At 73.9% G+C, this 57671-nt stretch carries 47 protein-coding genes, 1 tRNA gene and 1 pseudogene (2 of these 49 cut by a window edge); 22 read left to right on the top strand and 27 right to left on the bottom strand.

Annotated features, from left to right (window positions below; all coding sequences use genetic code 11):
- The 4 genes from ACFWBY_RS04890 to ACFWBY_RS04875 form a co-directional block, all read right to left on the bottom strand.
- On the bottom strand, positions 1-1967 hold the 5' portion of the coding sequence (locus ACFWBY_RS04890; protein WP_385330075.1) for a Helicase associated domain protein. It extends 526 nt beyond the left edge of the window; 1967 of the gene's 2493 nt are visible here — the first part of the coding sequence; the start codon lies at positions 1965-1967; its stop codon lies beyond the left edge, outside the window.
- Between the two features lie 121 nt (positions 1968-2088).
- The gene (locus tag ACFWBY_RS04885; protein WP_385330072.1) at positions 2089-3804 is read right to left on the bottom strand and encodes a sigma-70 family RNA polymerase sigma factor; all 1716 of its coding nucleotides are present in this window, start codon (positions 3802-3804) and stop codon (positions 2089-2091) included.
- A 75-nt stretch (positions 3805-3879) separates the two neighbouring features.
- Positions 3880-4350, bottom strand: a complete 471-nt coding sequence (locus ACFWBY_RS04880; RefSeq protein ID WP_385330070.1) for a DUF4180 domain-containing protein — start codon at positions 4348-4350, stop codon at positions 3880-3882.
- Entirely contained in the window at positions 4343-4828 is a 486-nt protein-coding gene (locus ACFWBY_RS04875; RefSeq protein ID WP_385330068.1) for a helix-turn-helix domain-containing protein, read from the bottom strand. The genes ACFWBY_RS04880 and ACFWBY_RS04875 overlap by 8 nt, the downstream gene beginning before the upstream one ends.
- Positions 4829-4974: 146 nt before the next feature.
- Between ACFWBY_RS04875 and ACFWBY_RS04870 the strand changes: the two genes are divergently transcribed.
- Both ACFWBY_RS04870 and ACFWBY_RS04865 read left to right on the top strand, forming a co-directional pair.
- Positions 4975-6018: a S66 peptidase family protein gene (locus tag ACFWBY_RS04870; RefSeq protein WP_385330065.1), complete on the top strand. Its 1044-nt coding sequence runs from the start codon at positions 4975-4977 to the stop codon at positions 6016-6018.
- A 125-nt stretch (positions 6019-6143) separates the two neighbouring features.
- Entirely contained in the window at positions 6144-8276 is a 2133-nt protein-coding gene (locus tag ACFWBY_RS04865) for a tetratricopeptide repeat protein (protein ID WP_385330062.1), read from the top strand.
- Between the two features lie 82 nt (positions 8277-8358).
- Here ACFWBY_RS04865 and ACFWBY_RS04860 read toward each other — a convergent pair whose 3' ends face one another.
- Positions 8359-9159, bottom strand: coding sequence for an IclR family transcriptional regulator (locus ACFWBY_RS04860; RefSeq protein ID WP_385330060.1), 801 nt, complete (start codon positions 9157-9159; stop codon positions 8359-8361).
- Positions 9160-9245: 86 nt separating this feature from the next.
- Between ACFWBY_RS04860 and ACFWBY_RS04855 the strand changes: the two genes are divergently transcribed.
- Both ACFWBY_RS04855 and ACFWBY_RS04850 read left to right on the top strand, forming a co-directional pair.
- Positions 9246-9890, top strand: coding sequence for a bifunctional 4-hydroxy-2-oxoglutarate aldolase/2-dehydro-3-deoxy-phosphogluconate aldolase (locus tag ACFWBY_RS04855; protein WP_385330057.1), 645 nt, complete (start codon positions 9246-9248; stop codon positions 9888-9890).
- Positions 9891-9895: 5 nt separating this feature from the next.
- Positions 9896-10996, top strand: coding sequence for a sugar kinase (locus ACFWBY_RS04850; protein ID WP_385330296.1), 1101 nt, complete (start codon positions 9896-9898; stop codon positions 10994-10996).
- 64 nt (positions 10997-11060) lie between these two features.
- Here the strand turns inward: ACFWBY_RS04850 and ACFWBY_RS04845 are convergent, their stop codons facing one another.
- The 3 genes from ACFWBY_RS04845 to ACFWBY_RS04835 all read right to left on the bottom strand — a co-directional run bounded on the left by ACFWBY_RS04845 (position 11061) and on the right by ACFWBY_RS04835 (position 14632).
- A complete protein-coding gene (locus ACFWBY_RS04845) occupies positions 11061-11948 on the bottom strand; it encodes an aldo/keto reductase (RefSeq protein WP_385330055.1) in 888 nt (295 codons plus the stop codon).
- Positions 11945-13222 (bottom strand): serpin family protein, encoded by a 1278-nt coding sequence (locus tag ACFWBY_RS04840; protein WP_385330052.1) that lies wholly within the window; start codon positions 13220-13222, stop codon positions 11945-11947. The genes ACFWBY_RS04845 and ACFWBY_RS04840 overlap by 4 nt, the downstream gene beginning before the upstream one ends.
- Positions 13223-13300: 78 nt before the next feature.
- Positions 13301-14632, bottom strand: coding sequence for a glycoside hydrolase family 18 protein (locus tag ACFWBY_RS04835; protein WP_385330049.1), 1332 nt, complete (start codon positions 14630-14632; stop codon positions 13301-13303).
- Between the two features lie 260 nt (positions 14633-14892).
- On the opposite strand from ACFWBY_RS04835, the gene ACFWBY_RS04830 reads away from it, so the two are divergent.
- Both ACFWBY_RS04830 and ACFWBY_RS04825 read left to right on the top strand, forming a co-directional pair.
- Positions 14893-14966: transfer RNA gene (locus tag ACFWBY_RS04830), tRNA-Trp, on the top strand.
- Positions 14937-15170, top strand: a pseudogene (locus ACFWBY_RS04825) (DUF6313 family protein); the annotation flags it as partial. The gene ACFWBY_RS04830 and the pseudogene ACFWBY_RS04825, both read left to right, overlap by 30 nt.
- A 24-nt stretch (positions 15171-15194) precedes the next feature.
- On the opposite strand, the gene ACFWBY_RS04820 reads toward ACFWBY_RS04825, so the two are convergent.
- From ACFWBY_RS04820 to ACFWBY_RS04795, 6 genes are all read right to left on the bottom strand, one after another.
- Complete coding sequence (locus ACFWBY_RS04820) at positions 15195-15584, bottom strand: VOC family protein (protein ID WP_385330046.1); 390 nt, start codon at positions 15582-15584, stop codon at positions 15195-15197.
- 135 nt (positions 15585-15719) lie between these two features.
- A complete protein-coding gene (locus tag ACFWBY_RS04815; RefSeq protein ID WP_385330043.1) occupies positions 15720-17348 on the bottom strand; it encodes a N,N-dimethylformamidase beta subunit family domain-containing protein in 1629 nt (542 codons plus the stop codon).
- A gap of 169 nt (positions 17349-17517) precedes the next feature.
- Positions 17518-17745 carry a hypothetical protein gene (locus ACFWBY_RS04810; protein ID WP_385330040.1) on the bottom strand — a complete coding sequence of 76 codons (228 nt, stop codon included), beginning with the start codon at positions 17743-17745 and terminating at the stop codon, positions 17518-17520.
- Positions 17746-17804: 59 nt separating this feature from the next.
- Positions 17805-18644 carry a sugar phosphate isomerase/epimerase family protein gene (locus tag ACFWBY_RS04805; protein ID WP_385330038.1) on the bottom strand — a complete coding sequence of 280 codons (840 nt, stop codon included), beginning with the start codon at positions 18642-18644 and terminating at the stop codon, positions 17805-17807.
- Positions 18641-19798, bottom strand: coding sequence for a dihydrodipicolinate synthase family protein (locus ACFWBY_RS04800; RefSeq protein ID WP_385330035.1), 1158 nt, complete (start codon positions 19796-19798; stop codon positions 18641-18643). The genes ACFWBY_RS04805 and ACFWBY_RS04800 overlap by 4 nt, the downstream gene beginning before the upstream one ends.
- Positions 19795-20919 carry a Gfo/Idh/MocA family protein gene (locus ACFWBY_RS04795; protein ID WP_385330293.1) on the bottom strand — a complete coding sequence of 375 codons (1125 nt, stop codon included), beginning with the start codon at positions 20917-20919 and terminating at the stop codon, positions 19795-19797. Before ACFWBY_RS04795 ends, ACFWBY_RS04800 begins: the two co-directional genes overlap by 4 nt.
- Positions 20920-21159: 240 nt before the next feature.
- Here ACFWBY_RS04795 and ACFWBY_RS04790 point away from each other — a divergent pair, with 240 nt between their 5' ends.
- Both ACFWBY_RS04790 and ACFWBY_RS04785 read left to right on the top strand, forming a co-directional pair.
- Complete coding sequence (locus ACFWBY_RS04790; RefSeq protein WP_385330031.1) at positions 21160-22257, top strand: LacI family DNA-binding transcriptional regulator; 1098 nt, start codon at positions 21160-21162, stop codon at positions 22255-22257.
- Positions 22254-23060 (top strand): sugar phosphate isomerase/epimerase family protein, encoded by an 807-nt coding sequence (locus ACFWBY_RS04785; protein WP_385330028.1) that lies wholly within the window; start codon positions 22254-22256, stop codon positions 23058-23060. The genes ACFWBY_RS04790 and ACFWBY_RS04785 overlap by 4 nt, the downstream gene beginning before the upstream one ends.
- Here ACFWBY_RS04785 and ACFWBY_RS04780 read toward each other — a convergent pair.
- Both ACFWBY_RS04780 and ACFWBY_RS04775 read right to left on the bottom strand, forming a co-directional pair.
- Positions 23048-24040 carry a hydroxyacid dehydrogenase gene (locus ACFWBY_RS04780; protein WP_385330026.1) on the bottom strand — a complete coding sequence of 331 codons (993 nt, stop codon included), beginning with the start codon at positions 24038-24040 and terminating at the stop codon, positions 23048-23050. The two genes, ACFWBY_RS04785 and ACFWBY_RS04780, sit on opposite strands and share 13 nt — an antisense overlap.
- 251 nt (positions 24041-24291) lie before the next feature.
- Entirely contained in the window at positions 24292-25461 is a 1170-nt protein-coding gene (locus ACFWBY_RS04775; protein ID WP_385330024.1) for a substrate-binding domain-containing protein, read from the bottom strand.
- Between the two features lie 304 nt (positions 25462-25765).
- Here ACFWBY_RS04775 and ACFWBY_RS04770 point away from each other — a divergent pair, with 304 nt between their 5' ends.
- Positions 25766-26713: an aldo/keto reductase gene (locus ACFWBY_RS04770; protein WP_385330021.1), complete on the top strand. Its 948-nt coding sequence runs from the start codon at positions 25766-25768 to the stop codon at positions 26711-26713.
- 211 nt (positions 26714-26924) lie between these two features.
- On the opposite strand, the gene ACFWBY_RS04765 is transcribed toward ACFWBY_RS04770, so the two are convergent.
- Together ACFWBY_RS04765 and ACFWBY_RS04760 are read right to left on the bottom strand one after the other, a co-directional pair.
- Positions 26925-27821, bottom strand: coding sequence for an ABC transporter permease (locus ACFWBY_RS04765; RefSeq protein WP_385330290.1), 897 nt, complete (start codon positions 27819-27821; stop codon positions 26925-26927).
- A 47-nt stretch (positions 27822-27868) separates the two neighbouring features.
- On the bottom strand, positions 27869-30601 hold the full coding sequence (locus tag ACFWBY_RS04760) for an alpha/beta fold hydrolase (RefSeq protein ID WP_385330019.1): 2733 nt from the start codon (positions 30599-30601) through the stop codon (positions 27869-27871).
- Between the two features lie 182 nt (positions 30602-30783).
- Here ACFWBY_RS04760 and ACFWBY_RS04755 point away from each other — a divergent pair, with 182 nt between their 5' ends.
- The 6 genes from ACFWBY_RS04755 to ACFWBY_RS04730 all read left to right on the top strand — a co-directional run bounded on the left by ACFWBY_RS04755 (position 30784) and on the right by ACFWBY_RS04730 (position 36233).
- A complete protein-coding gene (locus tag ACFWBY_RS04755) occupies positions 30784-32340 on the top strand; it encodes an ATP-dependent DNA ligase (RefSeq protein WP_385330016.1) in 1557 nt (518 codons plus the stop codon).
- Between the two features lie 92 nt (positions 32341-32432).
- Positions 32433-33533, top strand: a complete 1101-nt coding sequence (locus ACFWBY_RS04750) for a M20 family metallopeptidase (protein WP_385330015.1) — start codon at positions 32433-32435, stop codon at positions 33531-33533.
- A gap of 254 nt (positions 33534-33787) precedes the next feature.
- The gene (locus ACFWBY_RS04745) at positions 33788-34375 is read left to right on the top strand and encodes a helix-turn-helix domain-containing protein (protein ID WP_385409627.1); all 588 of its coding nucleotides are present in this window, start codon (positions 33788-33790) and stop codon (positions 34373-34375) included.
- A 16-nt stretch (positions 34376-34391) separates the two neighbouring features.
- A complete protein-coding gene (locus ACFWBY_RS04740; protein WP_385330010.1) occupies positions 34392-34571 on the top strand; it encodes a DUF6126 family protein in 180 nt (59 codons plus the stop codon).
- 103 nt (positions 34572-34674) lie between these two features.
- A complete protein-coding gene (locus tag ACFWBY_RS04735) occupies positions 34675-35757 on the top strand; it encodes a dihydrodipicolinate reductase (protein ID WP_385330008.1) in 1083 nt (360 codons plus the stop codon).
- Positions 35754-36233: a carboxymuconolactone decarboxylase family protein gene (locus tag ACFWBY_RS04730; protein ID WP_385330005.1), complete on the top strand. Its 480-nt coding sequence runs from the start codon at positions 35754-35756 to the stop codon at positions 36231-36233. The genes ACFWBY_RS04735 and ACFWBY_RS04730 overlap by 4 nt, the downstream gene beginning before the upstream one ends.
- A 115-nt stretch (positions 36234-36348) precedes the next feature.
- On the opposite strand, the gene ACFWBY_RS04725 is transcribed toward ACFWBY_RS04730, so the two are convergent.
- The 3 genes from ACFWBY_RS04725 to ACFWBY_RS04715 all read right to left on the bottom strand — a co-directional run bounded on the left by ACFWBY_RS04725 (position 36349) and on the right by ACFWBY_RS04715 (position 40169).
- Positions 36349-38004, bottom strand: a complete 1656-nt coding sequence (locus ACFWBY_RS04725) for a GMC oxidoreductase (protein ID WP_385330003.1) — start codon at positions 38002-38004, stop codon at positions 36349-36351.
- Between the two features lie 450 nt (positions 38005-38454).
- Positions 38455-38685: a DUF6629 family protein gene (locus tag ACFWBY_RS04720; RefSeq protein WP_385330000.1), complete on the bottom strand. Its 231-nt coding sequence runs from the start codon at positions 38683-38685 to the stop codon at positions 38455-38457.
- On the bottom strand, positions 38682-40169 hold the full coding sequence (locus ACFWBY_RS04715; protein WP_385329997.1) for an MFS transporter: 1488 nt from the start codon (positions 40167-40169) through the stop codon (positions 38682-38684). The genes ACFWBY_RS04720 and ACFWBY_RS04715 overlap by 4 nt, the downstream gene beginning before the upstream one ends.
- Before the next feature lie 248 nt (positions 40170-40417).
- Between ACFWBY_RS04715 and ACFWBY_RS04710 the strand changes: the two genes are divergently transcribed.
- The 5 genes from ACFWBY_RS04710 (at position 40418) to ACFWBY_RS04690 (ending at position 47608) form a co-directional block, all read left to right on the top strand.
- Complete coding sequence (locus ACFWBY_RS04710) at positions 40418-43951, top strand: S8 family serine peptidase (RefSeq protein ID WP_385329994.1); 3534 nt, start codon at positions 40418-40420, stop codon at positions 43949-43951.
- 178 nt (positions 43952-44129) lie between these two features.
- On the top strand, positions 44130-44978 hold the full coding sequence (locus ACFWBY_RS04705) for a hypothetical protein (protein ID WP_385329991.1): 849 nt from the start codon (positions 44130-44132) through the stop codon (positions 44976-44978).
- 40 nt (positions 44979-45018) lie between these two features.
- Positions 45019-45546, top strand: coding sequence for a protein phosphatase (locus ACFWBY_RS04700; RefSeq protein ID WP_385329988.1), 528 nt, complete (start codon positions 45019-45021; stop codon positions 45544-45546).
- A gap of 602 nt (positions 45547-46148) precedes the next feature.
- Entirely contained in the window at positions 46149-47375 is a 1227-nt protein-coding gene (locus ACFWBY_RS04695) for a hypothetical protein (protein WP_385329986.1), read from the top strand.
- A complete protein-coding gene (locus tag ACFWBY_RS04690; protein WP_385329983.1) occupies positions 47372-47608 on the top strand; it encodes a hypothetical protein in 237 nt (78 codons plus the stop codon). The genes ACFWBY_RS04695 and ACFWBY_RS04690 overlap by 4 nt, the downstream gene beginning before the upstream one ends.
- A 101-nt stretch (positions 47609-47709) precedes the next feature.
- On the opposite strand, the gene ACFWBY_RS04685 is transcribed toward ACFWBY_RS04690, so the two are convergent.
- From ACFWBY_RS04685 to ACFWBY_RS04670, 4 genes are all read right to left on the bottom strand, one after another.
- Positions 47710-48234: a gluconokinase gene (locus ACFWBY_RS04685; protein WP_385329981.1), complete on the bottom strand. Its 525-nt coding sequence runs from the start codon at positions 48232-48234 to the stop codon at positions 47710-47712.
- A gap of 300 nt (positions 48235-48534) precedes the next feature.
- Complete coding sequence (locus ACFWBY_RS04680) at positions 48535-49395, bottom strand: NAD(P)-dependent oxidoreductase (protein ID WP_385329978.1); 861 nt, start codon at positions 49393-49395, stop codon at positions 48535-48537.
- Between the two features lie 202 nt (positions 49396-49597).
- Positions 49598-49978, bottom strand: a complete 381-nt coding sequence (locus tag ACFWBY_RS04675) for a VOC family protein (protein WP_385330288.1) — start codon at positions 49976-49978, stop codon at positions 49598-49600.
- 53 nt (positions 49979-50031) lie between these two features.
- Positions 50032-51960, bottom strand: a complete 1929-nt coding sequence (locus ACFWBY_RS04670) for an ABC transporter ATP-binding protein (protein ID WP_385329975.1) — start codon at positions 51958-51960, stop codon at positions 50032-50034.
- Between the two features lie 138 nt (positions 51961-52098).
- Between ACFWBY_RS04670 and ACFWBY_RS04665 the strand changes: the two genes are divergently transcribed.
- Entirely contained in the window at positions 52099-54225 is a 2127-nt protein-coding gene (locus ACFWBY_RS04665) for an AMP-binding protein (RefSeq protein ID WP_385329973.1), read from the top strand.
- Here ACFWBY_RS04665 and ACFWBY_RS04660 read toward each other — a convergent pair.
- On the bottom strand, positions 54168-56108 hold the full coding sequence (locus ACFWBY_RS04660) for a GNAT family N-acetyltransferase (RefSeq protein WP_385329970.1): 1941 nt from the start codon (positions 56106-56108) through the stop codon (positions 54168-54170). The two genes, ACFWBY_RS04665 and ACFWBY_RS04660, sit on opposite strands and share 58 nt — an antisense overlap.
- A gap of 104 nt (positions 56109-56212) precedes the next feature.
- Between ACFWBY_RS04660 and ACFWBY_RS04655 the strand changes: the two genes are divergently transcribed.
- Entirely contained in the window at positions 56213-56635 is a 423-nt protein-coding gene (locus ACFWBY_RS04655; protein WP_385329967.1) for a DUF350 domain-containing protein, read from the top strand.
- A 94-nt stretch (positions 56636-56729) separates the two neighbouring features.
- Here ACFWBY_RS04655 and ACFWBY_RS04650 read toward each other — a convergent pair whose 3' ends face one another.
- Positions 56730-57671, bottom strand: the 3' portion of a protein-coding gene (locus tag ACFWBY_RS04650) for an acyltransferase (protein WP_385329965.1). 279 nt of this gene lie beyond the right edge of the window; the window shows 942 of its 1221 coding nt (coding positions 280-1221); its start codon lies off the right edge, out of view; its stop codon occupies positions 56730-56732.

Below are 57671 nucleotides of genomic sequence, written 5' to 3'. Positions count from 1 at the left end.
CGACGGGCCGCCGCCCGCTGGTTCTTCACCCACACCCCGACCGGGGCGCCGTGCCACACGGCGTCCACGGGGGGTAGCAGGTGTCCGTGTTCGGCCGCCCACCCGCCCGCCGCCGCGAGCCCCTCCTCGAAGGCCACGTCGAAGTGGCTCCACACCATGCCCAGCGCGTCGAGCTGCGCCGTCCGCTCCCGGCCCAGCGCGCCCCGGCGGAACGTGCGCCGCACGTCCGCGATCCACTGTCCGAGCGGGAACCGGGCCAGCCCGGGCGGCCACGGCTCACCGGACTCCCCGGCTTCGCCGCCCGCGGGCACCTTGAACACGAACGGCACCTTCAGGTCCCCCGCCCTCGCGGCGTAGATCCGGGCCGCCTCCACCCCCCGCCGCCAGTGCTCGTGCTCCGGGTGCAGCACGCGCAGCCGGATGAAGGCAGCCAGCAGCGCCGGGTCGCGCGGGGTGGAGAAGCTCAACAGGGACTCCGCACCCGTGCGCAGCCCGGAGCCGACCGCCTGCCCCTCCCCGCTCCGCGCTCCGGCCCGGCTCGGGGCCTGCGGCTGGGCCAGGGACTCGACGAGCCGGGTGTCGTGCGCCCGCAGCGCCTCCAGCAGCCGCGCGAGGTCCCCGTACGCCCGTGAGGTCAGCATCGTCTCGGGAGACTCGCCCGGCCCCAGCAGCACCGGCACCACCAGGGAGGCGACCTTGCCCTCCCCGGGCCGGATGCGCAGCGCCCGGCCGACCGCCTGGACCAGGTCCGGCATGGATCCCCGTACGTCGGCCCAGTACACGGAGTCGCACTCCTTGGTGTCCACGCCCTCGCCCAGCACCCGGACACTGCCGAGGAACGCCTTGTCGGCGACCCGGTCGTCCGCGAAGGCGCCCAGCACCCGCCGCCGGTGCGCCGCCGTGTGCTGCCCGCACAGCCAGTCCGCCCAGACCGTACGGGGGTACACCGGCCGCGGCTTCCAGCTCGTGGCGCGCAGCCGGGCGGCCACCGCCGGGAGCCCGGCCGCGAACGCCTCGGCCTCCTTGGTCAGATGGTGGAAGACGAGGGTCCGCCGGAACCCCTGCTCCACCGCCGCCTTGACCAGCGCCGTCTGCAGCGCGGCGAGCCGGACCCCGCGCACGGCGTCGGAGCGTCCGTCCGGGCCGAGCAGTACGGCTGCCTGGAAACCCGGATCGCTGACATCCACGCAGACCACCCGGTAGGGCGCGCAGATCCCCCGGTCGATGGCCTCCGAGAGGGTGAGGGTGTAGCAGCGGGCGCCGAAGGGGCCGTTGGCGTCGTCCTCCATGGAGGCCACGAGGCCGCCCCGGCCGCGCGCCTTGTCGGTGGCGGTCGTGGCCGCGGGGCTGTACGTACCGCCCGACGCCTCCTCCGGGTAGTCCGCCTCCTCGCCGTCCTGCCAGACCCGCGGCGTCGCCGTCATGTACAGCCGGCGGACGGCCGGGATCCGGAGGTTGTCGTGCACCACCGCCCAGGGCTTGCCGATCCGCCCGGAGGTCCGGTGCGCCTCGTCGACCACGATCAGGTCCCAGCCGGGCAGACCCTCCCGGTGCGCGCGCTCGATGGTGCCGAGGCCGAGCGAGGCGTACGTGGCGAAGACCGTCACCCGGTCGACGGGCGGGCCCGCCCAGTCCGCCAGTTCGGCGGGGTCGGTGGTGGTGGGGACCCCCGCGTCCTCCCCGCGCAGCGAGCACACCGCGAAGGCGCGCCCGGTCCGGCCGCCCTCGCGCCAGGCCACCGCGGTCTGCACGAGCAGGTCGAGGGAGGGCACCAGCACCAGGACCCGGCCGGCCCGCAACTCGTCGGCCGCGTGCACGGCCACCAGTGACTTGCCGGAACCCGTCGCCATGATGACCTGGGTGCGCAGCCCCGTACCGGGGACCCGGCGCCCCGCGGGCAGATCGAGCGCCCGCACCACGGCGTCCACGGCCTCCCGCTGGTGCGGACGGAGTTTCTGCCTCGCCATGCGCATTACCTCCCCCGTGATCTGCCCGTTCGCTTCCAGCACCTATCTTGCCCCGATTTTGAATCACTGTGGGGAGATCGGCTGCGTGGTGGGCGGGCGGCCGGGAGGCCCCGCGGCCCGGCTACATCCGGGCCCCGAAGTTCTGCGTCCACCACGGGCCGCCCGCCCCCTGGTGGATGCCCACCCCGATGTCCTTGAAGGAGCAGTTGAGGATGTTCTCGCGGTGGCCCTGGCTCTTCATCCAGGAGTCCATGACCTGCGCCGGGGTCTGCTGCCCCCGCGCGATGTTCTCCCCGTAGGTGGACCAACGGTATCCCGCGGCGGTCGTCCGCTTCCCCGGGTCGGCTCCGTCCGGGTTGGTGTGCGAGAAGAAGTCCCGCCGGGCCATGTCGTCGGAGTGCCCCTGGGCGGCCGTACGCAGCTGCGCGTCCTCCTTGAGCGGACCGCAGCCGGCCGCCGCGCGCTCCGAGTTGACCAGCGCGATCACCTGGGCGGCGGCGGAGCCGCCCGGCGGGGCGGGAGCGGGAGCCTTCGGCGGGGTCGACTTGGGGCTCGGCTTCGCGGGGGGCGTGGGAGTCGGGGTCGGGTCGGCACTCGCACTCGCACTCGCACTCGCACTCGTCGAGGCGGACGGCGAGGGGCTCGGGCTGTCCCCGGCCGTGGCGCTCGGGCTCGGCGAGGCCGACTCCGACGGCAGCGCGGCGCCCGACTCGGGGGCCGTGAGCGCCGCGGGCGGGGTCTCGGGCGCGGCGGTGTCCGGCCGGGTGGTCAGGTAGGCCAGCCCGCCGCCCGCGACGCAGGCGGCGAGCACCGCGCCACCGACCACCCGGCGTCGGCCCCGGGCACGGCGGTCCTTGCGCAGCGAGGCTCGGCCCGTGCCGGTGCCGGTGTCGCCCGCCGGGGCGAGGAGCGTGGCCGCGTCGTGGACGTCGGAGCCCGCCCCCTCGAAGGGCTGCCCCGGACCGGCCGCCTGTCCGGGGCTGCCTGCCAGGTCCGGGGCGTACGCCCACGCGTCGGTGGCCTGGCCGACGGGGGCGAAGCCGCCCGTCGCGGCCGAGCGCACGGCCGCGAGCAGCGCCACCGAGACCGGCACCAGCGCGAGCCCGGCGAGCAGTCCCTCGGCCGGGACCAGGCCGTTCCACAGACCGGAGCACCGCAGGCACTCGCGGGCGTGCCTGGCTATTCGCTTGCGCCACAGCACGGAGGGCACGCCGTCCCAGCCCGACGCCACGGTCCGCAGCCCTTCGCAGGGCGGCTGCGCGCCGAGTGCCCGCTCCACCACCCGGGCCGACTCCAGTTGCGCCTTCATCCGCTGCACCCGTACCGCCGCGTGCTGCGGGGACAGCTCGAGAGCCGCCGCCATCTCCGCGCGCGTCAGCTCCCCGGCGCATTCCAGCCACCACAGCGACAGCAGCGCCCGGTCGTCGGGCTCCAGCCAGCGCGTGGCCCTCGCGGTCTCACGCCGCTGCCCCTCCAGGTTGAGCCGTACGACGGTCAGGTCCACGAAGTCGGCGCCGGGATCGGCCAGCTCCCAGGCGGCCTCCAGTCCGCTCTCGCCGGGGGCGCTGCGGCGGGCCTGCCAGTGGGCGCGGACCCGGTTCATGGCGATCGCCACCAGCCAGGAGCGGAAGCTGGTGTCGTCGCGCAGGTCGCCCAGCCCGTCGAGGGCCCGCAGCATCGTGTCCTGCACCACGTCGTCCACGTCGACGGAGCCGTTCAGGGCTCGCCCGACGATGTTGTAGACGAGCGGCAGATAGGTGCTGACCAGGTCGTCTTGCGCCCGGGGATCGCCTGCGCGCGCCGCCGCGACCAGCGCTGCCGTGTGCTGAGTGCTCATGTGAAGTCCCTGTCCGTGCCGGCGGTCGATGATGCCCAATACCTGGGAGACCGTCGAGAGGGGCTCCGATAACACTTATCCGGAGTATGAATCAGGAAAAGCCGGATCGGGAGCTCCCGCATCCGCAACGGCCGGGCCGGGAGGGGCCGGAGCCGCGGCCGGTTCAGTGGTCGGTTCAGGGGCCGGGGCCAGGCGGGCGGCGAGGGCGTCGAGGTCGGGCAGGAACCAGATGTGGCCGCCCCGGTTCGATTCCCGTACGAGGTCGGGCAGGGCGGAGCTCGCCCGCAGATGGTGCGAGATGTCGCCGAGGACCACCAGCCGCAGCCGGTAGGTCACGAACTTCTGCATGATCTCACCGGCGAGGCCGGTGCTGAGGTCGAAGAAGCGGGGGTCCAGCCGCTCCGCCGGGACGGCGACCACGTCGGCCCGGTAGAAGGCCCCGCCGATCAGCTGGTCGAGTGCGTCCTGCGCGCCCGCGACCGGCGGGCCGTCGACGGCGCAGACGAGTACCGGGACGCCGTGGTGTTCCACGATCAGGTCAGTCACGGTGAGCCGCCCCCATGTCGTTGCCCGGTCCGAGCACGCCGTCGACCAGGTGCAGCAGATCGGCGGTGGCGGCCGCGCCGCCGAGGATCACGATCTTCATGCGGGCGCGCTCCTTGTCGTAGACCGTCTGAAGGCGCAGCGGGTCGGGGGTGTCCCGAGGGGACTGCGCGGTCGCCGTGACGAGGGTGGCGAGCCGGCTCGCCGCGTCGGGGCCGATCGCATCGATCTGCACGATGCTCGACACCTCCACGTGCCGACGCCCCGCGCCCGCCCCGACGACCCCTTCCGTACCGGCTCCGGTGTCTTGCGGGAGGCTGGTCAGGGCCTCGAAGTCCTCGCGGGTGATCCGGTACTGCTTGCCGATCCGGACCGCTTTGAGCCGGCCGTCGCGGACGTAGTTGCGGACGGTCCGCACGTGCAGCCCCAGCCGCTCGGCGACCTCACCCACCGAGTACAACTCCTGTCCTTCATTCTCCATAAGGTCGAATATTACCCTATGGATGGGAAGATAGGGAGTGATGAGGAGTGATGGGGAGTGGAAGTGGGGGAAGGAAGCCCGCCGGACGCCGACACGTCCCGGTTAATCGCTTCGGCGACAGGCCCGCGGACTCCTAGGCTGGCGCGATGACGGCTCCCCTCCACCCCGCCAAGCCCCGCCCCGGCGACAGGATCGCCGTGCTCTCCCCTTCGGCCGGCCTGCCCGGACTCTTCCCCCGCCCCTACGAGCTGGGACTGCGCAGGCTCAGCGAGGACTTCGGTCTGAAGCCGGTGGAGTATCCGACGACCCGCACGATGGGCGCCTCCCCCGAGGAGCGGGCCGCCGACATCCACGCGGCGTTCGCGGACCCCGAGATCAAGGCGGTCATCGCCAGCATCGGCGGCGACGACCAGATCACCGTGATCCCCCACCTCGACGCCGCCCTGCTGCGCGCCAACCCCAAGCCCTTCTTCGGTTACAGCGACAACACCAACCTGCTGCTGTTCCTCAGGGACTTGGGGATGGTCACCTACCACGGGGGCTCGGTCATGGTCGAGTTCGGGCGGCCCGGTGCGATGCACCCGCAGAGCGCGGACTCCCTGCGGGCGGCGCTGTTCACCTCCGGCGAGTACGAGATCACCCCCGCCGCCGCCAGCGGGGACGTCAACCGCCCCTGGGACGACCCGCGCACCTTCGACGCCGAACCGGAACTGGAGCCCGCCGACGGCTGGACCTGGCACCAAGGCGACCGGGTGGTCGAGGGGATCGCCTGGGGCGGCAACCTGGAGATCCTGTCCTGGCTGCTCATGGCCGACCGTGTGGCGCGACCGGCCGGAGCCCACGCCGGCGGCGTGCTCTTCCTGGAGACCTCGGAAGAGATGCCGCGGGCCGAGGAGGTCTACCGGATCCTGCGCGGCATGGGCGAGCGCGGACTGCTGCGCCAGTTCCCGGCGCTGCTCATGGGCCGGGCGAAGAGCTGGTCCTTCGAGAACCGGCTCGGGTCCGAGGAACGGCGGCGCCACCGCCTCGAGCAGCGCGAGGCCGTGCTCCGGGCGCTGGGCGAGTACGCCCCCGACACCATGGCCGTGTTCGACGTGGACCTCGGCCACACCGACCCGCAGGTCGTGATCCCCGTCGGGGGCCGGGTCCGGGTGGACGGACCGGCCCGCCGCCTCTTCGTCGCGTACTGACGTCACGGCTGCCGGCGTCACGGCGACGCCACCCGGCGAACATCCCACGGCAGTACGCACGTTGGGGTAGCCGGATCCCGGTCCGGGGTGACAATGGTGCTCCCACGGGACGTGTTGGGGGCGGCATGTCGGCGTTGCTCTTACGGGGGTCCGGCCGGGCGCGGGGCTGGGCCGGATATCTCGGTGCGGTCGGTCTCGGCGCGGGCTCCGTGGCGCTGGCGACGGTCTGGACATCCGGGCCGTGGGCCGCCGGCATCGGCGCGGCCGTCACCGCGCTGGCCGGCATGGCGGCGGAGCGGATGCAGCCCGAGGAACGTACGGGCGCCCGCGCCGCCGGGGAGGTGCTGCGCACGGCGCGAGGCCGGATCCCGCTGCTGCGCGACGTGGACCGGCCCGAGCTGGCGGGAGTCCACCCGGCCGAGGCCCCGGGCACACCGCCCGCGTACATCGAGCGCGACGCCGAACCGAGGCTGCGCTCCGCCCTGGAAGGGTCCCGCTTCGTCCTCGTGGTGGGGGAGTCCACGGCGGGCAAGACCCGGCTCGCCTACGAGGTCGCCCGCGCCCTCTACCCCCGGCACGCCTTCGTCCGCCCGCTCTCCCGCGCCGCGCTGCCCGAGGCGGTGAGGATCGCGGTGCGCCGCCGGCGTGCCGTGCTGTGGCTGGACGACCTGGAGGACCATCTCGGCGCGGGCGGCCTCACCGCCGCCCAACTGACGTCCCTTGCACGGGTGGTGACGATCGCGACGATCAGGGTCCAGGAATACCGGCGCTACGACGCCCGTGAGGAGAGCCGGCTCACCGGCTCCGACAGGGACGCCTGGCGGGCCCAGCGCGACCTGCTCCAGCAGGCCGACGTCGTCCGGCTGCCCCGGCACTGGTCCCAGGGCGAGCGACTCCGCGCCGCCGCGCACCAGGGTGATCCCCGGATCGGGGCCGCGCTGCGGGCGGGGGAGCGGTTCGGGGTCGCCGAAGTCCTGGCAGCCGGTCCCGAGCTGCTGGCGTCCTGGGAGAACGGCTGGGCGCCGGGCGCCAATCCGCGCGGCGCCGCCGTGGTCGCGGCGGCGGTGGACTGCCGCCGGGCCGGACTGCGCCGCCCGGTGAGCCGCGAGTGGCTGCGCGAGCTGCACGCGCCCTACCTGGCGGCCAGGGGTGGCGGAGACCTCCAGCCCGAGCCATTCGCCGCGGCCATGGAGTGGGCCTGCGCGGCGGCCTACGCGACGAGCGGGCTGCTGATCGGGAACTACGGCGCCGGATTCACCGCGTTCGACTACCTGTTGAACGCGCCGGGCCACGGCCCGGTTCCCGATCACCTGTGGCGCGGGCTGCTGGCCAGGGTCGAGCCCGCCGACGCCTACGACATGGGCCTGGTCGCCCACCAGGACGGCCGGCTCGCACGGGCCGTCGAAGCCCTCGGCCTCGCCGCGCGCGGCGGGGTCCCCGGCGCCGAACTACCGCTGGCCATCGCCATCGGGGACTCCGGGAAGCCGAGCCGGGCCGCAGCCGACCTCGCCGGGATCGTCCGCCGCCGCACCGACCGGCTCGGCGCCGCGCACGCCGACACCCTGGCCGCGCGGCACCAACTCGCCTTCTTCGTCGGAGAATCCGGAAACCTCCGGGCCGCGGTGGCCCGGTTCGAGGAGTTGCTCGCCGACGCCGGGGCCGAGCTGGAACCCGACCACCCGGACATCCTGGCGGCCCGCCACCAGCTGGCCTACTTCACCGGGGAGGCGGGCGATCCCCGTTCGGCGGTCCGTCAATTGGAAGCGCTGCTCGCGGACCGGCTGCGCGTACACGGCCCGGGCCACCCGCAAGTGCTGGCGACCCGGCGCAGCCTGATCTGGTTCAGGCCGAGCGACCCTGCGGACACGGAGCGCGAGTTGGCGCAGCTTCTCGCCGAGGCCGAAGCCGGCGAGGGGATCGGGCCCGATGATCCGCACACCCTCGCCATCCGCGGCAGCCGGGCGGCGCTGGCCGCCCGTGCCGGACGCACCGCAGAAGCGGCTGAAGCCTGGGCCGCGCTGACCGCCGACCGGACCCGGGTGCTGGGCGCGGACCACCCGCACGTGTTCTACTCCCGGCTGGAATGGGCCCGCGCCCTGACCTCCCAGGGCCGCACCGCCGAGGCCCGTGCGCTGCTGACCGGCGCGCTGGTCCGGGCGCGGTCCGTCCTGGAACCGGGACACCGGCACCTGAGGACCGCCCGCGAGCTGCTGGCCCGCCTCGCCGACCCGCCCGGGCACGCGGACGAGGGCGCGTGAGCCGGGCGGGCGAGCCGGGCGCAGGAGACGCGCGGGACCGGCGCGGGACCGCACCTCGGGCGCGAAGGCGCGGTCGGACCGCTCACAGCAGCGGGGTCAGCGCCGTCGTGGCTGCCCGCAGGGCGGGGGCGTAGGTCTCGATCTCCTCGCGGGATACCAGGAAGGTGACGGTGGTGACGCTGACGCCGCCGATCGGGCGGCCCGTCGGCCCGAGGATCGCGGCGCCGACGCAGCGGATGGTGGTCTCGTTCTCCTCGTCGTCCAGGGCGAACCCCCGTGCCCGCACCGCCGCCAGTTCGGCCTCCAGGGCCCGAACGGTGGTGAGGGTGTTCGGTGTCCGACGCGGCAGTCCGGCAGCGGAGACCAATGCGCGGACCTCGGCCCCGGGCAGGTGGGCCAGGATGCTCTTCCCGATCGCGGTCGTGTGCAGGGGCATCCGCATGCCGACCCGCGAGGCGGTCCGGAACGGCTGGTCGCTCTCCAGTTTCCGGATGTAGGTGATGGTCTCGCCGCTGTGCAGGGCCAGGTGGACCGCTTGCCCGGTGGACTGCTGGAGTTGGCGCAGGATCTGCTCGATGCCGACCGGCTCCCCGCCGGTGACCAGTGCGGACAGCCCGCGCAGTCGCGGGCCGACGCCGTAGCGGCTCTCGCCCTCCGAGCGTACGAAGCCCTGCTCGATGAGCGACGCCAGGATGCGGAAGGTGCTCGACTTGGGCACCGCGGCCGCCGCCACCACGTCGGTGAGGCGGTGCGGGCCCCCGGGTGCGGCGACCGCTTCCAAGATGCGCATCGACTTCTCCAGCGCGGTGCCCGCCGCCGAAGTCCGGCCGCCGCGCGCGGGACCGTCGACTGCTTCGGTCCCGGGTGTCCCGTCCGTGTGCACGTTATCTCCGTCGATGGGTAAGGTCTGCACAACAGGTCCGGTACACGATACCAAGTTCCGTTACGTGGAACAAATGGAGGAGCGGTTTGTCCTGTCACCCGTACTCGGTCATCGCGGCGCAGTGCCTGCTGCCGGTCCTGCGCGACGCCGACGCCGACGCAGCCGTACACCGCACCGCCGCTCTGCTCGCCGCCGGCTGCCGCGCGGTCGAGCTCACCACCTCCACGACCGGCTGGGCCGAGGCCGTCGCCCGCACCGCGCGACTCACCGACGCGCACGGCCGCCCCGCGCACATCGGCGTCGGCACCGTCACCACCGCCGAGGACGCGCGGACCGCCCTCGCGGCGGGCGCCTCCTTCCTCGTGTCCCCCTATCCGGCTCCCGAGGTCCGCGAGGTCGCCGAGGCGCGCGGGGCCGTCTTCATCGAAGGCGGCTTCACCCCCGGCGAGATCGCCCGCGCCGTCCGGTCCGGCGGTGCCGCGAAGGTCTTCCCCGCGCACGTCGGCGGCCCCCGCTTCATCCGCTCCCTCAAGGCCGTCCTCCCCGACGCCCTGATCGTCCCGACCGGCGGCATCGGGCCGGGCGAGGTCCGCGAGTGGCTCGCCGCCGGAGCCGCCGCCGTCGGCATAGGCGACGGCCTGCCGACCGATCCCGCCGAACTAGCCGCCCTGTTCGCCGACTTGGCCCGACCCTGCTGCGTGCACTGTGCCGGTACGGAGCGGCGGCGGTGACCGGGATGGGAGGCGTGCCGGCGGCCGCGGGCGAGGCGTACGACGTGCTCGTCCTCGGCGAGGTCCTCGTCGAGATCCACGCCGGCACCCCCCTGCGGGACGCGGCCGACGGAACCCCCGCACGCATCTCCTACTCGGGCGACGCCCTCAACGCCGCGGCGGCCGCCGTAGCCGCCGGAGCCCGCACCGCTCTGCTCGCGGTCGTCGGCGAGGACGAGCTGAGCACCCCCCTGCTGGCCCGCGCCGCCGAGCTCGGCGTGGACGTCTCCCACGTACGCCGCTCCCCGCGCCCCAACGGCGCCTACCTGCTCTCCGCCGACACCGAGGGCGACCGCGCGTTCGTGTACTGGCGCACCGGCAGCGCGGGTTCGACCCTCTCCGTGGAACACGTCGAGTCGTGGCGGGAGTTGCTGACCGGCTGCAAGGCCCTCATCACCAGCGGCATCACCGGCGCGCTGTCGCCGGGCAGCCGGGACGCCGTCCTGGCCGCCGCGCAGACCGTGCACGCATCCGGCGGGCACCTCTCCTACGACCCCAACTTCCGCTCCCGACTCACGAGTCGGGACGAGGCCCGCGAGCTGCTGGCCCGCGTAGCTCCGCTGACCGGGCTGCTGAAGACCTCCTGCCCGGCCGACGCGCTGGCCATGGTGGACACCGACGACCAGGCCGAAGCCGCCGTCCGCTACCGGGCGCTGGGCGCCCGCAGCGTCGTGGTCACCGCGGGCGCCGACCGGCTGCTCCTCTCCGACGGGACCGTCGACGGGACGCCCGGCGGGGCGGTCCACGGTGCTCCCGGGCGCACGGACCGCCGCACCGCGGCGACGGCCTACCTGCCCGTCCCGGTGAACGGCGACCCCGTGGACGCGACCGGCGCCGGGGACTGTTTCACCGGCACGACCACGGCCCGGCTCGCACTGGGCGACACCCTCGCGGACGCCGTCGCGTACGGCATGGCGGCGGCCTCCCTCTCGGTTTCCGGCCGGGGCGGCACCGGACGCGTCCCCGCCTTCAGCGAGACGGCCGCCCTGGCCGCCGCACACCGCTCCGGGCGGGTGGGCCGGACGACGGGCAAGGCGCCCGGCCCGTCCCCGCGATCGGGGTCCTGATGCGGGCTCGGCTTGCCCGGGCCGCGGCCCCGACCGCGCGTCCAAGGGGCCCAAGGCCCGCGGGTCACGCCGCTTCGAGCAGTGCGATCTCCTCGGCCGACAGCTCCAGCGCCCCGGCGGCGATGTTCTCCACCAGATGGTCCGGGTTGCCGGTGCCCGGGATGGCCAGTACGTGCGGGCCGCGGCTCAGCGTCCACGCGAGGCGCAGCTGGGCCGGGGACACGCCGCGGGCCCGCGCGAGGGCGCGTACGGCCGGACCGTCCTCGGTGACCACCCCGGCCTCCTTGCCGGCGCCCGCGATCGCGTAGAAGGGGACGAAGGCGATTCCTTGCTCTCCGCACGCGTCGAGGAAGGCGTGCTCCTCGGCCGGGGATCCGATTCCGTAGGCGTTCTGCACGCACACCACGGGTGCTATGGCCTGCGCCTCGGCGAGGTGGTCGGGCCGTGCGTTGGACACGCCCAGGTGCCGGATCAGCCCGGCCGTGCGCAGTTCGGCGAGCGCCCCGAAGTGCTCGGCGATCGAACCTGTCTCCGCCTGGCGCATGACGCGAAGGTTGACCACGTCCAGGTGGTCTCGTCCCAGCTGGCGCAGGTTCTCCTCCACCTGCCCGCGCAGTTGCTCGGGCGTGGCCCACCACCATTCGCCGGACGCGTCGCGGCCCGGCCCGACCTTCGTGGTGATGACCAGGTCGTCGGCGTAGGGGGCGAGGGCCCGGTTGATGAGCTCGTTGGCGGAACGGGTCGCAGAGAAGTAGAACGCGGCGGTGTCGATGTGGTTGACGCCCAGCTCGACCGCCCGCCTCAGAACACCCGTCACCCGGTCCCGGTCGCTGGGGGAGCCGTCGGCGAGATGGGTGAGGCGCATCGCGCCGAAGCCGACACGGCGGACGGTGAGGTCGCCGAGCTGCCAGGTGCCGGAATCGGGAGCGGTGATCGGATCGCGAGAAGTCATCCGGAGAGGGTAGCCGGGCCCGGGAAGTCCTCCTCGGCGTACCACTCCTCCTCCTGCCTCCTCTTCTCCTCCTCGGTGTACTCCTCCTCCTCGACGTGGGCGGCGGGTTGCGTCACCCAGCCCGCGGCGAGCACCAGGCGGGAGGTCCGGTGGACGGCGACGAAGCCGAAGGGGCGGTCGAAGGTCACCTGGGCGCGGCGAACGCGGTACCTCAGCCGGGGCATGGCACAGCCGCCCGCGCCAACGGCCACGGCCGTCACGGCGGCGGCTTCGAAGCCCTCCGCGTGGAAGCGTGCCAGGGCCGACTGCCGGGCCGAGGCGACGGCCAGGTCCTCGCTGCTGATGCCGGGGAAATGACCGTACCGATTGTCCGAGGCGCTCTCCAGGCCGAACAGCGCGGCGGGGGTGAGCAGATCGTGCTCGGCGCGCACGTCGAAGGCCACCGTCTCGATGTCCAGCCGGTGCCGGGGCTCCGTCGAGCCGACCGTGCCGATGCGCAGGCCCGGCCCCGGGTTCCCCTCGGGAAGCAGGCTCGCGCCCGTCGAGGGAAGGGCCCGGGTGACGGCCGCGATGGCGGCTTGCAGGGTCGGCCCCGCCGCGGCCTGCGGCTCGCCCAGGACCAGGTGGACGTCCACGCCGCTGTCGCCCACCACCTCCAGCACGGTCACCGGCCCGGTCGGCGCCTGCGCGACGCGCACCCGGTCCAGGAGGGCCGTGCTGCGGCACAGACCGAGCAACGGGCGGTGGGCCCAGGGACCTTCCTCGGGCATGGCGAAACAGGGATGGAAGGGCTGGATCCACCGCAAGCGCAGTGCCAGCGCGGACGCGAGCACGAGGCGGGTGTCCTCATCGACTTCGACCGGCATCCGCTCGACGAGCCCGCCGGTGCGGTCGACGGCCCAGGCGTCCAGGGCCTCGCGGTCGGCGGCGCCGTCGCCGGTCAGGGTGCCCCGGGTGCCGGGCGGGAGCCGCTCCGTCCAGCCCTCCTCCAGCGGGAGTTCCCGCCGCGTCCACAGGCCGGTGGCCGCGCGCAGGCCCCGTACGCCGTCCAGTGCGCCCAGCAGCTCCCGTGCGGCTCCGGCGGCCCGGTCGGCGGGTATGCCGAGGGCTTCGGCCAGTTCGGTGCGGGCCGGGCCGGCCGCGCCGTCGGCGAGCAGGGCGAGCAGCGGCCATACGCCGGCGGCCGTGAACACCGTGCCCGCGCCCCCGGTCGCCGCGTGCCCGGCCCAATGCGTGGTGAGGGCGTTGACCGCCCGTACCGTCGAGATCCTCATGGCGGGAGGGTACGGGTCGGCGCGCCGCCGGGACGGGTCAATTTCCGCGGCCCGGCGGCGCTGTTCGGGGGCGGCCGGTCAGTGGCCGCGCAGGCCCTGGTCGACCGCGCTCAGCAGCTCTCCGTCGGCGGTGTCCGCGTCCAGGGACCAGAACATCGCGCCTCCCAGGCCCTGTTCGCGGATGTACCGGGTCTTGGCGCGCAGTACTTGCGGATCGTCGTACGTCCACAGGGTGGTGCCGTCGAACAGCCAGGCACTGCCGGCGCGCCGGTCCCGGTACACCTGGTACCCGCCCGAGTCCGCGAGCTGCTTCAGAGCCTTGTAGTCCTCGTACCCGGCCGACCAGGTGGCCGGCGCCGGTCCCGTCGCGGGCTGTCCCATGCCGTCCCCGCCGCCACTGACGCCGGTCCAGCCCTGCCCGTAGAAGGGCATGCCCATCACCAGCTTGCCCGCGGGTGCGCCGCGCCGCTTCCAGGCGTCGACCGTGCCGTCGACGCTGAAGTCGTTCCGGGCGTACAGCGCCGACTGCTGGGCGGTGGTCTTCTCGCCGGAGACGTGGAAGTCGTAGCCCTGCAGGGTCACGAAGTCGAGGTCGCGCATGATCCGGCGGACGTCGAAGCCCGCGTCGATCTTGGCGGGGTCGGTCGGGACGAAAGCGGTCAGCTCGTACTTGGCCCTCCGCTTCTGGCTCCGCGCGTAGGCGTCGAGTTGCGAGCGGAACTCGCCCACCAGCGCGGCGAAGTTCTTCTTGTCCTCGGGACGGTACGTGGTGTCGGAGTCGCCGGCCGAGCCGGGCCACTCCCAGTCGAGGTCGATGCCGTCGAAGATCCCGGCCGCCGAACCCGCCCCGCCGCGGGTGCCGTCCTGCGGGAGGTTGCCCTTGATGTACAGGTCGATGCACGAGGCCACGAGGGCCTTGCGGGAGGCCGGGGTGAGCGCGGCGTCCGAGAAGTGCGTGGACCAGCTCCACCCGCCCAGTGACAGGAGGACCTTGAGGCCCGGATGCCTGGCCTTGAGTTCGCGCAGCTGGTTGAAGTTTCCGGCGACCGGCTGCTCCCAGTCGTCGGCGACGCCGTCCACGGAGTTCTCCGCGTCCAGCGGGCGGACGTAGTCGGCCCAGGCGTCGGCCTCACCGGGAACGCTGCCGGTGAAGCACTTTCCCTCCGCGCTGATGTTGCCGAAGGCGTAGTTGATGTGCGTGAGCTTGCTCGCGCTGCCGTTCTCCTCCAGGTCCTGGACCTGGAAGTCCCGTCCGTAGACGCCCCATTGGGTGAAGTAGCCGACCCTCTTGTACGCGCGGTCGGGCCCGTGGCCGCCGTGGCCGGAGTCGTCGTGGGCGGGTGCGAAGGCGGTCAGCAGGGAGAGGGAGCAGGCGGCGACGGCCAGCCTGCCGAGCATGCTGCGGCGCATGGGCTTCCTTTGCGGATGCGGTGAGTGGTGCCGGGGCGCGTGCGCTGTGCATGCGGAAACTATTGGTCTGGACCAGAGCGGGTCAAGGGGTACGGGGAAGATCCGCTCGGGAGGAGTCCGGACGGGCTCCGCTGTCGCTGCTCTCCCGAGGCGCGGGACCTCGGCGGGACCGGCTTCGGATCCGCGACGAAATTCCCGGCCGTGGCGCACCGAATTGAGTGGATCTTCGGCGAGCGTCATGGCATGGTTGGTCTCACCGAAGGGGTGTAGCTCAGCTGGTCAGAGCGCTGGTCTCCAAAACCAGATGTCGCAGGTTCGACTCCTGCCACCCCTGCGAGCGAAAGAGGCCTGTGGCCCGTCCCGGACGAGTGATCGTCGGAGGCGGGCCACAGGCTTTCCCGGGCGTCCGGGTCCGCGAGGTCACGGCGTCCTCGCGGCGCGAGCGGGAAGTCCGAGCGGCGCGTACCGGGTGTTCACCCTGATCGACGCCCCCGAGCACGTGGTCCGGTGGCTCGCCTTGCTGGTCGGCCTGCTCCTCGTCCCGGCCGGTGGCCGACCGGGCCTACTCCTTGAAGCCGCCGTAGGGGCGGGTGATCAGTTCCATGCCGTGTCCCGAGGGATCCGTGAAGTACACGCCGCGGCCGCCGTCGTTGTTGTTGATCTCGCCGGGGCGGAGCCCGTGCGGGTCGGCGAAGTAGGTGATCTTCGCCCGCTTGATCTTCTCGAAGGCCTCGTCGAACTCTGCCTCGGAGACGAGGAACGCGTAGTGCTGTGCGCTGATGGACCCGGCCGGGACGGTCGCGAAGTCCAGGGTGACGCCGTTGGCGGTCTCGACGGGGATGAAGGGGCCCCACGGGGCTCCGACCTCCAGGCCGAGGAAGTACGCCAGGAATTCGGCTGACTCCCGGTTGTCGCGGGAGTGGATGATCGTGTGGTTGAGCTGAATCGCCATGAGTGAATGCCTCCGAAAGGCACGTCGCGGAACCTCCATGCCTCACCCAGCCGGTGACCGACACGCGATGCCGCGACATGATCCTAAACACCCCTTACGGGTGGAGTCCAGTGCGTTCGGGTCGACCGGCCGGCTTCACGAGCCCGAACCCCCGTACACCGCCTTCACGTTGTCCTTCGCCGGATGCGTCCGTCCCGCCGGTCCCGCCGCGAAGGCGCGGAGCAGGTTCTCCGTCACCCGCGTGGTCAGGGCACCGGAGCGCGCGTCCAGTCCGTGGCGGGCGCCGCTGCGGCCGTCTCCCGTCGCGTCGAGGGCCTCGACCCAGCGCATCGTGCCCGTCGCGAAGACGGCGGCGCCGCTCGGCGCCGTGTAGTACGCCGTGTCCTGGTGGCTGGGACGGCCGTCGCAGACCACGGGAGAGTGGGCCACGATCTCGATCGGGCGCGGGGTCGTGAAACCGGTGTTGACCTTGTCGTACTCCACGCCGACCAGGTGCGCGAAACTGTCGCCCGCTTTCGCGCCGGTGCCCTCGAAGAGCCAGTGGTCCGGGTTGGTCACGACGTACGGTGCGTCCACCGGGTAACCGTCGTAGATCACGCCGAGCAGCGAGCTCTCCGGGTCGGCGGCGGGCGGCGAACGGAAGTCGACGGTGGCCGGGTGTCCGCGTTTGTAGCCGGGGTCCTGGTCGTAGGAGGACTTGTAGCAGACCACCGTCCGCTCCGGTCCGAGCTCTGAGGCCTCCAGCCGGATCCGGCGGTAACAGCAGTTCGCTCCGAGGATCGCGATGTTGGTGCCGGAGTCCCGGGCCGCCGTGACGTGCGCGCGCTGCTCGGGGGACCAGTACTCGTCGTGGCCCAGCGAGAGCACCGCCGAAGCGCCCTCCAGCAGCCGCTTCTCGCGGGCCACGTCGGTGGTCGTGGTGTACGCCAGGGGTATGCCGAGCCGTTCGGCGAGCGCGAGCAGCGGTGCCTCGTACACGAGGAACAGGCCCGCTCCGTCGTCGTACTCGTACGGGCGGTCGAAGGTCACGGCGAGCGAGCGTGAGGCGTACCCGCCGCTGGGGCCGTCGTAACTGCCGTAGCCGCCCCACCGGTTGTACGCCTGCCAGGTCGCGACCGCGTTGACGACGACGGTACGTCCCGTCGTCGCGGCGGACCGTACGGTGACGGGCACGAACCGCTGGCCCTCGACGCCCTGGGCGTCGAGCCTCAGCAGGTAGCAGCCCTCGGGCCAGTCCTTCGTCTCGACGGTGGCGCTACGGGCCCACCGGGTGCGGACCATCCGGGTCGCGGGATCCACCGTGTGGTCGGGCTGCCGCGCTCCGGGCAGGGCCTCGGAGCGCCAGACCAGGCGGGCCCGGGCGCCGCCGTACCAGCCCATCCGGTAGGCGGAGACGGTGAACCGGGGCGCGGTGGTGGAGACGTGCAGGCCGAAGGACTCGCCGGGTAGGACGCTGACCTTGTCGGCGAAGCCCTCGATGGCGCGCGCCGGCCCGGCCTTGGTCACCTGCCAGTCTGCGTTCCCCGGCCGGGCGTTCTCCGCCTTGACGTCGAAGCCGGGCGGCCCGGCCCCCTCCGGCGGGCCGGACGGCTTCGGGCTCTCGCCGGGTCCCGCCCCGGCCGCCCCGCCGCTCCCGTCGGGCTCGCCCCCGCAGCCGGCCACGGCCGCCAGGCCGACGGCGGTGGCCGCCGCCCCCGTCGCCAGTGCGAGGAACCGCCGCCTGCCCGCGCCTTCGCCGTCCTCGGCTATGTGCTCTTGATCCATGGAGGGCACGTTATGTCACCCCATGGCCATGGCTTGTGCCGCCCTGTGGGGGTGATCCGCTGACTACGCCGCAACCACGAGACGGAGCAGCCCCATGGCGGTATGCCCGCCGGCCGCCATCCCGGATCGCCGGCCGCCACAGGGCGTCACCCCAGACCGTCCCCGGGCGTCACCCCAGCTGGACCACCACCTCCTGACCGGCTCCCTCCAGCGCGGCGAGGCTGCCGAAACCGCGCTGCAGCCGCGTCCCCGCGGACACCGGGACGACGCTGCCCGCCTGCGGGAGCACTCGGGCGACGGGCCGGTCCCACACCAGCGTCAGCGCCGTCAGTGTGCGCGTCGGATCCGCGACGCACACCACCGCCGTGCCGTCGCCCCGCTCGCAGCGGGGGACCACGGGTCCACGGAGACCGGGAGCGTCATGGCGCCGCTACCTCGCCCGGGGAGTCGCCGGGCTCACTCGACGTGCTCGCGGTAGCGCTCGATCACCTCCCGCAGCACTTCTCCACCGTCCCGGGCCCAGAGCCCCGCATTGAAGATCTCCACCTCCACCGGACCCCCGAACCCGGCGGCGTCGGTCAGCTCCCGGAAGGCCCGGAGGTCGATCGAGCCGTCACCCAGCTGCCCCCGGCCGAGCAGGACGCCCTCCGGGAGCGGGGTCACCCAGTCGGCGACCTGGACGGAGGTGATCCGCCCACCGGCGGCGGCCCGTCGCAGTTCGGCGGGGAGCCGCTCGTCCCACCACAGGTGGTAGGAATCCACCACCACCCCGACCCGCTCGGCGGGGAACTGCTCGGCGATGTCCAGGGCCTGGCCGAGCGTGGAGACCACGCACCGGTCCGACGCGTACATCGGATGCAGCGGCTCGATCCCCAGCCGCACCCCGAACCCGGCGGCGTACGGGACCAGCTCGGCCAGGATGTCGGCGATCCTGCGCCGGGCCCCCGCCAACTCCCGGTCGCCGTCCGGCAGCCCGCCCGAGACCAGGACCAGTACGTCCGCCCCCAGTTCGGCAGCCTCCTCCACGGCCCGGCGGTTGTCCTCGAGGGCGGCGGCGCGGCCCGCCGGGTCGGCGGCGGTGAAGAACCCGCCCCGGCACAGCGAGCTGATCCGCAGCCCCGCCCCGGCCACCAGCTTCGCCGTCTCCCGCACTCCGAACCGCCGCACCGGATCCCGCCACAATCCGACCGCGCCCACTCCCGCCGCCGTGCACCCGGCGACCAGTTCGGGAATCGACCACTGGCGGATGGTCTCCTGGTTCAGGCTGAACCGGACCGGCGCCGGTGCCCGGTTCACGACGCCACCCCGTACAGCGAGAGCAGCTGCCGCATCCGGGCCTCGGCGAGCTCCGGGTCCGGGAACAGTCCCAGATCGTCGGCCATCTCGTACGCGCTCGCCAGATGGGGGAGCGAGCGGGCCGAGTGCAGCCCGCCCACCATCGCGAAATGCTCCTGGTACCCCGCCAGCCAGGCCAGCAGGACCACTCCCGTCTTGTAGTACCGGGTGGGAGGCGCGAACAGGTGCCGAGACAGCGCCACCGTCGGATCCAGCAGTTCCCGGAAGCCCGCCGGATCGTCCCGGTCGAGGGCGAGCGCCGCGCGGGCCGCGATCGGGGCGATCGGATCGAATATCCCCAGCAGGGCGTCGCTCGACAGGTCCCCGTCCCCGGCTATCAGCTCCGGATAGTGGTAGTCGTCGCCGGTGTAGCAGCGCACCCCCGCCGGCAGCCGGCGCCGGATGTCCACCTCGCGCCCGGCGTCGAGCAACGAGACCTTGATCCCGTCGACCTTCTCCGGACACTCCGAAATGATCTTCAGGAAGACATCCGTGGCCCCGTCCAGGTCCTCGTGCCCCCAGTACCCCTCCAGCGCCGGGTCGAACATCGGCCCGAGCCAGTGAAGGACGACCGGCCGCGCGCTCTGGCGCAACAACCCCCCATACACCTCCACGTAGTCCTCGGGGCCGCGCGCCGCGGCGGCCAGCGCCCGGGAGGCCATCAGCACGGCCCCTGCCCCGCACGCCTCGACATGCGCCAGCTGCTCCTCATATGCCGCGGTGACGGCGGCCAGGGAGTGCGCCGTGTCCGCTGCCAGCTGGTCGGTGCCCGCACCGCACACGATCCGACCGCCCACCGAGCGGGCCTCGGCGGCCGACCGGCGGATCAGCTCCGCAGCGCCCGCCCAGCCCAGCCCCATTCCGCGCTGCGCCGTGTCCATGGCCTCGGCGACCCCGAGGCCCTGCGCCCACAGCCGGTGCCGGAAGGCCAGCGTGGTCTCCCAGTCGATCACCGCCTCGGAGTCGGCCGAGGCGAAGAGGGGATCGCCGACCACGTGCGCGGCCGAATAGAAGGTGCGGCTGCGGGCCGGGCCGCAGCTCAGCGGAGCCAGCGGGGAGGTGGCCGGCGAGTGCAGGCGCGAACCGCCGTCCGCCGAAGGAAGCCGGATGCTCACAGCGTCACCTCCGGAACCGCGAGCCGGCGGCCCTCGGCCGAGGAGCGGAGCCCGAGGTCGGCGAGCTGCACCCCGCGGGCGCCGGCCAGCAGGTCCCACTGCCAGGGCTCGTCCAGTACGACATGGCGCAGGAACAGCTCCCACTGGGCCTTGAAGCCGTTGTCGGCGGGGTCGTTGTCCGGGACCTCCTGCCACTGGTCGCGGAACCGCTCGGTCAGTGGCAGGTCCGGATTCCACACCGGCTTCGGCGTCGCCGCGCGGTGCTGGATCCGGCAGCCGCGCAGTCCGGCGACCGCCGAGCCGTGCGTGCCGTCGACCTGGAACTCCACCAGCTCGTCGCGGTTGACCCGGACGGCCCAGGACGAGTTGATCTGGGCGACCGCGCCGCCCTCCAGCTCGAAGATCCCGTACGCCGCGTCATCCGCAGTCGCTCCGTACGGCTTGCCCTCCTCGTCCCAGCGGCGGCCGATGTGCGTGCGCGTCAGCGCCTGCACGGTGCGGACCCGGCCGAACAGCTCGTGCAGCAGGTACTCCCAGTGCGGGAACATGTCGGCGACGATGCCTCCGCCGTCCTGCGTCCGGTAGTTCCATGACGGCCGCTGGGCGGGCTGCCAGTCGCCCTCGAAGACCCAGTAGCCGAACTCCCCGCGCACGGACAGGATCTCGCCGAAGAAGCCGCCGTCGATGAGCCGCTTGAGCTTCAGCAGGCCCGGCAGGAACAGCTTGTCCTGGACCACTCCGTGCTTGACCCCGGCCCCGTCGGCCAGCCGGGCGAGCTCGAGCGAGGACGCGAAGGTCAGGGCGGTGGGCTTCTCGCAGTACACGTGCTTGCCCGCCGCTATGGCCCGGCGCACGGACGCCTCGCGGGCACTGGTGACCTGCGCGTCGAAGTAGACCTCGACCTCGGGATCGGCCAGTACCTCCTCGAGGTCGGTGCTGACGTGCTCCAGCCCGTGCCGCTCGGCGATGGCACGCAGGGCCGCCTCGCGGCGTCCGACCAGCACCGGCTCGGGCCACAGCGCCGTGCCGTCGCCGAGGTCGAGCCCGCCCTGCTCGCGCAGTGCGAGCAGGGAGCGGACCAGGTGCTGGCGGTATCCCATCCGCCCGGTGACGCCGTTCATGGCGATCTTGATGGTCCTGCGTTCCACGGTGTCCCCCTCCTTCATCTCATGCGGTGTCGCTTGTACGGAGTTGCAGGGAAAGCAGCATAGAAAGCGCTTTCACCGCGATCAGGCTAGGGCGGCGCAACGCCGCGGTGCAAGACTCTTACGGGTGATAGAAAGCGCTTTCTCTATCGGCGACTATGGAGATCCACACACCGGATGAGACGATGACCCGGGACGATCGGAAGGAGGGGTCTGATGGCGGTCACACTCGCCGAGGTGGCGGTGCGGGCAGGGGTGTCACCCGCGACGGTCTCGCGCGTACTGAACGGCGGGTACCCGGTGGCAGGCGCCACCCGCACCCGGGTGGAACAAGCGGTCGAGGACCTCGGCTACATCGCCAACGGCCCCGCGCGCGCCCTCGCCGCGGCCACCTCCGACCTCGTCGGCGTCCTCGTCCACGACGTCGCCGACAGCTTCTTCGGAATCCTCGCCGGTGCCCTGCAGGGCGCCCTGGCGCCCAGCGGCCGGGGCGACACCCGTCGGCTCGCCGTCGTCTGCAACACCGAGGGAGCCCCGGCCGCCGAGCTCGACTACCTCGCCCTCCTGGAGGGCCAGCGCGCCGGCGGCGTCGTCCTCACCGGCGGAGCCGTCGAGGAACCGGAACACACCCGCGCCCTCGCCGCCCGCCTCGCGAGGATCGCGGCCACCGGCGCCCCGGTGGTGCTGTGCGGCCGCCCCCCGCTGCCCATGCCCGCCGGACTCCCCGTCGCCACCATCATGTTCGACGACCGGGCCGGCGCCTTCCGGCTCACCGGACACCTGCTGGCGCTCGGCCACCGACAGATCGCCTATGTGGCCGGGCCGCCCGGGCTGAGCACCACCCGGGAACGCCTCGCCGGGCACCAGGACGCCCTGGGCCACCACGACCCCGGGCTGCCCGGGCGGTGCGCCGCCCTCACCGTGCACGCCGGGTTCGAGCGCTCCGCCGGCTACGACGCGACCCGCGAACTGCTGCGCCGCGGCGCCCCCTTCACCGCGGTCGCCGCGGCCAACGACACAGTCGCCACCGGGGTCGCCGCCGCCCTGCGCGAAGCCGGCCTGCGGATACCCGAGGACGTCTCCGTCGCCGGTTTCGACGATCTGCCCGTCTGCGTCGACACCGCACCCGCCCTCACCACCGTCCGGGTGCCGTTGCGCGAGGCCGGCGTGCTCGCCGCGCAGCTCGTCACGGGCCGCAGGGCGATGCCCCCGGGCGGCATCACCACCCTGCCCGCCGAGCTCATGGCGCGCGGATCCACCGCGCCGCCGCCCGCAGCGCCGCTGAGCACCGCCACCGCCGGGAGCCGTCCGTGAGGTACGCCTTCTCCACCCTCGGCCTGCCCGGCGCCGGGCTGGAGCGCAGCGCCGCCCTCGCCGCCACCCACGGGTACGACGGCCTCGAACTGCGCGCCCATCCCGAGGAGCCCCTGCACCCCGCCAGCCCGGCCGCCGACCGCGCGGCGGGCCTGAAGACCCTGACCGCCGCCGGGGTGGGCGTCCTCGGCGTCGCCGGATACGCCGAGGTGGCCGCCCCCGGCCCGGACGAACCGGTACTCGCCGAGATCCAGGCCCTGGTCCGGCTCGCCGCCGACCTCGAAGCCCCGTACGTACGGGTCTTCCCCGGTGGCGGCGACCTGTCCCCGGCCGCCGCCGACGCCCACGCCGTCCGCCGCCTCCGGGCCGCCGCGGCCTTCGCCGAGCGGCACGGCGTGCGCGTCCTGCTGGAGACCCACGACTCGCACCGTACGGCGGCCGCGACGGCCCGGGTGCTCGACCGGGTCGCGCATCCGGGCGCGGGCGCGCTGTGGGACGTACTGCACACCTGGCTCGGAGGCGAGTCGCCGGCCGAGTCGAGTCGTGCCCTCGCCCCGCACCTGGGCTACACGCAGGTCAAGGACGTGCGCTCCGCGCGGGAGCTGACCCCGCTCGGGCTCGGCGGCGGAGCGCTGCCGCTCGGCGAGGCGGTGGCCCTCCAACCGCCCGGCGGCTGGTTGTGCTGGGAGTACGAGAAGCGCTGGTACCCGGGCGCCGCCGAGCTGCCGGGGCAGCTCGCGCGGGGCAGGCGGTACCTGGAGGCCCTGGTCGCCGCCGACCCGCAGGAGCGTCAGGCGGAGTAGGCGAGCCGGTCCCGGTCGACGGGGTAGTGGAAGCCGAGGCCCAGGGCGTAGCGCTCCAACTCCTCGACGGCCGTCACCGCCAGCCGGTCCAGCTCCCCGCCCAGCGAACCCGCCACGTGAGGGGTGAGCAGTACGTTCGGCAGGTTGTACAGCGGGGACACGGCGGGCAGCACTTCCGGTTCGGTGTGGTCCAGGACGGCGTGCAGCCGCCCCGAGAGCAGCTCGTCGGTCAGTGCCTTGGTGTCGACGAGCGAGCCGCGTGCCGTGTTCACGAGGGTGCTGCCGTCCGGCATCAGAGCCAGCCGGGAGGCGTTCAGCAGGTGGCGAGTCTGCGGCAGCTCGGGGGCGTGGAGGCTCACCACGTCGCTGTGCCGCAGGAGTTCGTCGAGCGGGACGGACTCGGCGCCCAGGGCCGCGAGCTCCGCCGGATCGGCGTACGGATCGTGCACGAGCACCCGGAAGTCGAAGGGGCGCAGCAGTTCCAGTACCCGGCGGCCGATGAGCGAGGCGCCGACCAGGCCGACCGTGCGGCGGTAGTTGCCGACGGCCGGGTAGCGGCTCAGCAGGTCGATGGGGGCGCGGGCGGCGCGGTAGGCGTGTGCGGACTCGAGGACGCGCTTGTTGGAGAAGAGGATGGCCGCGAGCGTGTACTCGGCGACCGGCAGGGCGTTCGCGGCGGCGGCGCTGGAGACCAGCAGTCCCCGGTCCCAGCAGGCCCGGGTGACATGGTGCTTGACGCTGCCGGCCGCGTGCACGACGGCCCGGAGCTCCGGCATCAGTTCCAGCGCTCCGGTGTCCAGCGCAGGGCAGCCCCACCCGGTCACCAGCACTTCGGCCGTGGCCAGCCGCTGCCGCAGCGCCTCCTCGGTGAAGGCGAGAGTGAAGTCGGTGACGAGGAGCTCGGGGTCCACGTCGGCGACGCGCAGCAGCTCCGGCATGAGGTGGTCGGCGAGGACGGCCGCCCGGGTGTCGGAGCTCATGGCGAGGACGGTGGCGGGCCGGCGGGCGGGAGTGGTGGAAGGGCCGAGCGAACGGGTCGGGGAGGAGGGCCCGGAAGGGGAGGGCGAGGAGGCGGGGTGGGTCACTTGACGGCTCCTGCGGGTGGGATCCGGACGGCACGTGCGGACGCGCGGCCGTCCGCGGCAGGCCCATCTTTTGCGCGGACGACCACGAGGTCAAGAGCGAATGCGCAAGACGATCGAAACGATCGTCCAGGGAGCACGGACAGGCCTCACGGACGAATGGTCAGCCGGGGGAGCAGTTCCAGATGCTGCCGTGCTCCGCCCTCCGCCGCCCCTCCTCCCTCCAACCGGTCCAGCAGCAGTCCGGCCGCCCGCGCCCCCACCTCGCGCTTGGCCGGCGCCACCGCCGACAGCGGTACGTCGGCCAGAGCGGCCACCTCGTCGTCGTACGTGATCACCGCCAAGTCCTCCGGCACCCGCACCCCCCGTTCCTGGAGCCGGGGGATCAGCATGATCGCGTCCGTGTCGCTGTGGATCAGGGCCGCGGTCACCCCGCCCCGGGTCACGGCCGCGCACAAGTAGTCCAGCGTCCTCGAGAACGCCTCCGCCTCCGCGGACACCTCGGCCTCCCCCGAGGCCTCGGCCCCCGCGTGCGGCCCCGGTGCGGCCGTCGCCCGCGGCCACGGCGGCGCCGACTCCAGCCCGAGCGCGGCCACGGCCGCCTGGAACCCGGTCCGCAGCCGCGCCGACGTCGGCGTCCGCCGGCTGGCGAGCGCGATCCGCCGGTGTCCCAGCCCCGCGAGGTGCTGCACCGCCCGTGCCGCGCCGTGCGCGTGGTCGGAAGCCACCCGGTCCAGCGACGCGGCCGGATGCCCCGGCGGAGCCCACCGCTCCACCAGGACCGCCGGCACCGGGAGGCGCGCCGTCCACGTCCCTTCGCCCGGTCCGGGCGACCCGGCGTCCCAGTTCGGGGTCAGCAGCAGTCCGCGCACCCCGGTGGACAGCAGGTGGTCGGCCTGGGTCCGGTCCTCGCCCGGCAGGTAGCGGGTCAGACCGACCGCGAGGCGTGCGCCCCGCGCCTCGGCCGCCTCGCGGGCTCCCCGTACGACGTCGGCGTAGTAGTACTCGGCGGTCGGCACCACCATCCCGATCACCAGCCCGCCGTCACCACCGCCGCGCGAGTGTGCAGGGCCGGAGCGCCGCGCCGTCGCCGGTGAGGCCCAGGGCCCGGCATCCTTCCCGGCGGAGCCCAGTTGGGGTCGGCTGACCACCCCGTGCATGCGCTGGATCTCGCCCCGCGCCGCCATGGCCTCGACGTCCCGCCGCAGGGTCACGGGGGAGACGCCCAGCTCCCGGGCGAGGTCCGCGACGCGCACGCTGCCCCGGGCCTGGACGAGCGCGCGTACCCGGGCCCGGCGCTGGTCTACATGCGGTCTCAAGGCTCTCCCCCTGGGGTCTTCGCTCCGCGTGGTGCGCGAGGCTCGGACCCAATCATAGGAGCCCGAGCGATCGATTCGATCGATACCGATCAACCGGTCATCGACGGTGTCAACACGGGTTGTTCATCCGGGTCCCTACCGACTCCCGAGCCGCTCGCGGGAGGTCCGCACGCAGTTGTCCACAGGCACCCCGCGGTCCGGAGGAGCGGCATAAAGTGGCTGCCAGTGGATCACGCAAGGGGATCACGCCAGATGATCACGCCGGTCGGTCACGGCGGCGGACGAGTGCGGAGGAACGAAACACATGCGCTATCTCTCCCTGGGCAGTTCAGGTCTCCAGGTGTCCGCGATCGGGCTCGGCTGCAACAACTTCGGCGGCCGGCTCGATGCGCGCGCCACCCGTGGCGTCGTCGACGCCGCACTCGAAGCGGGCATCACCCTCCTGGACACCGCCGACATCTACGGCGGGGGCGGCGGTTCCGAAACCCACCTGGGCGAGGCCCTCAAGGGCCGCCGGGACCAGGTCGTCCTCGCCACCAAGTTCGGCTTCTCCGGTGTGGACATGGGGTACGGACCCGCCGCCGGATCGCGCGGCGGCCGCGCCTACATCCGGCGCGCCGTCGAGGAGTCCCTGGCGCGCCTGCAGACCGACCACATCGACCTCTACCAGCTGCACAGCCCCGACCCGGCCGTCCCCATCGCCGAGACCCTCACCGCGCTCACCGAACTCGTCACCGAAGGCAAGATCCGCTACATAGGACACTCCAACCTCAGCGGCTGGCAGCTCGCCGAAGCCGCCCACGTGGCCCGCGAAACCGGCGCGGCACCCTTCGTATCGGCCCAGAACGAATGGTCGCTGCTCCAGCGGTCCGCGGAGCGCGAGCTCGTCCCGGCCGCCCTCCACTACGGTGTCGGCGTCCTCCCGTACTTCCCGCTCGCCAACGGCCTGCTGACAGGCAAGATCCGGCGAGGCGCCCCCGTACCCGCCGGCTCGCGCCTCGAAGGCCGCGACGCCTACCTCACCGACGAGCGCCTCGACATCGTGGAGGCCCTGGCCGCGCTCGCCGACAAGCACGGCCGCACCGTGCTGGAACTCTCCGTCGGCTGGCTATCCGCCCAGCCCGGCTGTGCCGGCGTCATCGCGGGGGCCACCTCCGCGGAGCAGGTGCGCGCCAACGCCGCCGTCGCCGACCGGCCGCTGGACGCCGGACTGCTGGCCGAGGTCGACGCCGTCGCGGAGGCCGCCCTATGACGGACGTCCTGCGCGGCGCGGTCGTCGACGGCGATCCCGTACACGTACGCGTCCTGCCGTAAGGCGCCGCGGGGTGCGCGTGCGGATCGGGCGGCAGGCCACGAGCGCGCACACCCCGGGCCGCGACCGACGGACAACGGTCCCTGCGCGTCAGGACACGATGCCCTTGCGCGAGGGGTCCGCCACCGGCGGGCCGAACGGGCCCCGCGCGTCAGGACACGATGTCCTTGCGCGAGAACCCGCGGAAGGCGAGCGCGAAGAGCACGAGCGCGTACGACACCGACACCGCCGCTCCCTTGACCATCCCGCCCCACTCCAGCTGCGGCTGCAGGGCGTCGGCCCACGCGAACTGCCAGTGCGCCGGCAGGAACTCCCGCCACGACCCCAGCGCCGTGACCGCGTCCAGCACATTGCCGACGATCGTCAACCCGACCGCGCCGCCCACCGCGCCGAGCGGCGCGTCCGTCCGCGTCGAGAGCCAGAACGCCAGACCGGCCGTCACCAATTGCGAGACGAAGATGAAGGCCACGGCGATCGCGAGCCGCCCCACGGTGTCCCCGGTGGCCAGGGAACCACCCGTCGGCAGCTTCAGCGGCGCCCACCCGTACGCCGCCGTTCCCGCCGCCAGCGCCACCACCGGCAGCAGCACCATCGCCGCCAGGCTGAACCCGAGCGCCACGACCAGCTTGCTCCACAGCAGCCGGGCCCTCGGAACGGGCGAGGCGAGGAGGTAGCGCAGCGAGGACCAGCTGGCCTCTGAGGCCACCGTGTCACCGCAGAACAGCGCCACCGGCACCACCAGCAGGAACCCGGCCGACACGAACAGACAGGTGGCCGCGAAGTTCGCGCCCGAGGCCGTCGCCGTGTCGATGAGGGTGATCCGGCCGTTGCCGCCGCCGCGGCTGCCCGGTCCGCCGCCCACCGCGAAGGCGATCATCAGGACGAACGGCAGCGCGGCCAGGATCCCGCCCATCACCAGCGTCCGCCGCCTGCGCCATTGCCGCAGCGCCTCCACGCGCAGCGGGAGCGTCCGGCCGGCCCGGTAGCCGGGGGCCACCTCACTGACGCCGCCCCTCACGGGCCCGCCGCGCCCACCGGTCCCACCGATCCCACCGGTCCCACCGGTCCCGCTGTTCTCCACGTCCGTCACGGCGCTCACGCCGCACCTCCGATCAGGGTGAGGAACGCGTCCTCGAGCCGCCGGTGCGGTCCCACGCCCGACACCGGCACTTCCAGCCGGACGAGTTCGGCGATGAGTACCGCGGCGCTCGCGCCGTCCAACCGGACGAGCAGTCCGTCGTCGGAGCTCACCACGGACTCCACTCCTTCCAGCGCGGCGACCTTCCCGAGCGTCACCTCGTCCACCGGCCCGGCCAGCGTCACCAGCAGGGCGTCCCCGCCGCCGGTGATCTCGGCGACCTCGCCCGCCTGTACGAGACGGCCCCGGTCCATGACGACCAGGTGCGTGCAGGACTGCTCGACCTCCGACAGCAGGTGGCTGGAGACGATGACCGTCCGTCCGCCCGCCGCGTACCGGATCATCACGTCGCGCATCTCACGGATCTGCGGCGGGTCCAGACCGTTCGTCGGCTCGTCCAGGATCAGCAGGTCCGGCATGCCGAGCATGGCCTGTGCGATCGCGAGGCGCTGGCGCATGCCCTGCGAGTACGTGCGCACCGCGCGCTCCAAGGCGTCCCCTAGCCCTGCGATCTCCAAGGCCTCGTCCATGTGCGAGTCCTCGGCCGGGCGGCCCGTGGCCTGCCAGTACAGCTCCAGGTTGGCCCGTCCGGTCAGGTGCGGCAGGAAGCCGGCGCCCTCGACGAACGCCCCGACGCGCGACAGCACGGGCGCGCCGGCCCGCACCGCGTGCCCGAAGACCCGTACCTCCCCGGCGTCCGGCGTGATCAGGCCCATCAGCATGCGCAGGGTCGTGGTCTTGCCCGCGCCGTTGGGTCCGAGCAGGCCGAGCACCTGGCCCTTCTCCACGCGGAAGGACAGGTCCCGGACGGCGTAGCGGTCCTGCGCCTTGGCGTAGCGCTTGGTCAGCCCGGTGATCTCCAGCGGTACGTCGGCCAGCGCCGGTTCGGGCTGCGGTGCGCCGGCCCGGATCCCGCCCGGCCCCCGGCCGGTCCTGCGGATCCCCACCAGCCCCGCGGCCAGCAGCGCCGCCCCGAGCGGCATCCCCCACGTCCAGGCGGGCAGCCCGGAGGACGCCGCCCGCACGCCGCCCGCGACGGGCACCGCCAGCGGGCCCTGCGCCGAGACGGTGTAGGCCGCAGGCGCCGCCGGGGACGCGTAGCCGAGGTCGGTGGCGGCGACGACGAGCCGCAGCCGGTGCCCGGCTTCGACGGCGTGGTCGATCGCGGGCAGCCGCAGCTCGACGACCTTGTCCTGCTGGGCGTTCTCCACCCGCACCGGTGCCACCAGCTGACTCGGCAGCACCTGCCGGCGCCCGTCGGGCCCGACGTCGTAGACCTTGCCGAACAGCACGGCCGAACCGTCCGCGGCAGTCGACCTCACCTTCAGGGTGACGGTCGGGGTCCCGGTGATCCGCACCTCCTCGGCCAGCGGCTCCGAATCGAACTGCGCGTTCTGCCCGGGGAAGTCCAGCGAGATCCCGGTTCCGAGGGCGGCGAGCTGCCCGCCGATGCCCGGCAGGGCGGACAGCGCGGGCGGAGCCCCGCCGGCCGGGTTGCCGAAGCTCTGCTCCCGGCCGGCCAGGGCGAACTCGCGCGGTCCGGACCGCAGCCCGGGATATTCGGGACCGCTCGCTCCGCGCAGGGTGACCTCGCCGTCGGTGGAATCGATGCCGCCCGAGCGCGAGACCCGGAAGGCGGGACCGGTGTCCACGGCCGAGTCGTCCTTGAGGTAGCGGTCGAACCAGGACTTCACCCGGCGCTCGACGCGGTCGGCCTCGCGCATGCCGCCGTCGTGGCCGCCCGCGGCCCAGTCGACGGAGACGGGCGCGCCGTTGGCGGCGATGGCCTCGGCCATGGCGTCGGCCTGGTCCAGGGGGAAGAGGGAGTCGTCCTGGCCCTGGGTGATCAGGGTCGGCACCTTGATGGCGGAGCCGACAGCGGAGGGACTGCGCCGCTCCAGCAGCGCGCGGGCCTCCGCGTCGGGCGCTCCGGCCACCGCGACCCGTTCGTACATGGCGCACAGCTCGGGCTGGAAGCGCCCGCAGCCGGGGGCCGACGGCGACGCCGGGTTCGCCCCCGGAGCCCCGGGCTGCATGCCGCCCGCCGAACCGGTGGTGAAGAAGAGGCCGGACCACAGCTTCTTGAACACGCCGCCCGGGAAGAGCGCGTCGGCGAGGTTCCAGTAGGTGATCGAGGGGGCGATCGCGTCCACCCGCGGGTCGTGACCGGCCGCGAGCAGTGAGATGGCCCCGCCGTACGATCCGCCCGCGATGCCGACGCGCGGATCGCCCGCCGCGTCGAGCCGCACCTCGGGCCGGGCCGCGAGCCAGTCGATGAGCCGGGAGACGTCCTTGACCTCGAAGTCGGGGTCGTTCAGCCCGATCTTGCCGCCGGAGCGGCCGAATCCGCGCGCGGACCAGGTCAGCACGGCGTACCCGTCGCGGGCGAGGCGCTCGGCCTGCGGCCGCATGTCGTCCTTGCTGCCGCCGAAGCCGTGAGCGAGCAGGACGGCGGGACGTTTCTCCCCGTCGCCCCCGCCTCCGCTCCCGGAGGTGAAGTACGAGATGTCGATGCCTGGGCCGGACGGATCGAGGCCGGGCACGTCCAGCAGGCGGTCCTCGCGGTGCACGGCCGCGGCGTCGCCGGCCGCGGCGGTGGCCGTCAGCGTGCCCGCCCCCGCGACGACGGCGAGCGCGGCGGCGCCCGCGAGCAGGCGGCTGCGGCGGCGCCGGGGCAGTCGGAGCTTCATACGGGAACCCTAAACGCCAGGCCCGCCCCGCCCGCGCTCCCACAGAGTGAACCGCAGACCTTCTCGAGGACTACGCCGGCCGCCTCGCGTACCGCGTCCGCGGTATGCCGGGTTCGGGGCGCCCGCAGACCTCACCCGCCGGCCGACCTGCGCCCGGCGCCGAGCGGCGGGAGGATGGCCCCATGCTGCTGGCCGAGGTCGCGCGCGTGTCCCGGGAGGTCGCCGAGACCTCCGCCCGGTCCCGGAAGACCTCCCTGCTCGCGGAAGTGTTCGCCGCCGCGTCGGCCGAGGAGGCCGCCCTCGTGGTCTCCTACCTCGCGGGTCGGCTGCCGCAGGGCCGCCCGGGGATCGGCTGGCGCGCGCTCGCCCGGGAGGTGGAGCCGGCCGCCGAGCCCGTCCTGACCGTCGCGGCCGTCGACGAGGCCGTGACCCGGCTCGCCGCCGTCGCCGGAACCGGGGCGCAGGCCGAGCGCCGCAGGATCCTGGACGGCCTGTTCGGCGCCGCGACGGGGGCGGAGCAGCGGTTCCTGCGCAGCCTCCTCTCCGGCGAGGTGCGCCAGGGTGCGCTCGACGCCGTGGCGCTGGAAGGCGTGGCCGCCGCGGCCGGGGTGCCGGCCGCCGAGCTGCGCCGGGCCGCGATGCTCGAAGGCTCCCTGCCCCGGGTGGCGGCGGCCGTCCTGGCCGGCGGGGCGGAGGCCCTGCGCGAGGTCACGCTGCGCGTGGGGCGGCCCGTACAGCCGATGCTCGCGAACACGGCGAAGTCGGTGGCCGAGGCGCTGACCGCGCTCGGGGCGTGCGCGGTGGAGGAGAAGCTCGACGGGATCCGGGTGCAGGTCCACCGCGACGGGGACGACGTACGGGTGTACACGCGCTCCCTCGACGAGATCACCGGCCGGCTGCCGGAGGTGGCCGAGCTGGCCCGGTCGCTGCCGGGGGAGCGGTTCATCCTCGACGGGGAGGTCATCGGGCGGTCCCCGGCGGACGGCAGGCCGGTGCCGTTCCAGGAGGTGGCGAGCCGGGTCGGCTCCCGCCTCGACGTCGAGGCGGCCCGTCGGGTCCTCCAGGTGTCCCCGTTCTTCTTCGACGTGCTCGCGGTGGGCGACGACGTACTCCTCGACGCGCCGGTCCGCGAGCGGTACGAGTCGCTGGCCGCCCTGGTGCCCGAGGAGTGGCGGGTGCGCCGGCTCGTGGTCGAGGACCCGTCGGCGCAGTCGGCCGAAGCGGAGGAGTTCTGGGCGCAGACCCTGCGCCGGGGCCACGAGGGCGTCATGGTCAAGGCCCTCGGCTCCACCTACGCCGCCGGCCGGCGCGGCAAGTACTGGCTCAAGGTGAAACCGGTCCACACCCTGGACCTAGTGGTGCTCGCCGTCGAACGGGGCCACGGCCGGCGCACCGGGCTCCTGTCCAACCTGCACCTCGGCGCGAGGGCAGCCGACGGCACGTACGCCATGCTCGGCAAGACCTTCAAGGGCCTCACGGACGAGATGCTGCGCTGGCAGACCGAACGGCTCGGCGAGCTCGCCGTCGAGGACGACGGCTTCACGGTCACGGTCCGCCCCGAGCTGGTCGTGGAGATCGCCTACGACGGCTTGCAGCGCTCACCGCGCTACCCCGCCGGCGTCGCGCTGCGCTTCGCGCGGGTGTTGCGCCACCGGCCCGACAAGCGGGCGGAGGAGGCGGACACGGTGGATACGGTGCTCGGGCAGCGTGACGGTGACGCGCGGCCCGCCTCGGGATGACGGGAGGTCATGCCCCGTCCCGGGCACGGGCGGAGGGCGTGCACGGCCCGTACGGAAGATCATCGGGCCGGGCTGCCCGATACCCTGATGAAATGACGATGCGCAAGACGGTTCATGTGAGTGTCGACGCGATGATCGAGGATCTCAGGGCACTCGTCGAGGTCGAGTCCCCGTCGCGCGACCCCGATGCTCTGACGGCATCGGCCAAGGTCGTCGCCTCCGTCATCGAGAGCCGCCTCGGCGGGCACGCCGTCCTCGTCGACAGCGATGCCGGGCCGCACGTCCACTGGACGGCCGGGGGCGACCCCAAGGTGCTGGTCCTCGGACACCACGACACGGTCTTCCCCCTCGGATCCCTCGAACGGCGTCCGTTCGCCGTCGAGGACGGGCACGCCACCGGCCCCGGCGTCTTCGACATGCTCGGCGGCCTGGTACAGGCCGTTCACGGCCTCGCGACCCTCGAAGACCTGTCGGGCGTCGAGATCCTGGTGACCGCCGACGAAGAGGTCGGTTCCCGATCGTCCAGGGCCCTGCTCGAGGAGCGGGCGCTCGCCTGCGGCGCGGTCCTCGTGCTCGAGGGCGCCGCCGACGGCGGCGCCCTGAAGACCGGCCGCAAGGGCTGCGGCAGCTTCCAGGTCTCCATCACGGGCCGTGCCTCGCACGCGGGCCTGGAGCCCGCGGCCGGGGTCAACGCGCTGATCGAAGCGGCTCACCAGGTACTGGACATCGCCGCGCTCGGCCGGCCCGAGATCGGCACCACCGTCACTCCGACCGTCGCGTCCGCGGGAACCCTCGACAACGTCGTTCCCGCGGAGGCCACCGTCATCGTCGACGTCCGCGTCGAGTCGGACGCCGAGCGGGAGCGGATCGAGTCCGCGTTCGCGGCACTGGCTCCGCACCTCGACGAGGCCGAGATCGTGGTGCGGGGAGCCATCGGCAGGCCCCCGATGCCCGAGTCCGCCTCGGCCGAGCTCTTCGCCGTGGCGCAGCGGCTGCTTCCCGGCATCGAGGGCAAGACCGTCGGCGGCGGAAGCGACGGCAACTTCACGGCCGCGCTGGGCGTGGCGACGCTCGACGGCCTCGGAGCGGTCGGCGGCGGCGCCCACGCCGACCACGAGTACCTGGTGGTGGGGTCGATGGCGGAGCGGGCGAACCTCGTCGCCGCGATGGTGGACGCCATCCGGAACGGCTGAGGGGCCGCCGCCCGAGCGCCCGAGAGGGTCTTGCCTCAGAGGCAAGAAGGATTGCCAGGGAGGTAAGGATCTGGCTCAATCGGAGCATGACGACCGGTCCTCAGCCCGGCCCCGACACGGCGGCCGGCTCCGACGACGCGCGCCCCGACGACGCGCGCCCCGACGACGCGCGCCCCGACGACGCGCGCCCCGACGACGCGCGCCCCGACGACGCGCGCCCCGACGACGCGCGCCCCCACGGCGACGACGGCGAGCTGCCCACCGTGGCCCCGCAGCTGCGGGAGCTGCGCCGCCGTGCCGGGCTCACCCTGGAAGCCGCCGCCGCACGGGCCCGGCTCTCGCCCGCGCACCTGTCGCGGCTGGAGACCGGACGGCGCCAGCCCTCGCTGCCGCTGCTGCTCGGACTCGCCCGCACCTACGGTACGACGGTGTCGGAGCTGCTCGGTGAGACCCCCGCCCTCGCCGATCCCATCGTACGAGCCGGCGGCCCGGGCGCCCGCGAGGCCGACGGCTGGACCTACTGGCAGGCCGGAGGATCCGGCCGCGGGATGCAGGCGCTGCGGGTGCACGTCCCCCACGGGCGCAGCCAGGGCGAGCTGGTCCGCGTACATCCCGGGGAGGAGTGGCTGTACGTTCTGAAGGGGCGGCTGCGGCTGCATCTGGGGGACACCGAGCACCTGCTGGAGCAGGGGGACAGCGCGCACTTCGACTCGCTCACCCCGCACCGGATCGGCGCGGCCTCGGCCGCCGGGGCCGACCTCCTGTTCGTCCACACCCTGCTGCAGAGCAGCCTCGCCGGGCTGTGCCTCGGCGGGGCGACCTCCACCACGCAGCACCGATAGCCGAGGAGCCGTACCCATGTCCCAGACAGAGCAGCAGCCCGAGGCCGGGGAAGCCCGACCGCCCGCCCTCATGCGGCGCATCGAGTCGAAGTTCCCGCGGGGTCTCGTCATCCGGCTCACCGCCTACTTGTTCGTAGGCCACCTCTTCGCGTTCTTCGTCTACTTGCTCTTCGTCCTGGGCGCCCGCAACCAGTGACGGCCCGGCAAACCGTCCCGGCCACGGCACCAGTGCCGTGACCGGAAAGGTCCACCGGGTCACGGCACTAGGAACCTGCAGGTCCTGAAGCTACCCTCCGCGCATGATTTCCACGGTTGTCTGGGGTACCGGCAACGTCGGCCGTTTGGCCATCCGTGCCGTCGAGGCCCATCCGGCGCTGAAACTGGCCGCCGTCATCGTCCACAATCCGCAGAAGGTCGGCCGCGACGCCGGTGAACTCGGCGAGCTCGACTACGAGGTCGGGGTCGTGGCCACCGACGACATCGAGGCCGTGCTCGCCGCCCGTCCGCAGGCGGTCGTCTACGCCGCCTCCGGCGACATCCGCCCCGACGACGCCCTCGCCGACATCACGCGGGCGATCCGCTGCGGGGCCGTCGTCGTCAGCCCCGCCCTCTATCCGCTCTACGACCACCGCAACGCGCCACCGGAGTTCCGTGATCCGGTGGCCGCCGCGGTCGCCGAGGGCGGTGGTTCGCTCTTCGCCTCGGGCGTCGACCCCGGCTGGGGCAACGACGTGCTCCCGCTCCTGCTCAGCGGACTCGGCACCAGGATCGACGTCATCCGCTGCCAGGAGATATTCGACTACTCCACCTACGACCAGCCGGACTCCGTCCGCCTCCTCGTCGGCATGGGCCAGCCCATGGACTTCGAGCCCATGATGCTCATGCCGTCCGTCCCGACCATGGTGTGGGGCGGGCAGATACGGATGATGGCCCGGGCCCTCGGTGTCGAACTCGACGACATCCGCGAGACCGTGGACCGCCGCGCCCTCGACACCACCGTCACCACGCGCACGATGGGCGAGTTCGAGGCCGGCACCCAGGGGGCCATCCGCTTCGAGGTGCAGGGCATCGTCGAGGGCGAACCACGCATCGTCATCGAGCACGTCACCCGCATCCACGCCTCCTGCGCCCCCGACTGGCCGAGCCCGCCCGGCGGCGGCGACGGCGCCCACCGGGTCGTCATCGAGGGCCGCCCGCACATCGAGGTCACCATCGAGGCCACCGACGAGGGCGAGAACCGCTCCGCCGGCGGCAACGCCACCGCCGTCGGACGCCTCGTCGGCGCCATCGACTGGCTGGTGGAGGCCGAACCGGGGCTCTACGACGCCCTGGACGTCCCCCTGCGCCCCGCCACCGGCAAGCTCGGAAGGAAACTGCCATGAGGATCGACGTACCCGAAGGCCAGCACCCCATCGAGTACGTCTGGGGCGACCTGGTTCCCGGCATCGGGATGGCCGCCGCCAACTTCTCGCTGTCGGTGTACGCCCACACCACCCTGGGCCTGCGGGAGTTCGAGGCCGCCCGGTTGCGCGTCGCGCAGATCAACGGGTGCGTCTTCTGCCTGGACTGGCGGACCGACCGGGACGGGGAGAAGGTCGAGGAGGAGTTCTCCGAGGCCGTCACCGAGTGGCGCACCACGGACCGCTTCGACGAGCGCACCCGGCTGGCGGCCGAGTACGCGGAGCGGTACTGCCTCGACCACCACGGCCTGGACGAGGAGTTCTGGGAGCGGATGGCGGCGCGCTACAGCCAGTTGGAGATCGTGGAGCTGACGATGAGCATCGGGTCCTGGCTCGCCTTCGGCCGGCTCAACCACGTGCTCGGCCTCGACAGCGTCTGCGTACTGCCCGGCCACTGAGCCGGGGAGCGGGGCGCACACGGGTCCGGGGCCGTCGGTGGATCCGACGGCCCCGGTCCTCGTGCTCCCACCGCCCGTACCCGCCGCGGGTGCGGGCGGCCCCTGCCGGCCGGTGCTACAGGTCGGTGGCGATGATCTTCTCGATGTTGCGCTCCGCGAGCGCGGTGATCGTGACGAAGGGGTTGACGCTGGTGTTGCCCGGGATCAGCGCGCCGTCGATGACGTACAGGCCGGTGTAGCCGTGCAGGCGCCCGTAGTTGTCGGTGGCCTTGTTCAGGACCGCGCCGCCGAGCGGGTGGTAGGTCAGGTGGTCGCCCCAGATCTTGTTGGTGCCGAAGAGGTCGGTCCGGTAGATCGTCCCCTCCTTCGAGTTGATCTTGTCGAAGATGGTCTTGGCCATGTCGATCGACGGCTGCTTCCAGGCAGACTGCCAGTTCAGCTCCACCGCGCCCGACGCCGCGTTGTACGTGAACTGCGCGCGGTGCGGGTTCTTCGTGATCGACAGGTAGAAGGAGGCGTAGGTCTCGATGCCGGTCGGCAGCGGGGCCACCTCGGCGAAGGCTCCGCCCGCGTCCCAGTTGTCGATGCCGCCGCAGGGGATGGACGCCTGCACCTTGCCGGTCGGGTCCCACATGTGGTTGGCCCGGCCGCACATGACGTTGCCGTTGTCGCCCCAGCCCTTGCCGATCTCGCCGTTCAGGTTCGCCAGCGCGCCGGTCGCCTTCAGTCTGACGAGCAGCTTGCTGGTGCCCACGCTGCCGGCCGCGAAGAAGACCTTGTCCGCGCGGACGGTCTTCGTGCCGATCGCGTCGCCCGAGGTGTTGATCTGGTCGATGACGACCGTGTACCCGCCGGCGGCCGCCGGGGAGACCGAGGTCACCTTGTGGAGGGGGGAGATGGTGACCTTGCCCGTGGCCTTGGCCTGGGCGATGTAGGTCTGCTGGAGCGACTTCTTGCCGGCGTTGTTGCCGTAGAGGATCTCGCCGGCGACGGCCGACTTGGGGACGGTGCCGGCCGCCTCGCGCTCCATGTAGTCCCAGTCGTACACGTCGGGGACGAAGATGAAGGGGAACCCGGCGCGCTGGGCGTGCTTGCGGCCGACGCGGGCGAACTGGTAGCAGTCGACGGTGTCGAACCAGGCCGGGTCGATCAGGCCGACGCCGAGACCCGCGTTGGCGCGCGGGTAGTAGGTGCTGTACATCTCCTCCGCGTCCACGGACGGGAGGACCGCGGCGAAGTTGGAGCGCTTCGGAGTCACCGCCATGCCGCCGTTGACGAGGGAGCCGCCGCCGACGCCGCGGCCCTGGTAGACGGTGATCCCGCCCATTTCCTCGGCGTCCAGGATGCCGGTGTAGCGCGGGACGTTCTTGTCGATGGGGAAGCCCAGGAAGTTGCTCAGGGGTGCCTTGGTCCTGGTGCGCAGCCAGTAGGCCCGGTAGTCCGGGCTGGTCGTGTTGCAGAAGATCTTGCCGTCCGAGCCGGGGGTGTCCCAGGCCATGCCCATCTCGATCATGTGGACGTCCACGCCGGCCTGGGCGAGCCGCAGCGCGGCGACGGATCCGCCGTACCCGGTGCCGATCACCAGGGCGGGTACGTGCGCCCCGTTGTCGATGGGGCCGGCGGCGGCCGCCCCGGCGGTGGCTGCCTGCGCCTGGGAGGGAGCGACCTGGCCCGCAAGGGCCATGGCTCCCAGAATGGAACCAGTTCTACCCAAGAAGCCGCGACGGGAGACGCCGTTCGTGTGTGTTTTGTGCAGGCCTTTGTCGCTCATGTGAGCTTCCTCACTCTAGGCTGAATGAGAACGAGTTCTACTGCCGAGTGCTTGTGAAGTCACTAGATACGCCGAGGTATCTTTTCGCCGGCCGCGGCCATGGAGGGCATCGATCGACTCCGGCGCGGGGGCGTCGAAGGTCCCATCGGACGCTGGGAACGACCGCCCGCCGTCGACCGCCGTCGGGCGTGCGGTGACGGTGTGGCCGAGGGGGCGGGCCGGCCGGCGGCGGGTGTCCGCCCCGGTCCGCCACGTCGGAAGTCGAACGCGTGGCGCCGGGCCGGGGCGCCGTGAGGAAATCGGGCCTCCCGCCGCATCCAGCCACTCCGTCATGGCTGGGTCACGTCGGGCGCGAGGCTGAAAAGCGACAAACCCCAGGACGGTCCCCTGATCGGTTCCCGAATCTTTTTACCTTCGCCGGGTGGCCCTGTTCGCCTGCCCCGCCGGCTGTTACAGCCCGGGGGCCCGGCGTCCGGCATCCGCCCGTTCAGAAGGGGAACCCCCGCGGTGGCCGGTCCAGACCAGCATGGGCGTCGAGGTGACCGCCGCGAAGGCGCACCATGTGGAAGCGGATTCGAGCCTCCACAGCGCCGCGCAGACGGGGACCCCGGCGGTCGGCGGCAGGCCGAGGAGGCGGAGCGGCGGTCTCCGGAGATCAGCAGGGCGGGTCCGCCGGCTCACCGCTCCGCCGCTCCGGGGGGTTCCAGCGGCGGAGCGGTCACCGCGCAGTTCGTGAGGCACTGCGGATGGCAGGTCCCGGGTGCGGGAGAGCGTACGGTGGCCCACGCCAGGGCGGCGCCGACCACCAGCACCCCCGCGCACCAGAGCATGGCCCGCCCGAACGCCGCGTCGAAGGCGTCGGCCGAGAGGTACGCGTCCGGCCCCATCCCCGCCAGCAGTGGCAGCGCGGCCACCGCGAGGAGCCCGGCGGCCCGCGCGGCGGCGTTGTTGATGCCGCTGGCCAGTCCGGCCCGGCCCGGGTCCACCGAGGCCAGCACGGTCGCCGTCAGCGGAGCCACCAGGGTCGCCATGCCCAGGCCCATCACCAGCAGCGCCGGCAGCACGTCCTGCACGTACGAGGCCTCCGGGCCCACGCGCAGCATCAGCAGCATCCCCGCCGCGCACAGCAGCGGGCCCACGGTCAGCGGGATCCGCGGGCCGATCCGCTCGCCGAGCTCCGCCGAACGGGCCGACAGCAGCAGCATCAGGGCGGTGGTGGGCAGCAGGGCGGCCCCGGATTCGAGGGCGGAGTAGCCGCAGACCACCTGCAGCTGGAGCACCACGAGGAAGAAGAAGCCGCCGAACGCCGCGTACACGCACAGGGTGACCAGGTTGACGGCCGTGAACTGGCGCGAGGCGAAGATCTCGGGAGGGACCATCGGATCGGCCCGCCGCCGCTCGACCTGGACGAAGGCCACGGCGAGCAGGACGCCGGCGACGGCAGCGGCCGGCACGAGGGCCGAACCGGACCCGGCCTCGATCAGCGCGTAGGTCAGCAGGGCGAGCGAGGCCGCGCCGATGACGGCGCCGGCCACGTCGAACCGTCCGGTCGCCCGCGGATCCCGCGACTCCGGTACGTGCCGCAGGGCCACCGGGACGCACAGCGCGGCCACCGGCACGTTGAGCAGGAAGACCCAGCGCCAGCCCGGCCCGTCCACCAGCCACCCGCCCAGGAACGGTCCCACGGCCGCGCCCACTCCGCCGAACCCGGACCACAGTCCCACCGCGCGGGCCCGGTCGTCGGGATGGATCGACGCCTGGATCAGCGCGAGCGAGCCGGGCGTAAGGAGGGCGCCGCCGACGCCCTGCAGGGCGCGGGCCGCGATGAGTACCCCGGAGTTCGGCGCGAGGCCGCAGAGCAACGAGCTCACCGCGAACCAGACCACCCCGAGGACGAAGATCCGGCGCCGCCCGAAGCGGTCGCCGAGGGACCCGCCGACCAGGATCAGCCCGGCGAGGGTCAGCAGATAGGCGTTGACCGTCCACTGGAGCACGGCCAGGTCGGCGTCGAGATCCTGCCCGATGGCGGGGAGGGCGACGTTGACCACGGTCGAGTCGAGCAGCGCCATGGCGGAGCCGAGCACGGTGGTCAGCACGATCCACCGGCCCTGCGCGGTCCCGAGCCGCACTCCTGGGGACGGCGGCGACGCCGCGGGGTCGGTCATCCCCCCAGGCTGACTCGCGCGGCCGGGAACGGCCACCCGGCTGTGGTCCGACGGAACGGCCGGACGGCGCCGGAGTGCGGCTCATTAGGCCCCCTTGTACTGGGCATGACACCTCGCGCACCATGGCCCGCGCACGTCACGCACACCCTTTCCGCACGAACTGCACACGGCGTACGAGGAGACCACACGTGCCACAACGCGACAGCCGACGGACCGCACGCTCACGCTCACGCTCGCGATTACGACCCGTGCGCGCGGCACTCACCGCGCTCGCCGCGGCCCTGCTCCTGCCCGTCGGCACCGGGGTCGCCGCCGCCGCCCCGGACCCCGGTCCCCTCCGGGGCGCGGCCGAACGCAAGATCGAGCCGAGCCTGCGCGCCCAGCTCGACGATTCCGCCAAGGCCGCCTTCTGGGTCTACCTCGACAGCGCCGCCGACCTCTCCGCCGCGGGCGGGCAGCAGACCCGCGCCGCGAAGGCCGAGACCGTGCTGCGGCTCAAGAAGGACCACGCGGCACGCAGCCAGGCCGAGGTGATCAAAGCCCTGGACGGCGCGCGGGCCGAGTACACCTCGTACTGGATCGTGAACGCCGTCCGCGTCGTCGGCACGCAGAAGCTCGCCGGCGCCCTCGCCGAGCGCCCCGAGGTCTCGCGGATCGACGCCGACGACAAGGTCGACCTCCCCGAGCCGGCGGAGGGCACGCGCGAGCGGACCGCCCCCGACGCCGTCGAGTGGAACATCGCCGGCATCAAGGCACCGCAGGTCTGGGAGCAGCTGGGCGTGCGCGGCGAGGGCATCGTCGTCGCCAACATCGACAGCGGCGTGGACCACACGCACCCGGCCGTGGCCAACCAGTACCGCGGCAGGAGCGCGGACGGGACCTACGACCACAACTACAACTGGTTCGACCCCGCCGGCGTGTGCCCCACCGCGGCACCGTGCGACAACAACGACCACGGCACCCACACGATGGGCACCATGGTCGGCGACGACGGCGGCGCCAACAAGATCGGCGTCGCCCCGGGCGCCCGGTGGATCGCCGCCAAGGGCTGCGAGACCACGTCCTGCTCCGAGTCCTCGCTGCTCGCCGCCGGTCAGTGGATCGTCGCCCCGACCGATCTGAGCGGTCGAAACCCCCGCCCCGACCTCGCCCCGCACGTCGTCAACAACTCGTGGGGCGGCACGGGCGGCGACACCTGGTACCAGGAGATCGTCAACACCTGGCGCGCCGCCGGGATCTTCCCGGCCTTCTCCAACGGCAACGCCGGCCCCGGCTGCTCGACCAGCGGCTCGCCCGGCGACTACGCGAACTCCTACAGCTCCGGCGCCTTCGACATCAACGGCGCGATCGGGTCGTTCTCCTCGCGCGGCGCGGGCCCCGGCGGCATCGTCAAGCCGAACATCGCGGCCCCCGGCGTGAACGTGCGCTCCTCCGTCCCCGGCGGGTACGACACGTTCTCCGGAACCTCCATGGCATCGCCGCACACCGCCGCGACCGTGGCCCTGCTCTGGTCCGCCGCGCCCGCGCTCGAAGGCGACGTCGCGCAGACCGAGGCACTGCTGGACGGCACCGCGCAGGACTCCGAGAGCGCCCAGTGCGGCGGCACCGCCGCCGACAACAACGTCTTCGGCGAGGGCAAGCTCGACGCGCTCGCCGCCGTCACCGCCGCCCCGCGCGGCGCGATCGGCGCCCTCGGCGGCACCGTGCGCGCCGACGGGCAGCCGGTCGCCGGAGTGAAGGTCGTCGCGGACGGCCCGATCGACCGTACGACGACCACCGCGGCCGACGGCACCTACCGCTTCACCGCCCTGTCGGTGGGCGAGTACGCCCTGACCGCGTCGAAGTTCGGCTACGGGCAGCAGGGCGCGACCGTGGCGGTGACCGAGAACGCCACCGCCACCGGCGACCTCACCCTCACCGCGGTCGCATCCGGGAAGGTCACCGGCACGGTCTCCTCGGCCGCGGGCCCGCTGGCCGGCGCCGCCGTCACCATCGCCGACACCCCGGTGACCGCCACCACCGACGCGCAGGGCCGCTTCGAGGTCACCCTTCCGCACGGCACGTACCACGTGAACGCCACCCACTCCTCCCGCTGCCTCACCGGCGGCACGGCCGAGGTCACCGTCGCCGGGGACGCCACCGTCGCGGTGGCCCTGCCCGAACGCACCGACGGCTACGGCTACGCCTGCGCGGCCTCCGACGGCAGCCCCTACCAGGCGGGGGACCGCCAGCTCGCGCTGACCGGCGACAACACCACCGAGCGCGTCGACCTGCCGTTCCCGCTGCCGCTCTACGGCAAGACCTACGGGCAGGCCTGGATCGGGACGAACGGCACGGTCAGCCTCGGCGGCAACAACACCGGCGACGTCAACGGGGACATCCCGAGCGCGGCCACGCCCAACGCGGCGCTCTACCCGTTCTGGGACGACCTGGTCGTCGGCGCCGCCGGCAGCGGTTCCGGCGTCTTCACGGCGGTCACCGGCACGGCGCCGCACCGCAGCTACGTCATCGAGTGGCGCCAGGTGTCCCACTGGTCGGCGCAGTCCGACAGGTTCTCCTTCTCCGCGGCGATCGGCGAGGACGGCTCCGTTCGGTACTCCTACAAGGGGACCGGCGGTAGCGGCATCAAGGGCGGATCCACCGCCACGGTCGGCGTCGAGAACGGCACCGGCACCGACGCCTTCAAGTACTCCTTCAACACCCCCGTCATCAGCGACGGCCTGTCCATCGCCTTCCGCACCACCAAGAGCGGCGTGGTGGCGGGCCGGGTGCTCGACGCGAACGACGGCAACGGCGTCGCCGGAGCCACGGTGACCGTGGGCACGGGACCCACGGCCGTCTCGGCCACCACGGCCGCCGACGGCGGATACGTCGTCCAGAGCCCCGCGGGCGCCCGGGACCTCGCGCTGACCGCCGCGCAGTACGAGCCGGCGGCCGCCACCGTGGACGTCAAGGCGGCCGATGTCACCCAGGTGACCCGGTCCCTGCGCACCGGAAGGGTCACGGCGGCGAAGCCGGCCGTGGAGATCGTCCTGTCGCCGGGCCAGAAGCGGACCCGGACGCTCGACCTCGCCAACCCGGGTCTCGGCACGGCCTTCACCGCCGCCGAGGACGCGCCCTGGCTGACGGTGACTCCCGCCTCGGGGGACCTTCCCACCGGCGGGAAGGCCGCGCTCGCCCTGGCGGTGGACACCACCGGCCTGACCCCGGGAACCGTCCTCACGGCCGACCTGAAGATCACCTCGGCCAGCGGCCGCACCCCGGTGCTCACCGTCCCGGTCACACTCGTGGTCCCGCGCTACCAGGTGGCCCTGGACGCGGGGTCCACGGGCGCGAGCACGGACTCGCTGGGCGACGGCTGGTCACCGGACCGCAAGTACACGGCGGGCTCCTACGGCTACCAGGGCAACGGCTCGGCCCAGTCCACCAGCCGCACGATCGCCGGCACGGAGGATCAGCGGCTCATGCGCAACGCCCGTGAGGGCATGTACGAGTACCGCTTCGACAACGTCCCCAACGGCACCTACACGGTGGAGCTGGGCTTCGCGGAACTCTCCTCCACCAAGCCGAACAAGCGCGTCTTCGACGTCCTGGCGGAGGGCACCCAGGTGCTGCCGTCCCTGGACATATCGCTGGAGGCGGGCACGTACACGGCCCTGACCCGCACCTACACGGTCAAGGTCACCGACGGAGCCCTCAACGTCCGCTTCGTCACCCACAGCGGCTACGGCAAACCCCTGCTGAACTCCCTGCGCGTGACGGACCGCCCCGACAAGAGCTGACGCTGCCGCAAATCCACCGGGCGGGGCGCCTCCGGGCGCCCCGCCCCTTCCGCGTGCGGCCGCGCCGGCCACGGCGGATTTCGGCTCGCGCGGGGCGCCGGGCATTCGGGTGGCCGGAGCGGACCGGGCCCGCGCGACGCGTGCGGGACCCCCGGTCGGCGCCGTACCGTGGCTGACCATGACGCTCCAGAGCGACCGCGCCGGGCAGGCAGAGCAGGGCGGGCCGGCCACGCCCCCGGCAGCGGGACAGGCCGGGACCGCCGACCGGATCCGGGCGGTCGTGCGGGACGGCGACCCGGGGGCAGCGTGGGCGGTCGGCGGTCCGGACGGTCCGGACGCGGTGGTCGAAGCAGGGGCGCGAGCCCATGACGGAGCCGGGACCGGCGCACGAGCCGAGGCCGGGGCCGGCCCCGATACCGCCGGCGACGCCCGGGCAGCGGAACCCGCCGGTGCGCTCGACGTCGGCGGGCTGGCGGGCGTACTGGCCGTCTGGCCCGTCATCGGGATCCTCGTGGACGCGGGGGAGCTGCACCTGCACACCCCGCTCACCGCGTACGGGGCCGGCGGCGATCTGCCCCCCGGTACCACCGCGCACCAGCTGCTCACCCAAGGCCCCGGACCGTCGCCCGCCCTCGTCGAACTGGCCGAGCGGCTGTGCGGCGGCCCCCTCGCCGCGTTCGCCGCCGACCGGGTCTGGCGCCCTCTCGGCATGACCCGTACCCGCTTCGCCGCCGACGGCACCCTGCGCGCGCCCGTCGCCGACCTCGCCCGGTTCCTGAGCCACCTCCTCACCCCGGCGGGCGGTCCCGTCAGCCCGCAGTGGACGGCCCAGTCGCTGCGCATCCGCACCGGCGAGCTCGTGCCGGCCCGCGGCCTCCTCTGGCACCCGGCCCCGCACGGAGCCTGGTCCCACGGCGAAGGCGCCGCCCTGTGGGTCTCCCCCCGCGTGCGGCGCTGGGCGGCCCTCCTGCCCACCACCCCCTCGGCTCCGCTCCGCACGGCCTTCCGCGACGCGGTCTTCGGCTGAACCGCCGTGCGCCGCACCGTCGTCGTATCCTCGCGGTGCCATGAGGAGAACCCGCACGAAGGACCGTGACGCACCCGGTCCGCAGAGTCCCTGGGACGAGATCGTCCCCGGTCTCCGGATGGGCGGCCACTACTGGACCGACCCGGCCGGGGAGTTGCCGCCGGTCGTCGTCGGAGCCGAGTTCGACCTCGTCGTCAGCCTCTTCACCCGCCCGGGTCACGGCCCCGGCCCGCACGTGGAGCACCTGGTCGGCGAGATGCCCGACGCCCCGCTCACGGGCGCGCAGCTGCGTACCGTCCAACGGCTCGCCGGCGCGGCCCGTACCGCCCTCGACTCCGGACGGACGATCCTGGTCCGCTGCCATTCCGGTTACAACCGTTCCGGGCTCGTCGTCGCCCAGTGCCCCGTCGACGGCGGGCTCGCACCGCAGGCCGCCATCGGCCTCGTCCGCCGCAGGCGCTCGGCCTGGGCCCTGCACAACAGGACCTTCGCCGACTACCTCGCCGCCGGTCTGGACGCCGCCGCCCTGCTCGTCGATCTCGACCCGGCCTCCGGTCCGACGTCCTGACCCGGCACCCCGCCGTAGTCCTCGGGGCGCGGACCGGGGACGCTCGACGTACGGTGAGCGCGAGATCACCGACCGTAGAATCCCGGCTGCGTGGAGGTACACGGATGCGTACGGTCCGCGAGACCGCTCCCCGGGCGCTGGGCGCCCACCCGGCCGGACAGGACGAGGCCGCCGCGCAGGCCCGGGCGGCAGGCTCCGCACGAGGCGCGCCGCCCCGGCCGCGTGCCCGCGTTGGCGGAGCGCCGCGGGCGAACGAGGCTCCCGATCCGATACGGATCGCCCGGGCCGGGACCGAGCGGCGCGTACGTCATCGCCCCGGGACCCGCGAGGCGCCGCCCGCGCCGTTCCCCCGGCGCGCCCCCGAGCAGGTACCCGCCGCTCCCCGTGCCGACGTGCCGCGCGGCCTGCGGAGCCGCGCCGTCCGGACCGTGCTCCACCCGCTCGGGCCGCTGCCCGCCGGGCCGGACCCGCGGGGCAGCGGGCCCCGGCCCGTCCGCCGCTGAACCACACCGCGGCGACCGACCGCCCGCACCCGTCCCATCCGTCCCACCGGACCCGTGTGGCACCCCCGCGCGAAGTCCGTCCGACCCGACGAGGAATCCATGTCCGACGCCGCGCCCTTCGCGACCAGCGGATCCGCCGATCCGAGCGCCGACCCGGACGCCGATCAACTGGACGCCCTGTGCCGGGAGCTGGCAGAGGCGGCCGACGCCGTCGGTGAAGCCGCCCACTACGCCTCCCGGCTGGCCCTCGGCTCACGGCTGCCGGTCACCGCCCTGGCCCGCGGCAGCCGCCGCCGGACGGGCTGGCGCACGCTGCTGCGCACGCTCACCGACCCGGCCGGACTCGGCTGGGCACCGCGCGGCCGGGGCGTCGCGCGGGCCGGCTGGCTCGCCGGGGTCCTCGCCGGCCGGGAGAACCTCGCCGTCAGCCTCGCGGTGTGCGGCCTCAAGGGCCGGATCCGGGTCGCGTGCGCGCGCAACCCGGGGATGCCGGCGGACCCGGCCGCAGCGGAGGTCTTCAAGGCAGTGGAGGAGGACCGGCAGGCCGATGCCGTCCGCGAGTTCCGCCACCTCATCCGCCGACAGGGCGCCGGTCCCGCCATCGCCCTGCTGAACCCGTCCTTCGCGGACCTCCTGGCCTGGAGCGCGCTGACCGACGACAACCCCTTCAACGACCACGCCGGCTGGCAGGTCGCCACCGGCCGGGCCGTGGCCGCCGAACCGCTCCTCGGCCTGGGCGCCGCCTTCCGCGCGTTCTTCGACCGGGGTCGCGCCTGGGCCGAACCGGATGCGGGCCTCCTCGGCGACCTGGACACCACCGGCACCGCGGCCGGCTACCGGCGCAACGCCGACCGGATCGCCGGGACCGGCGGCGCGGTCCTGCTCCAATCGGTGATCGGCCCGGACGGCACCGAGCGGTGCGTGGTCCAACTGGCGGGCCCCCCGGGTGCATCCGGCCGCGCGGGTCCCCCGTACGCCCGTGCCCATGGCTACACCGGCCGAGCACGCCACACGGCCCGTGCACGCCACGACGCCCATGACGTGGACGACGCCCAAGCCGCGTACGCGCGCACGGTGGCCGCGGCCGTACGGCGCCTCGTGCCCTCCGGAACGGAACTCGCCCTGCTCGGCCGCGGGCCGGGCGGGCAGGCAGCCGAACGACTGGCCGGGAGCCGCGACTTCACCACCGTCTACCCGGTCACCCGGGTGTGCCGCGCGCCCGGGTCCGCGGCGGTGCCCGCCGGATTCCAGGGCAGGGTCACCGCGAGCCATCTCGTCGGCGTGCCCGGTGTGCCCGACGCCTACGCCCCCGGGAGGCTCCGGTGACGCACACCCCCGAACCGGCCCCCGCCGACGGCCTGCGCGCCCACTCGGCAGCCCTGCGCTCGCACGCCGAGCGCCTGCGCCGGGCCGCGGGCGACCTGCGCTGGCAGGGCCCGCGAGCCGACGCGCTGCGCGCCGAGGTGGCCGGCCTGGCCGACCGCTGCGCCAGCGCGGCGGGCGGCTTGGACCTGGCGGCGGCCCAACTCGCCGGATCCGGGCCCCCGGCCGGGGCCTGAGGGAGCAACCGCCCGGTGCGCCCGCAGCTCGGCGGGCCGGTCCCCGCCCGCGGCGGGCGCCGCGCGGCCGGTGAACGCCCCCACGGCCGCAGGCGGCTCCGTCAGCCGGCCTTGCCGTCCTCGGGCCCGGGGAGTCCCCGTAGTGCGGCGGCCGCACGTGCGGCGACCTCCGGCGCGCTCCCGGACACGTCGACGAGCACCCCGGCTTCGTCCGGGTCCAGCGCCTCCAGCGCGGCGAACTGCGAGTCCAGCAGCGCGAGGGGCATGAAGTGCCCCTTGCGCGCCGCCATCCGCTCCTCGATGAGCGACCGCTCACCGACGAGGTGTACGAACACGGTGTCGGGAGCGGTGGCGCGCAGCCGGTCGCGGTAGACGCGCTTGAGCGCGGACGCGGCGACGACCCCCCCGCTGAGGCCGGCCCGGTTGCGCATCCACTCGCCGATGGCGTCCAGCCACGGCCACCGGTCGCTGTCGTCCAGCGGGATACCGGCCGCCATCTTCGCGACGTTGGCCGCCGGATGGAAGGCGTCGCCCTCCGCGTACGGAAGGCCGAGTTCCTCGGCGAGGAGCCGGCCGACGGTCGTCTTGCCCGTCCCGGCCACTCCCATCACCACGATGACCCGCATCCCGAACACCTCGCCGTTCTCGTCGGCACCGGCCCGTACGACGCCCGGCCGACGGGTGCGGCGCCTAAGGCCTGTCCTGCAATCCCCAGCGGGCGCACGACGACAGCTACGGCACCTCGCCGCGTTGTCGGAACGCCCTGATACACCCAGTATGAGGACGCTCCTCCGCTTTGCGAGGCACCGCATCCGACGCCGTGCGCCGATCCGCCGGGTATTGCGGGACAACCCTGAGCCCCACTGAATCCCATCGCACGCCACCTGTCCAAGGGCGCCGCGCCCGCGGTGGGAGAGGGGACGCGGTCAGGGCTGGTCGGGGAAGCCCGCGAAATAGCCGGCGGCCATGTCCTCGTCGCCGTGGCCCATGGAGTCGGCGCGGTGGAAACGGGCCCGCGCGGCGACCGCCAGGTCGACCGAGATCCCGGCCGCCTCGGCGGCGTCGGCGATCAGGCCGGCGTCCTTCTCGGCGCCGCGCACCGTGAAGTTCGGTGCGAAGTCCCGCTCCAGCACGGCCCGCATCTTGGCTTGGAGGTAGGGGTTGTCCATCGGCCCGCCCGTCACGACCCGCGCGAACAGCTCCGTGTCCACCCCCAGGCCCTCGGCCAGTGCCAGGGCCTCGCCCACGGCGGCGGTGACGGTGATCGCGTACCCGACGGTGGCCAGCTTCAGCCGGGTCGCCGCGCCCGGCGCGTCCCCCACCCGCAGCACCTTGCTGCCGACGGCGGCGAAGACCGGGTCCAGGCGGGGGTCGGCAGGGCCGGACACCAGGACCACCAGGCTTCCCTCCTCGGCGGGCTGGCGGGTGCCCTGCACCGGGGCGTCGACGAAGACGAGCCCGCGCTCCTGGGCGAAGGCGGCCAGCTCCTCCAGCGCCGCCACGCCGACCGTGCCCATCTGCGCCCACACCTGACCGGCGCTCAGACCCTCCTCGGCGGCGGCCATGGCCCGTGTCACCGCCGCGCCGTCGGCCAGCATGGTGAGCACCACATCGGCGCCGGCGACGGCCTCGGCGGGGCTGTCGGTGACCACCGCGCCGTCCGCGGCCAGGGCGGCCGCCTTCTCGCGGGTCCGGTTCCACACGCGGACGTCGAGTCCGGCCTTGAGCAGGTTCCGGGCCATGCCCGATCCCATGATCCCGGTCCCCAGCAGTGCGACGGCGCTCACGGCTTCACTCCCAATCGGTGGTCCCTCAGGTGTTCCCCGGGGGACAGTCTCCACGGGTCCGCGGGCCGATCGCCCCATTCGAGGCCTTCGGGTCCTCAGTCGTCACGCTCCGGGCGGAGGCCGGGCCGCCTTCTGCGGGGCCGCCGCGAGGCGGGGACGAGCGGGCCGCTCCGACGCCGGCCGCCGGGCCCGCGGCGCCCCGTCAGTCCGCCGCGGCCGTGCGCGGGGTGGTCTGCTGGACCGCCCAGCCGTTGCCGTCCGGGTCGGAGAAGTAGACGAAGGAGCCCCAGGGGAAGTCCTGGATCTCCGTCACCTCGATGCCGCGTCCCTTGAGGTCGGCGAACGCCTCCTCGATGTCCGCGACCACGACCTGCATGTTGTCGAGCGAGCCCGGGGTCATCCGGGTGAGGCCCTTGCCCACGGCGATCGAGCAGGCCGAGCCCGGCGGGGTCAGCTGGACGAAGCGGACGTCCTCGCTGACCGTGACGTCGTGGTCGGCGTGGAAGCCGACGCGCTCGTAGAAGGCCTTGGCGCGGTCGACGTCGGTGACCGGGACGGCGACCAGTTCCAGTTTGATGTCCATCGGCTGTTCCTGCTCCCAGCGGTGAGGGGTGGTCGGTGCGGGCCTGTCGGCCATCATCCGCCGGACGGTGCCGCCGCGCCGCCCGAGAGGGTCTGCGCCGGCGGCGTGTCCCCGTCCGGGCCGGCCGCCGCGAACTGGGTGCGGTACAGCTCCTCGTACCGCCCGCCCGCCGCCAGCAGCGCGGCGTGGGTACCGCGTTCCACGATGCGGCCGTCCTCCACCACCAGGATCAGGTCGGCCGCCTGAACCGTCGACAGCCGGTGGGCGATCACCACGGCGGTGCGGCCCGCCAGGGCTTCGCCCAGGGCCTCCTGGACCGCCGCCTCCGAGGTGGAGTCCAGATGGGCGGTGGCCTCGTCCAGGATCACCACGCGCTGCCTGGCCAGCAGCAGTCGCGCGATGGTGAGCCGCTGGCGTTCCCCGCCCGACAGCCGGTAGCCGCGCTCGCCGACGACCGTGTCGAGCCCGTCCGGGAGCGAGGCCACGAGGCCGTCCAGACGGGAGCGGCGCAGGGCCTCCCAGATCTCGTCCTCTCCCGCCTCGGGGCGGGCCAGCAGCAGGTTGGCCCGTACCGACTCGTGGAAGAGGTGGCCGTCCTGCGTGACCATGCCCAGCGTGTCGCGGATGGAGTCGGCGGTGAGGTCCCGTACGTCGATCCCGCCGAGGCGGACCGCGCCCGCGTCGGTGTCGTACAGCCGGGGCAGCAGCTGGGCGATCGTCGACTTGCCGGCGCCCGACGAGCCGACCAGGGCGATCATCTGACCCGGCTCGGCGCGGAAGGACACCTCGTGCAGTACCTGGGTGCCGCCGCGCGCGTCCAGGGTCGCGACCTCCTCCAGCGAGGCGAGGGAGACCTTCTCGGCGGAGGGGTAGCCGAAGGAGACACGGTCGAACTCCACCGCCACCGGCCCGTCCGGGACCCGGCGCGCGTCCGGCTTCTGGGAAATCAGCGGCTTCAGGTCGAGGATCTCGAAGACCCGCTCGAAGCTGACCATGGCGCTCATCACCTCGACCCGCGCCCCGGCGAGCGCGGTCAGTGGCGCGTACAGCCTGGTCAGCAGGAGGGCGAGGGCGACGACGGAGCCCGCGTCCAGGGTGCCGCGCAGGGCGTAGTGGCCGCCGAGTCCGTAGACGAGCGCGAGGGCCAGCGCGGAGACCAGCGTCAGGGCGGTGATGAAGGCCGACTGGGCCATCGCGGTGCGGACTCCGATGTCGCGGACCCGGGCCGCGCGCGCCGCGAACTCCGCCGACTCGTCGGCCGGCCGTCCGAACAGCTTCACCAGCGTCGCGCCCGGCGCGGAGAACCGCTCGGTCATCTGCGTGCCCATCGACGCGTTGAGCGCCGAGGCCTCCCGCTGCATCCCCGCCATCCGCGCCCCCATCCGGCGGGCGGGCAGCACGAACACCGGCAGGAGTACCAGGGCCAGCAGGGTGATCTGCCAGGAGATGCCCAGCATCACGGTCAGGGTCAGCAGCAGGGTCACGGTGTTGGCCACCACTCCGGAGAGGGTGTTGCTGAAGGCCCGCTGCGCGCCGATCACGTCGTTGTTGAGCCGGCTGACCAGCGCGCCGGTGCGGGTCCGGGTGAAGAACGCCACCGGCATCCGCTGCACGTGGTCGAAGACCGCCGTCCGCAGGTCCAGGATCAGCCCTTCGCCGAGTGTGGCCGACAGTCGGCGGACGAGCAGTCCCAGGGCCGCCTCCGCGACCGCGATCAGCGCGATGAGGAGGGCGAGGCGGGTGACCGTACCGCCTTCGCGACCCTCGACGATCGCGGTGACCACCCGGCTCGCGAGTACCGGGGTGGCCACCGCGAGCAGCGCGGTCACCACACTGAGCAGCAGGAAGAGCGTCAGCCCGCGGCGGTGCGGGCGGGCGAAGGCGGCGACGCGGCGCAGGCCGGCCCGCGAGAGCGGGCGCCGGTCCTGCTGGGCGTTGATCGCGCTGTGCAGCGATGTCCAGGCGGTGACTTCCATATCCATGCGCCGAACGTTATGACCTCAACCGAACTCGAGGTCAACGATGGGGTGGCCGTTGCCCCGATACACGGCCAACTCCCCTTCGTACGAGGGATTTTCACAAACCTCGTGCGTGTCGGTGCCCGGTGGCAGAATCGGTCCATGACGCAGGGATCAGAGTCCTCCGCCCCTACCGCCCGGCGCACCGACGACACCGTTCTGTATCGCTTCGAGCGCTGGGTGCGCGACACTCCGGGCGCCCGGGCCGTCGTCGCCGGCGCCGAGAGCCTGACCTACGGACAACTCGACGCACGTGCCAACCAATTGGCGCACCACCTGCTGGCCACCGGACTGCCCGGGGGAGCCGTCGTCGCCGTGGGCACCGGCCCGCGGGCCGGACTCCTCGTCGCCCTCCTCGGCATCCTCAAGGCCGGTGCGGCCTACGCCGTCATCGACGTGGACAACCCCCGGGCCGGGAGGCTCCAGCTCGCCGCCGCCGGCCCCTTCGCCCTGCTCGCCGACGCCGCGGACCAGGCCCGACTGGACGACGGCGGTGACTTGCGGGTGATCCGCCTCGACACAAAGGCCGCGGCGGTGGGCTGGCTGCCCACCGATCCGCCGCGCCGAACCCCGAGGACCGCCGGCCCCACGGACGGTGTCCCGACGGCCCGCGCCGACGATCCGGCCCGCGCCGACGATCCGGCCGCCGCGCGAGCGGACACCGCCGCCGTCCTGTTCACCGACGGCGCGGACCGCCGGGCCGTCCGCCTCGGCCACGACCGGCTCCTCGCCGCACACGACGGCTGGGCCCGGGCGGCCGGACTGACCCCCGAGGACCGGCACCTGATCACCGCCGGCCCGGACCTCACCCCCTTCGCCGCCGGATGGACGCGGGCCCTGTGCGAGGGCGGCGCCCTCGTCCTGCCCGACGGCCCGCGCTGGACGGCCGCGTCGCTGCGGCGCGCCGTCGACGCCGAGCGGGTCACCGTCCTGCACACCGACCCGGGCACCGCCACCCAGCTCCTGGTGCGCGACCGGGAGGCGGTCCTGTCGCGCACCCTGCACCGCCCCGACGAGGGCCTGCGGTCGCTGCGCATGGTCACGGTCACCGGCGACCGCCTCTACCTCGACGAACAGTCCGCCCTGCTCGCCCGGTTGCGGTCCGGCGCCAGGCTGCTCAACGTCTACGCGCTCACCGAGGCGGCGGGCACCGGCACCTGGTTCGAACTCCCGCAACTGGCCGCTCCGCTGGACGACGCCGAGGAGCTCTCGCTGATCGGCACCCCCTTCCCGGGCTGCCGGGTGGACGTGCACGACGGGGAGATCCGGCTGACCGCACCGGACGGCGGCGAGACGGTCCGGACCGGCGACCTCGGTGCGCCGCGGGCCGGCGGACTGCTGGAGTTCCGCGGCCGGATCCGCGACCGGCTGACCCTGGACGGGCGGCCGTTCGACCCGCACCCCGTCGAATCCGCGATCCGTACCCACGACGGGGTCGGCGGCGCGGTCCTGGCCGAGGTCAGGGGCGCCGGTACGGGCAAGAACGCACGGCCGATGCTCGTCGCGTACCTCGCCCCGGCCGCGGAGGACGACACCTGGCCCCCGGGCTCCGACCTCCCCGACAGCGGGCAGTTGCGCCGTCACCTGGCGGGCAGGCTCCCCGGGGACGTGCTGCCGCGCGCCGTGTTCAGGCTGCCCCGGCTTCCCCGGGACCGGGCCGGCCGTGAGCAGCGGACCGTGCTCCCCCTGCCCGCGCAGCCGGCCGGGGAGGCGCGGGCCGAGGGCGGGAGCAAATACGGAGCGTCCACGAGGGCGGGGGGCTCCGCGGCCGCCGGGACGGCCGGCTTCGTCTTCTTCTGCCTCGTCGGGCTGATCGTGCTGGGAGCCTTCGCCATGGGCCTGGCCGCGATCCTCTGGCCGGGGTCCATGGACCTCGCCGGCGTTCCGAACCCGTACGCGACGCTCTTCTTCCTCCTCTACCTCGCCGAGTCCTGGGCGTTCGCCGCCGGTGTGCTGTTCCTGTTCGCCGGCCGCCCGCGGATGCGCCGCCACATGCGCCGCGGCCCCCGCATCACAGCGGCCGCCCACCTGGCGATCGTCTACCTGCTGGCGGCCTGGTGGCCGCAGGACAACCTCTACCGGCTCGCGGCCAAGCAGGACTGGCCCCAGCAGGCCGCCCTCGTCTACGCCTTCAACATCCCGCTCATGATCGCCGCCGGCATCGTGGCGGTCTACGTCTCCCGTCCGCCCGTCAGCGCCTTCGACGCGGACCCGGAGTCCGCAGGCTGAGCCCGGTTCAGGTCGTCGCCCGCCTGCTCGAACATCGTCCCGACGGACACGGCCGCCGCCCGCACCAGCAGCTCGGCCGCGTCCAGCACGTCCCTGCCGGTCGCGGCCACCAGGGCGCCCATCCAGGGCGCCGCTTCGAAGGCGCCGGTCGGGATGGCGGGGACGAACACCGCCCCGATCGCGGCGCACCGACGGGCCAGGTCCTCGCACAGCTCGTCGAACGCGGCCTCCGGGAGTCGGGCGCCCAGCTCCACGCGGTCGGCGATCCGTACGAGGTGGCCCGCGCCCCGCAGTTCGTCGAGCCGGGCCGCCACCATGAAGGCGACGGACGGTCCGGTCAGGCGCAGGTTCGTCTCGGTCGGGGCCAGCCGTCCCGCGCCGTCGGCGACGAAGTCGACGTCGAACCAGCCCCGGTAGCCGGCCGCAGACAGCTCCCGGCCCACCGCCTCCCCGAAGGCCAGCAGGGGTTTCCGCGCCCAGGCCGGAACCACCCCGGGCCCCACCGTCGCCCCGCGGTACCCCCCGTCCGCCACGTCCATCACCGCTCCGCCGACCTCGTGCACCCGGCCCCGCGCGTCCACGAACCCGTCGTAGGTGAGGTCGCGCGGCTCCTCGCCGTCCGCCGGGCCGCCCACGTACTCCTCCACCAGCAGCGGTCCGCGCGGCAGCGCGCGCAGCACCGCACGCGCCCCGCCGGCCGCGCGGACCCGCTCGGGGGTCACCACCGTCGTGCCCGAACCTCCGACGCCGTGCTCCGATTTGAGAACAGTGCTCTCGCCCGCCTTGGCCCGGGCCGCCAGCAGCCGGACCGCCGCCCGCCGGGTGTCCGCCCGCCACTGCGCGGGCAGCGTGATCTCGGGGTGTCCGCCCTCCGCCAGGATCCGGCCGAACAGCCCGTGCGCCGCCGACTTCGACTCGTACCGCAGCTCATCCGGGCACCACGGCCGTCCCGACAGCCGCGCGAAGGGGGCGGTCAGCCCCCACGGTACGAGGGGCCCCACGGCCCCCACGGCCCCCACGGCCCCCTCGCCCCATCCGGCCCCGTCCGTCCCGCTCCCCGCCCTGCCCCCGGCCCCGGTCAGCCGTGCGGTCAGCGCCGGGCGGGCCCCTACGGCGTCCGACAGGCGCGGGTCCCGCTCCGCGAGGCCGTCGTACACCTCGACCCCGGCGGGCCAGCCCAGTTGGCGTCCGACCAGGGCGATCCAGCCGGCCGGCACGGCGTGCGGCAGCACCAGCGCCGCCGGGCGCGGACTGTAGAAGGCGGCCAGGCAGGCGTAGTGGTGCGCGGCCCGCTGCTCGCGGTCCAGCGAGGCGTCGGCGAACTGCGCGTTGTACTCCGCGACGTTGCCCACGTGCACGGCGGCCGCGCCGCCCGTCCAGGCCCGGGCCCAGCCGGCCAGGGGCGCGGGCGCCACCTCGAACCGCACCAGCGCCCCGGGAGCGCCCGGACCACCCGCGTAGGCCGCGCCCTGGGCCCGGTAGAACCCGGCGGCGTGCGGATCGGAGTCGATCGACAGCCGGCGGAATCCGAGATCGGCGGCGCGCCTCAACACGTCCCGGTAGAGCAGGCGGCCCACCCCCCGCCCGATGGCGGCCGGCTCCACGAAGAGCAGCCCGAGCCGCCCGAGCGGCGGCTCTCCGTCCAGGGAGGCGAGCCCCAGCACCGGCGCGCCCCGACCGTCGCCCCGGCCGGCGCCGTGCGCGCCGGATCCGTCCTCGGCGACCACGATCCGCCGCCGCACCTCGTCCCCGGCCACGATCTGCAACTCGGGCGCGCAGGCGGCGAGGAACTCCGCGTCGTACCCCCAGTGCCCCTTCGACCGCATGACCAGCTCCGACAGTCTCCGGGCCTCCGCGGGCAGCGCGGGCCTGAGCTTTGCCATTTCCTGACCTCCCCATGGTCCGGTCCCACCCCGTGCGATAGATTCGGCCACCGCGCCGACAGGCACGCGACGTATTTTCCTACCCACCCGGAGACGGCTTCCCAATGAGCGACATCATCAACGGACTTGGCCGCACCACGGCATTCGGCGGCGTCGGTCTGGTGCTGCTCGTCCTCGGCATCGTCCTCGTCGACGTGCTGACCCCCGGCAAACTGCCGAAGCAGATCTGGGAAGAGCGCAACCGCAACGCGTCCGTGATGCTCTCCTCCGCGCTGCTCGGCATCGGCGGCATCGTCTTCACCTCGATCTGGACGACCTACGACGACTTCGGCAAGGGCCTGCTGTCCACCGCGGCCTTCGGCGTCCTCGGCCTGGTCCTGATGGCGGTGGCCTTCCTCGTGCTGGACCTGGTGACCCCGGGCAAGCTCGGCGCCATCGTGGTCGACCCCGCGCCGCACCCCGCGGTGTGGGTGACGGCCTCCTGCAACATCGCGGTGGCCGCGATCGTCGCCGCCTCCATCGCCTGACGGCGGTCCACGACCCCACCACGCCGTGAGCGCCGCTCCCCTCGGGGAGCGGCGCTCACGTTTCGTGCCGGTGCTCGCAGGTCCCGCGGCGCTCCTACGCCAGCCCCAGCGCGAACACCGCGAACCCGGCCGACAGCACGCCCGCCACGGCCCGGCGCACCGCCGTCGTCTGGGTCCAGGGCTGCTCGAACCGGCGCGCGTACCGGGCGATTGCCACCAGCAGCGCCGCGAAGACCGGCATCCACGCCAGGCGGGCCGCGATCCACCCCAGGCTGTCCGGCGCCGTCGTCAACCCCGCCAGCCCGCCCGCGAACGAAGCCGGTACGGCGGCCGCCAGCATCGCCGTCTGGTGCCAGCACAGGATCGTCATCGCGCACAGGTTGATGACGACCACCGGCGCCCACAGCGCCGGACGGGCGAGCAGCCGCGCCAACCGGTCCCGCAGCAGGATCGCCGCCCCCGACTGGGCCGACGCCAGCGCCAGGACCAGCAGCGAGGGCGGGTGCGAGTTGGTGCGTGCCTCGCCGGGCACGCCCACCATCGACGCCGGGTAGTGGAAGAGCACCAGCAGCGCCGCGAAGAGCGCGCCCCCGCCCGCCAGCAGCAGCCACGCGCCGCGCCGTCCGATCCGCCCCTCACCCCACGACACGCCCAACTGGTAGGCGAACAGCCAGCCCGGCAGGATGTTCGCCAGCGCCAGCCACCCCGGCACCGAGTCCGCGAAGGGCCCGTAGCGCAGGAAGTCGACCACCGCGACCGAGCCCAGCAGCGGAGCCGCCGCCCAGCCGCCGAGTCGGCGGGCCGCCCGTACGCAGGAGGGGGTCAGCGCGGTGACCGCGACGTACACCCCGACGAACCACAGCGGCTGGATCACCAGCGTCGCGCCGGTCCGCAGCGTCGCCTCGGGCACCCCCGCCGCGTACAGCACGGGCGCGGACAGCGCCCACACCGCCGTGACCCCGAGCACCGGCCGCCCCAGCCGGACGATCCGGCCCTTCAGCCACGAGCCGGTGGTACCGGGACGCCGCCGGAAGGA

Origin of the sequence: Streptomyces sp. NPDC060049 (assembly GCF_042736715.1) — a bacterium.
Taxonomy (GTDB): Bacteria; Actinomycetota; Actinomycetes; order Streptomycetales; family Streptomycetaceae; genus Streptomyces.
Note: the sequence above shows the minus strand (reverse complement) of the source record. Positions and strands in the feature narration are given on the sequence as shown.

Coding starts and splice junctions, on each gene's coding strand:
- ACFWBY_RS04885 (WP_385330072.1), bottom strand. CDS start 3,804: ATGAGCACTCAGCACACGGCAGCGCTGGTCGCGGCGGCGCGCGCAGGC.
- ACFWBY_RS04875 (WP_385330068.1), bottom strand. CDS start 4,828: ATGGAGAATGAAGGACAGGAGTTGTACTCGGTGGGTGAGGTCGCCGAG.
- ACFWBY_RS04870 (WP_385330065.1), top strand. CDS start 4,975: ATGACGGCTCCCCTCCACCCCGCCAAGCCCCGCCCCGGCGACAGGATC.
- ACFWBY_RS04865 (WP_385330062.1), top strand. CDS start 6,144: ATGTCGGCGTTGCTCTTACGGGGGTCCGGCCGGGCGCGGGGCTGGGCC.
- ACFWBY_RS04850 (WP_385330296.1), top strand. CDS start 9,896: ATGGGAGGCGTGCCGGCGGCCGCGGGCGAGGCGTACGACGTGCTCGTC.
- ACFWBY_RS04845 (WP_385330055.1), bottom strand. CDS start 11,948: ATGACTTCTCGCGATCCGATCACCGCTCCCGATTCCGGCACCTGGCAG.
- ACFWBY_RS04840 (WP_385330052.1), bottom strand. CDS start 13,222: ATGAGGATCTCGACGGTACGGGCGGTCAACGCCCTCACCACGCATTGG.
- ACFWBY_RS04835 (WP_385330049.1), bottom strand. CDS start 14,632: ATGCGCCGCAGCATGCTCGGCAGGCTGGCCGTCGCCGCCTGCTCCCTC.
- ACFWBY_RS04820 (WP_385330046.1), bottom strand. CDS start 15,584: ATGGCGATTCAGCTCAACCACACGATCATCCACTCCCGCGACAACCGG.
- ACFWBY_RS04815 (WP_385330043.1), bottom strand. CDS start 17,348: ATGGATCAAGAGCACATAGCCGAGGACGGCGAAGGCGCGGGCAGGCGG.
- ACFWBY_RS04795 (WP_385330293.1), bottom strand. CDS start 20,919: ATGAACGGCGTCACCGGGCGGATGGGATACCGCCAGCACCTGGTCCGC.
- ACFWBY_RS04790 (WP_385330031.1), top strand. CDS start 21,160: ATGGCGGTCACACTCGCCGAGGTGGCGGTGCGGGCAGGGGTGTCACCC.
- ACFWBY_RS04780 (WP_385330026.1), bottom strand. CDS start 24,040: ATGAGCTCCGACACCCGGGCGGCCGTCCTCGCCGACCACCTCATGCCG.
- ACFWBY_RS04770 (WP_385330021.1), top strand. CDS start 25,766: ATGCGCTATCTCTCCCTGGGCAGTTCAGGTCTCCAGGTGTCCGCGATC.
- ACFWBY_RS04760 (WP_385330019.1), bottom strand. CDS start 30,601: ATGAAGCTCCGACTGCCCCGGCGCCGCCGCAGCCGCCTGCTCGCGGGC.
- ACFWBY_RS04755 (WP_385330016.1), top strand. CDS start 30,784: ATGCTGCTGGCCGAGGTCGCGCGCGTGTCCCGGGAGGTCGCCGAGACC.
- ACFWBY_RS04750 (WP_385330015.1), top strand. CDS start 32,433: ATGACGATGCGCAAGACGGTTCATGTGAGTGTCGACGCGATGATCGAG.
- ACFWBY_RS04740 (WP_385330010.1), top strand. CDS start 34,392: ATGTCCCAGACAGAGCAGCAGCCCGAGGCCGGGGAAGCCCGACCGCCC.
- ACFWBY_RS04735 (WP_385330008.1), top strand. CDS start 34,675: ATGATTTCCACGGTTGTCTGGGGTACCGGCAACGTCGGCCGTTTGGCC.
- ACFWBY_RS04730 (WP_385330005.1), top strand. CDS start 35,754: ATGAGGATCGACGTACCCGAAGGCCAGCACCCCATCGAGTACGTCTGG.
- ACFWBY_RS04725 (WP_385330003.1), bottom strand. CDS start 38,004: ATGAGCGACAAAGGCCTGCACAAAACACACACGAACGGCGTCTCCCGT.
- ACFWBY_RS04715 (WP_385329997.1), bottom strand. CDS start 40,169: ATGACCGACCCCGCGGCGTCGCCGCCGTCCCCAGGAGTGCGGCTCGGG.
- ACFWBY_RS04705 (WP_385329991.1), top strand. CDS start 44,130: ATGACGCTCCAGAGCGACCGCGCCGGGCAGGCAGAGCAGGGCGGGCCG.
- ACFWBY_RS04700 (WP_385329988.1), top strand. CDS start 45,019: ATGAGGAGAACCCGCACGAAGGACCGTGACGCACCCGGTCCGCAGAGT.
- ACFWBY_RS04695 (WP_385329986.1), top strand. CDS start 46,149: ATGTCCGACGCCGCGCCCTTCGCGACCAGCGGATCCGCCGATCCGAGC.
- ACFWBY_RS04685 (WP_385329981.1), bottom strand. CDS start 48,234: ATGCGGGTCATCGTGGTGATGGGAGTGGCCGGGACGGGCAAGACGACC.
- ACFWBY_RS04675 (WP_385330288.1), bottom strand. CDS start 49,978: ATGGACATCAAACTGGAACTGGTCGCCGTCCCGGTCACCGACGTCGAC.
- ACFWBY_RS04670 (WP_385329975.1), bottom strand. CDS start 51,960: ATGGATATGGAAGTCACCGCCTGGACATCGCTGCACAGCGCGATCAAC.
- ACFWBY_RS04665 (WP_385329973.1), top strand. CDS start 52,099: ATGACGCAGGGATCAGAGTCCTCCGCCCCTACCGCCCGGCGCACCGAC.
- ACFWBY_RS04660 (WP_385329970.1), bottom strand. CDS start 56,108: ATGGCAAAGCTCAGGCCCGCGCTGCCCGCGGAGGCCCGGAGACTGTCG.
- ACFWBY_RS04655 (WP_385329967.1), top strand. CDS start 56,213: ATGAGCGACATCATCAACGGACTTGGCCGCACCACGGCATTCGGCGGC.